The organism is Arthrobacter sp. NicSoilC5 (assembly GCF_019977395.1).
Classification (GTDB): Bacteria; Actinomycetota; Actinomycetes; order Actinomycetales; family Micrococcaceae; genus Arthrobacter.
Genome location: NZ_AP024660.1, coordinates 2,900,933 through 2,958,603 on the forward strand (window position 1 = coordinate 2,900,933; position 57,671 = coordinate 2,958,603).

The window sequence follows — 57,671 nt, forward strand, 5'->3', positions numbered from 1 at the left end:
GAAATCGGCGAAGCCGTAGCCGAAGCCGGCTACCTGGTGGTTGCCAACGAAGCCTAGAAACCCTTCCCCCACCGGAAAGCTGACAATGAGCCACCAGGAACTGCTCCACCCGCCGGGCACCCGCGTCGTCGAACTCGACATCGAAGGGATGACCTGCGCGTCCTGCGTCAACCGCGTGGAAAAGAAGCTCGGCAAGCTCGACGGAGTGGCTGCAACGGTCAACCTGCCACTCGAGTCGGCCTACGTCACGGTCCCGGACGGCGTCACCGACGAGCAGCTGGTGGATACGGTCAACGCGGCCGGCTACAAGGCCCGGGTACGCCAGCAGCGCCCCGCAGGCCCGGACGCCGGCACCGCAGCTGAGCCCGCTGCAATTCCCGCGTCCCTGCTCCGCCCGCGCCTCATCCTGGCCGCAGTCCTGACCGTCCCGGTGTTCCTGGTCAGCATGGTCCCGGCGTTCCAGTTCGCCAACTGGGGCTGGGTGGCGGCGGTGCTGGCGCTGCCGGTGGTCACGTGGGCCGCGTGGCCCTTCCACCGCGCGGCCGCCGTCAACGCGCGGCACTTCGCCTCCACCATGGACACCCTGGTGTCCCTCGGGGTGGCCTCAGCGTACCTGTTCTCGGCCTGGCAACTGCTGGCGGATCCGCGCATGACTGAGCACCCTGGCATGGAGGGCATGTCCGGCGGCCTGTACTTCGAGGTGGCGGCCGTTGTCACCACCTTCCTGCTCCTGGGCCGGTACCTGGAGGCCAATGCCAAGCAGAAGGCCGGTGACGCCCTCCAGGCACTGCTGAACCTGGGTGCCAAGGATGCCACGGTCCTGCGCAACGGCAAGGAAGAGAGGATCCCCGCCGACCTGCTGCAGGTGGGCGACGTCCTGGTGGTCCGCCCGGGAGAGAAGATCGCCACGGACGGCGTGGTGGTGGACGGCGCCTCGGCCGTTGACGCCTCGCTGGTGACGGGTGAATCAGTCCCCGTGGAGGTGGGGCCGGACAGCCGTGTCACCGGCGCCACCATCAACACGTCCGGCCGCCTGCTGGTCCGGGCTACCCGGGTTGGTTCCGAAACCACCCTTGCCCAGATGGCGCGGCTGGTGTCGCAGGCCCAGACCGGGAAGGCGCCCATCGCGCGGCTCGCGGACCGGATCAGTGCGGTCTTCGTGCCGGTGGTCCTGGCACTGGCGGTCGTGACGTTCGTGCTCTGGCTCCTCCTCGCCGGCCCGGCCGCTGATGGCGACCACCTTCGGCAGGCCTTTACGGCCGCCGTCGCCGTACTAGTCATTGCCTGCCCCTGCGCACTGGGCCTGGCCACGCCGGTAGGCCTGCTGACGGGCACCGGCCGCGGCGCGCAGCTGGGCATCCTGATCAAGGGCCCGCAGGTCCTGGAGGACACGCGCACCGTGGACACCATCCTGCTGGACAAGACAGGCACGGTCACCACCGGCGTCCTGGCCGTGGACGCCACGGCAGCCTTCACCGGTTTCCAGGACCGGGACGTCCTCCGGCTTGCCGGAGCCGTCGAGGCAGCCTCCGAGCACCCGGTGGCCCGTGCCATCGCTGCCGCAGCTGCCGCGGTCCCGTCCACGGGCGCCACGGACGACGCCGGCGCGTTGCCATCCGTGCAGGGTTTCAGTTCCGCGCCGGGCGGCGGAGTGTCGGGAACCGTTGAGGGCAGGGCCGTGATGGCCGGGCGGCGCGGCTGGCTGGAGCAGAACGGGATCATTCTGGACGCCGCCCAGCAGGCCACGCTCGCATCGGCAGAAGAGGGCGGCGCAACGGCCATCTGCGTCGCCGTGGACGGGAAAGCCGCCGGAATCATCAGCCTCAGGGACACCGTCAAGGCGGGGTCCGCGGCCGCCGTCGCCCGGCTGAAGGCACTGGGCCTGCGGCCCATCCTGCTGACCGGTGACAACGCCGCCGTGGCCGCCCGGGTGGCTGCCGCCGTCGGCATCGCTCCGGACGATGTCTACGCCGGCGTCCTGCCCGAAGGAAAGGTCGAGGCAGTACGGAAGCTCCAGGCCGGCGGTGCCACGGTGGCCATGGCCGGCGACGGCGTCAATGACGCTGCGGCGCTGGCGCAGGCCGACTTGGGAATTGCGATGGGGTCGGGCACGGATGTGGCCATCGAAGCCGCGGACCTGACGGTGATGGGCAACGACCTCGCCCAGGTGGCGCAGGCCATTGAGCTGTCCCGGAAGACCCTGGGCACCATCAAGACCAACCTGTTCTGGGCGTTCTTCTACAACGCGGTGGGTATCCCGGTGGCCGCCCTGGGGCTGCTCAATCCGATGATCGCCGGCGCCGCCATGGCCGCCAGCTCGGTCCTGGTGGTGACCAACTCGCTGCGGCTGCGGAGCTTCGGCAAGTAGCCGCAGTCCCGGCGGGTGCGGGCGGGGGCTCAGGCCGCGCCGTACCGCACCGCGGCACGCGCCTTGGCCTTGGCCGCCTCCGCCTCCCTGTCCTTGGGCGGGGCCTGCGTCACCAGCGCATCCAGCAGATGCTGCGTGATGTGCGCGATCTCATGCACGGCGTCGTCAAAGGCCTCCTGGTTGGCCTTTGACGGCTTGGTGCTGCCGCTGATTTTGCGGACATACTGCAGCGCGGCCGCATGCACTTCCTCGGATGTGGCGTGTGGCTCGAAGTTGTGGAGGGTTCGGATATTCCGGCACATACCGCCATGCTAGGCTCTTCCAACGCCTGGGATCGACCCCTTTTTCATGGTCTCCACCCGGCGTCCATGGGGAGCCCGGCATGGGCAGGGCTGCCCATCGACACCGTTTTACGGGCCGGGGTAGGTTTTAGGCAATGGATCTTCCGGATGAGCCGGGAGGCCGAGGGGGATGCCGACCAGGTTCGGATCCACGTTCTAACAAGGAGAAACTGATGGCTATTTGGGGTGCAGACGTTGAGCAGCTTCGCCAGCTCGGCAGCAAGCTTCAGGCAGGGGCGTCCGAGATCGAGACGCAGAAGTCCACTCTCACCAAGGTTCTGAGCAGCACCAACTGGGAAGGCCCGGACGCAACCAAGTTCCGCAACGAGTGGTCCGGTACCCACACCGCGATGCTCACGAAGGTTGCCGAGGCACTGAAGGAAGCCGGCTCGCAGGCCAAGCGCAACGCTGAAGAGCAGAGCCAGGCCTCCCACTAGGCTTACCGCCGCTGGCGGGGGCAGGGACACCAACCGGTGTCCCTGCCCTTTTTTGTTGCATCTTTTGTGGCGTCCGACGGCGGCGCCTGGCTGTGCAGGTCCGCCTAGGGGACGGGTTCGACGTCGTTCGCGTGTTCCAGAGGTGATGCCGGAACCCCGGCGCGCTCTCCGGCGGCGGCGGGGGCGGGGGCCCGCAGCTCATCCACCCGGACCAGGATGACTCCGCCGACAATCAGGACTCCGCCGAGGAGCTGGATGGCGCCGGGAAGTTCCCCGAGCAGCAGCCACGCCCACAGCACGGCGAACAGGACCTCGGTGAGCGACACGAAGGAGGCCACCTTGGAGCCGAGGGCCCGGGCGGCCATGATGCCCGAGGTGTAGGCCAGTACGGTGGCGAGCACCACCAGCCCGGCCAGGGATACCCACCAGGGAGTGGTCCAGGGACCAAGCGTGGTGTCCGCGGTACTGAACGCCATGGGCAGCAGGCCGGTGGCGGCAGCGAGCCACATGACCGCCGCGCCCGTCAGGAGACCGCCGGATGCGAGCACGATGGGCGGGAGGGTGTCGTTTTCCCTGGCCGTGATGAAGAAGTAGATGGCCAGGCAGACTGCCGCCGCCATGCCCCAGAGGACGCCCACCAGGTCCACTTTCACCGCTCCCGTGAGGTCAAGGACCAGCACCAGCCCGGCCAGGGACAGCAGTGTTCCGCCGGAGGTCAGCAGCCGGGGGCGCCGGCGGCTGGCCGCCCACAGCCACAGGACGATGATCACCGGGGCAAGGTACTCCAGCAGGAGTGCCACTCCCACGGACAACCGTGCCACTGCGTTGAAGTAGAACAGCTGGCAGGCCGCGACCCCGATGAGCCCGAACAGCATGATGGTGAGCCAGTTGTCGCGCAGCTGGTGCCAGCGGCCCCTAAGCGCCCAGGCGGCGGGCAGGGCGAGGATCAGGGCGGCACCCGTCAGGCGGGCGGTGACGGCCGCCCCCGGCGACCAGCCGGTTTCCAGCAGTGACTTGGCGAACGATCCGGACAGGCCAAAGACTGCGGAAGAGAAGAGCGCGGTCCCAATTCCGGAGGCCAGGAAGCCGGGCCGCCCGGCGGGAAGTTCCGCGGTGGGGGTGTGGTTGTTGGCGGCAGGCAACGTCGCCTCCTGTCAGGAGTAAAGTGGGGTAATGCCCATGACACTACGCCCGCGTGCTGTAAGGAGTCAACATGGTTTTCGCCCCTGACACTGAGGTGGCCCTGCGGACGGTGGTAAACCTCATCAACACGTCCGCGAATGGCAGGGAAAGTCTGGCCTCCGTTGCGGACCTGGATGCCTTCCTGGCCGCTGAGGGGTTTTCCGGGGGACGCGCCCGGGATGCCGCGGAATTGGAAAGTGTGCGGCAGCTGCGCCGTGAACTGGCGGCGGTGTGGACAGCAGATGAGGATGCCGCCGTTGACACAGTCAACCGGCTCCTGCGGGACGCGAACGCACTGCCTCAGCTGATGAAGCACGACGGCTGGGACTGGCATCTGCACGCGACGGCACCGGAGGCTCCCCTGGCGGACCGGATGAGTACCGAGGCAGCCATGGCGCTGGCAGACGTAATCCGCGGCAAGGAGATGGAGCGGCTGCGCACCTGCGAATCCGACGACTGCGATGCCGCCGTGCTGGATCTGAGCCGCAACCGGTCAAAGCGGTATTGCGACACGGGAAACTGCGCCAACCGGGCCCACGTTGCGGCCTACCGGGCCAGGCAGGCGGCCGCGAACTAGCAGGCCGGCGCTGCCAGCGTTCCGTTGTGCGCCGGTGTGGCCCTAGCGCTGGGGTGTGCCGTCGGCGCCGTCACCGGATGCCGGCGGGTTCTGGCTGCCCGGAGCACCGAAGCCGTGGCCGGATCCTCCGTGGGGGGATGCCTTGGGCGCCGAGCTCAGGTTCACGCCCGAACCCTTGCCCAGGTGTTCGGCGTTCTCCTTGTAGCTCATCGAGAGCATGGCCGCGATCACCAGGGTCACGATGAAGGCGATGCCGGCCGCCGTGAAGGCGAGGTCAAAGCGGGGCGCCCGGGCGCTTCCCCCGGAGGCGAAGATCAACACTGCAACGAAGGCGACGACGGCCCAGAAGGCCGAAAACATCAGCGGCCCCTTCACCGAGGTCCGCAGCTTGCGCGGTTTTCCTTGATGCTGGTCAGCCACGGTGGTTCCTCCCTGCAGGCGGCGCACGGCCGGCCTGGTGTACGAATTGCGGTTTCGCACCCAATTTTCTACAGAAAGTAGAAGGGCGCTCCTCCTAGTTTACGGCTTTCCTGCGCCGCCCCGGGCATCGTGCCGCAGGGTCAGGCCGGACAGCACCCACAGGACCCCGGAAATAATCGCCCCTCCACCGGCCACGCCCAGCAGGGCGTGGGCGCCGAGGTTGATGAAGAACGGCAGCAGCACCGCTGTTCCAATCCCGATGATCCCGGACGCTATCCAGTCGCGCGCCAGGACGTGGCGGCCCCGGTGCTGCAGGCCGCAGGCCAGCTCGAGGACACCGGCCACCCCCAGGCCCAGGGCGGCAATCACCCCGAACAGCAGGTCGCTGTGCAGCAGGAGCACCGCAAAGCCCGCGCCGGCCAGGACGGCGCCGGCGGCGGAAAGCAGCTTGCCGGAGAGCGACTTCGGGGCAATCCCCGCGGCAGGGATGGCGCGGAGGGAAACCACGCCCGTGGCCAGGAGATACAGGCCGCCGGCCCAGCCCATGACCTCCACGGAAGGCGAAGTCCAAAACACCGTCACGGCACCGAATGCCAGGGCAGCAGCCGAGCGCAGCAGGACCGGCTTCCAAAGGTCATTACGGGGGGCAGTTCCCGGGGCAGCGCCCGCAGGGGTGGATGGTTGCGTCACCGGTCCAGTTTAGTGGGGGCTGCCGGAAGGGCGAACCGGCACTGCGCACACTTTGCCTGCACTCGATTCAGAAGGAGCCCAGGACCATCCAACGGTCGGACCGGGCGCGCACGCCCAGCGTGAGTGCCCGCGCGGCCATGTATCCCACACCAAAGGCGGCCCACAGCCAGCCCAGCCCTGCGGCGCCGGTGGCACCGGAGAATGCCACCCAGGCCAGCAGCGGCACGTAGATGGCGATGTTCACCAGCCCGGCGAGGGCGAGGTACCGGGCGTCGCCCGCGCCGATCAGCACCCCGTCCAGGACGAAGACGTAACCCGCGATGGGCTGCCCGGCAGCCAGGACCCAGAGGGCGACCGTGAGCGCCGACTGCACCTGGGGATCCGGGGTGAACAGGGCTCCTGCCCAAGGGGCAACCACGGCCAGCAGCAGGCCGGTCACCACGCCGAACCCCGCGCCCCATCTGATCATGGTGCCGGTCAGAAGCCTGGCCCTGCCGGCATTCGAAGCACCCAGCTCCTTCCCGATGAGCGCCTGCGCGGCGATGGCCAGGGCATCCAGGGCGAACGCCAGGAAGGAAAAAATGGTCATGGCCAGCTGGTGGGCGGCGAGGTTGACCTCACCCTGGGCCGTCACCACCAGCACCGTGGCCAGGATGGCTGCCCGCAGGCTGAGCGTGCGCAGCATGAGCCAGGATCCGACGCGGGTCATGCTGCGGATCCCCCGCCAGCTGGGCAGCAGGCTTACGCCGTGGCGGACGGCGTTCCGGCGCACCATCACCACATAGACCGCGGCCATGGCCCACTGGGCCACGCTGGTGCCGATCGCCGAGCCTGCCACGGACAAGCCCAGGCCATAGACCAGCCACAGGTTCAACACAATGTTCACGCCGAATCCGGCCGTCGCCACCACCAGCGGAGTCCGGGTGTCCTGCAGCCCCCGCAGCACGCCGGTGCCGGCGAAGATCAGCAGCATCGCCACCAGGCCCGGCATGGACCAGCGGAAATAGTCGACGGCAAACGTGCGGGCACTGCCCTCCGCGCCCAGCAGGTCGATGAGCGGTTCGGCCGCGGCGAACCCGGCCACCGCCAGCAGTACGCCGAGGAGGGCTGCCAGCCACACGCCGTCGCGCCCCGCGGCCAGCGCCTTGCCCAGCTGCCCTTCGCCGATGGCGCGGGCCACGGCGGGTGTCGTGGAGTAGGCCAGGAAGACCATTAGTCCGACGGCGGTCTGCAGCACGGCCGATGCCAGCCCCACCCCCGCGAGCTGGGCGACGCCGAGATGCCCCACGATGGCAGAGTCCGCCAGCAGGAAAAGGGGTTCAGCCACCAGCGCCCCGAAGGCAGGGACGGCGAGGCGGAGAATTTCGCGGGCGGGGGCCCGGGTGCCGGCCGCGGCGGCAAGGGCAGGTTGTTGGGGCACGCTGCCAGCTTAACCGCGCCTGCCGGCCGGACCGCCTCCGGCATGACAAATCCCACAACCAGGGCAACTTAGTTGACACTTCAACTATATATCGGGAACAGTGGAAGGCATGAACAAGCAAGCACTGACCACTACTGCCCTTGCCGCCCTCCGCATCATCCTTGGTTTTCTCTTCGCAGCCCACGGCTGGCAGAAGTTCAACGAATGGACCATCGCCGGCACCCAGGCTTCCTTCGCCAAGATGGGCGTTCCGGCCGCCGACGTCATGGCGCCCGCCATTGCGGTCCTGGAACTTGCCGGCGGTATTGCCCTGATCCTGGGGATCCTCACCCGCGTGGTGGCCGCCCTCCTCGTCCTGGACATGCTGGGCGCCCTGTTCCTGGTGCACGCGCCTGCCGGCGTGTTCGCGGCAAACGGAGGCTACGAACTCGTGCTGCTTCTGGCTGCGGCATCCTTCGCCCTGGCCCTCACCGGAGCCGGCAGGCTTTCCCTGGACCGCGCCCTCTTCGGCCGCCGCCCGGAGTCCCGCCTGGCGGTCCTCGCCTAACGGCTCCTGCATGACCGAACGACGGCGGCAAGGCACCCACGGTGCCCTGCCGCCGTCGGACTTTTAAGCTGCGCCTTGGCTTTGTTGCAGCGCCAACCGGCCGGTAACCGGGGCCGCCAGTAGGATCGCAGCATGACTGAGTCCGGCCGTCCCAACTCCGTAACCCTCCGCTTCCTCGCCGCTCCCACCGACGTGGGGCACAGCGGCTCGGTGGATGCCGGCACGGTGCTCGAGTGGGTGGACAAGGCCGCCTACGCCGCAGCGGTGGGATGGGCCAAGTCCTACTGCGTGACTGCCTACGTGGGAAACATCCACTTCGCCGACCCCGTCAACAGCGGGGACATGGTGGAGGTGGAAGCGACCATCGTCTATACGGGCCGGTCCTCCATGCACATCCACACGGTGGTCTCTTCCGGGGATCCGAAAGGCGGGCCGGCCACAATGCGCAGCCAGTGCATGGTGATCTTCGTGGCGGTCGGGGCGGACGGCAAGCCCATCCCGGTGCAGCAGTTCGAACCCGCCACCCCTGCCGAGATCGAACAACGCGACCACGCACTGGCCCGGATCAAGGTCCGCGAGCAGATTGTGGAAGCCATGAACCGGCAGGAATATACGGACGCCGGTACGGCCGAACGCGTAACGCTGCGCTTCATGGCCGCCCCTACCGATGTGAACTGGGGCGGCAAGGTGCACGGCGGCATCGTTATGAAGTGGATCGACGAAGCCGCGTACGTCTGCGCGTCCCGGTACTGCGGCCGGGACACCGTGGCGGTCTTCTCCGGCGGCGTGCGCTTCTACCGGCCCCTGCTGATTGGCCATGTTGTGGAGGTGGAGGCGAGGCTGGTCTACACGGGGACCAAGGGCATGCACATCGCGGTCCACGTCCGTTCCGGCGATCCAAAGGGCCGGGAGTTGAACCTCACCACCTATTGCCTCACCGTGATGGTGGCGCGCGACGACGAAGGCAACTCAGTGCCCGTCCCGGCATGGGTGCCGGTCAGCGAGGAAGACAAGCGGCTCCACGCCCACGCCCGCGAACTCCTCGAGATCCGGGGTACGGCCCCGGGGAACCGCCTGCCGAACCATCTTCTCGCCGCAGCGGGACCTGCCGGCAGCGCCGCCTCCCGCACCGGGAGCGAAGGCTCCTAGAAGCCGCCGCCACCGCCGGCGTCGCCCGCCATGTTGGCAAAGCGGGAGTAGTGGCCCTGGAACGCCACCACGATGTCCTTGGTGGGGCCGTTACGGTGCTTGGCCACCAGGATGTCCGCCTCCCCGGCGCGGGGTGATTCCTTGTCATACACGTCTTCGCGGTGGAGCAGGATGACCATGTCGGCATCCTGCTCGATGGAACCGGACTCACGGAGGTCCGACACCATGGGGCGCTTGTCCTGGCGCTGTTCCGATCCACGGTTCAGCTGGGACAGGGCGATCACGGGAACCTGGAGTTCCTTGGCGAGGAGCTTCAGCGCACGCGAGAACTCGGAAACTTCCTGCTGGCGGGACTCCACCTTCTTACCCGAGCTCATGAGCTGCAGGTAGTCGAGAATAACCAGCTTGAGGTCATGCTGCTGCTTCAGGCGGCGGCACTTGGCCCGGATTTCCATCAGGGACATGTTGGGGCTGTCATCGATGAACAGCGGGGCATCGTTCATTCGGCCCATGGTGGTGGCAATCTTGGACCACTGCTCGTCCTTGATGGTTCCCTTGCGGAGGTCCTGGAGCCCAATGGTGGCTTCGGCGGACAAAAGGCGCATGGCGATCTCGTTCCGGCCCATTTCCAGGGAGAACATGACCGTGGAGAGGTTGTTCTTGATGGCCGCAGACCGGGCGAAGTCCAGGGCGAACGTTGACTTACCAACGGCGGGGCGTGCGGCGATGACGATCATCTGTCCGGGGTGGAGTCCGTGGGTCAGCTCGTCGAGTTCGTAGAACCCGGTAGGGACACCGGTCATGCCCTCCCCGCGGTGGCCGGACGCCTCAATTTCGTCCACCGTGGACTCCATGACGTCCTTCAGCACCACGTAGTCCTCCGCGGTGCGGCGTTCAGCCACGGCGTAAACCTCCGCCTGGGCCTGGTTGACCAGGTCCTCCACCTCGCCGTCGGAGCCGTAGCCCAGCTGGACGATCTTGGTGCCGGCGTTCACCAGGCGGCGAAGCACCGCACGTTCAGCGACGATCTCGGCGTAGTAGCCGGCGTTGGCTGCAGTAGGCACGGTCTGGATGAGCTCGTGCAGGTAGGCAGGGCCGCCGATCCTGTTGATCTCGGCACGCTTGGTCAGTTCATCGGATACCGTAACCGCGTCCGCGGGCTCCCCGCGGCCATAGAGGTCGATAATGGCCTCGTAGATGGTCTCGTGCGCCGGGCGGTAGAAGTCCTGGCCGCGGAGGATTTCAACAACATCCGCGATGGCGTCCTTGGACAGCATCATGCCGCCAAGAACCGACTGTTCGGCGGCGATGTCCTGCGGCGGCTTCCGGCTCGCGTCCGATCCACGGGTTGCCTCAACAGGGTCCAGATGCGCGATTGACAAAGCTGCCGTCCTCCATTTGTACCGGGCGTGCGGCCCGGTGGTCCATCCTGTTCACGGCCTCCGACAACCGGATCCGCCACCCATCCAGGTCTACCCGCAGGCCCTGACAATCAAGCTCCGGGGTCCGGAAACCAGCTCCGGGCCGGAGTTATCCCCAATATCCACAGCTTTTCCACAGAGAGACGTGGGAGGCGGCGCGAAGAGCCCCGAAAACCGAACAAGGGGACCCTGTTTCGACTGTGGAGAACAGGTACCCCGCTACGCTAGCCGCCACGGCGCCACCCGCAAAGCCAGCATGCCGCAGGCCCTGTGGATAACCTGTGCAGTATGCGGCATAGCTTGTGCACAGCCTGTGGGGAACTCTGTGGACACAAAACTTTTTTGGCCCACTTTCAGCCTCTGACCTGCAGAAACAGGAGGGCTTGCTTGTGGAGTAAATATTTCCTCCAAGGAATTTCATCCACAGGCGCTGAAGGGGATGTGCAGCGGCAGGAGGGCTGCAGGGTCCCCGGAGCGTCCCTCTCCGCAGGCCCGTGGTGCTCCTCATATTCCGTACCGGAAGTTTGACTGCCACGCGCCCGGCCCTGTATGCGCACACGTGAATATTGCTGTGGATAAACCCAATCTGGATTAAGCTCTACGTATGGGCGATCTCCTGCTGGTGCTGTTGCCGGCGATAGCTTTAGTGGCGCTCATCTGGGGCATTGCCACCGCACTGCGGCCACGTGATGCGGGAACGTCGGAAGCCGACAAATACCAGCGCGAGCTTGCCGAGCGCTCGGCACGCCATTACGCAGCCCAGGTCCAGGCTGCCACCGCTGCCAGGGCCCGCCTGGCGGCGGCTACCCACCCCAGCCAGAACGCCCAGCAGCACAACCAGCAGCAGGAATATATCCGGGCGGCCGGCCAGCAAAGCAACCTCACCTGGCAACGGCCAGGAAGTACAAAGAACGGCTCATGAAAATGGAATCCCTTGTGGCCCCGGTCCTCATCCTGCTCGCGGTGATTGCGGGGGTCCTGGTGGCATACAGCGCCGCCCGCAGGCGCAAAGCAGCGCGCGGCGCCGCCCCGTCCCAGCCCGCCGCCACACCCCAGGAACTGGCCCGGACAGCTGCCGGGCGCCTGACGGAGGAACAGCACCGGCGGATCTACGCCCTGATCGCACAGGGCCAGGCCATGGCCGCCATCAAGCTCTACTACGAGGTCACCGGTGAAGGGCTGCGGGCCTCACGCGATGCGGTGGGCGCGTTGGCGGCCCACCCCCAGCCCTACGTGGGCAAGGAGCCCGCACCGGTCATCGAAGAGGACGACGACGAGCCGCAGCGGTTCCCGTACCGCTACCGGGCGATCGCCAGCAAAGGCGACGTGACCCGGGAAGTCAGCAGCAACATGCTCAATGACGAGATCTACGGAAGGATCCGCACGCTGGCCCGGAGCGGCGACACCGAGGCGGCGGCCACGGCGCTGACGCGGCACTCCGATATCTCGCTCAAGCAGGCACGGGAATTCATCGCCCTGCTGGACGACTAGCGGGATCCGGAAATACCGGCCAGCAACTGCTCGAACGGGAGGGATTCCAGCGGGGCGGACTTCCGGCCCGGCTGAAGCCCCTCCAGCAGGCGGGTGAACTCCCCGGCAGCACGTTCGATCCGGTCCGCGAGGGATGCCCCGCCTTCCTCGGCGGTTCCCCAGTCCTGGGGCCCAGCGAAGACGCCGGTGGCCGCAATGATCGTCCGAAGGTAGCTGAACAGGGGCCGAAGAGCGTAGTCCAGGACCATCTGGTGCCGGTCCGTTCCACCGGTGGCACCCAGCAGGACGGCCTTGCCATCCAGCGACTTGGGATCCAGGACGTCGATGAAGGACTTGAAGAGACCACTGTAGGAGGCGCTGAAGACCGGGGTCACGGCGATGATTCCGTCCGATGCCTCCACACCCGCGATGACGTCCGCCAGCCTCGGGGCGGCGTAGCCGGTGACGAAGTTGTTGGCGATGTCCACCGCAAGGTCGCGGAGCTCGACGACGTCCACGGCCACCTGGTAGCCGCCTGCCTCAAGCTGCCTCGCAGCAGCCGCTGAAAGCTGGTCGGCCAGCAGCCGGCTCGATGAGGGGACGCCAAGTCCTGCGGAGAGGACTGTGATGCGGCGGGTTTCCATGGCATTCTCCTGGTGCTCGTTCAAATCATCATACATGCGTTTGCATCTATACCGTTGAACTGCCGCAGGTGGCGGAGTATTCCCGGAGGTTCTGCGGGACCCTGATCAGAGCAGGACGGTTCCCTGGATGCACGTGGTCGATTCGCCGCCCACCCAGATGTCCCCGCCCTCAGCGCTCACATGGATGCGCCCGGCCCGGCCCAGCACGGTCCCCTGCGAAGCCACGTACTGCTCCGGCGCCCTGCCGGTTCCCATCAGCCATTGGGCTGCACCGGCATTGAAGCTGCCGGTGACGGGGTCCTCCGCCATCGCGTCACCGGGCAGGAACGTGCGCACCTCAAAGTCGGCGCCGGTGCCGGGAGCATGCGGCCCTATGACGCCGATCTTCAGGTCGCCCATGGCTGCGTGGTCCGGTTCCAGGGCCAGCACCTGCCCGGCGGACTGCAGCAGGACACCGATCCATTCCGGCCCGTTCACCAGCCAGCACGCGTCGACGATGTCGCCGGGGGCCACCCGCAGCGCCGCTGCCAGCTGCCGGCGGACGGGCTCCTCCACGGGGCCGGATCGCGTCAGGGGCGGCGCGGCGAAAGCCAGCCTCCCGCCGTCGCGCTTGATCCGGACAAGCCCCGCCGCGCATTCCTGCACCACGCAGCCGTCGGACTTCGGCACCCCTCCGCTTTCCAGCCAGGTATGGGCAGAGCCCAGAGTCGGGTGGCCCGCAAACGGGAACTCCTCGCTCCCGGTGAAAATCCTGACCCGGTAATCGGCGCGGGGATCCCGGGGAGGCAACAGGAAGGTGGTTTCCGAGAGGTTGGTCCAGTTGGCGAAATGCTGCATGGTCGCCGCGTCCAGGCCTTGGGCATCAAGCACGACGGCGAGCGGGTTGCCACGGTAGGCCAGTCCGGCGAAAACATCCACTTGGTGGAAGGGGCGGGGGCGGGGGTTCGGGTTCACCGGAGCAGGCTACCACCGCACAAACGAAAGACCCCCGCCGCCGGAGTCCGGCGACGGGGGTCGTGACGTGGAGTGGGGAAATTACTTTCCTGCCACCACGTCCAGTTCGATCACAGCGGCAACGTCAGCGTGGAGGCGGACGTTGGCCTGGTAGGAACCGACCGACTTGATGTGTGCGGGCAGTTCAACCTTGCGCTTGTCGATCTTGCCAAGGCCAGCGGCCTCAACAGCGTCGGCGACGTCGCCCTGCTTGACGGTGCCGAACAGACGGCCGGACTCGCCGGCCTTGACGACCAGCTTGACCGGCTTGGCGGACAGTGCAGCGGCCTGCTTCTGAGCATCTTCCAGGGAAGCGTGCTCGCGGGCGGCGCGGGCAGCCTTGATGGACTCAACCTGCTTCTCGCCACCCTTCGACCAGGTCAGGGCGAAGTTGCGGGGCAGCAGGTAGTTACGTGCGTAACCGTCCTTGACCTCGACAACATCGCCGGCAGCACCGAGACCGGTGACTTCGTGGGTCAGAATGAGCTTTGCCATGTTAGTTAATCCCTTCCTTAGCCGCGGCCAGCGCCGGAGTAAGGCAGCAGAGCAACTTCGCGGGCGTTCTTGATTGCCTGGGCGATCTTGCGCTGTTCCTGCACCGTGACGCCAGTGACGCGACGGGCGCGGATCTTTCCGCGGTCGGAGATGAACTTGCGCAGCAATGCTACGTCCTTGTAGTCGATGACAGTGATGTCAGCGGCCTTCAAGGGGTTGGACTTTGGTTTGGGCTTACGGAGTTCAGCCTTAGCCATCGTGGAGCTCCTATTCTAGGGAGCCCGTGGATATTGATCCACGGGATGGTGGTGGTCCGACGGCGGCAGTGCCTTGGGTGCGTGGCGCACCCGGGCAGTCCCGGCGCCGGGCCGTTATTTGGGTTTTAGAAGGGAGGTTCGGAATCGGGGCCGTTGCCCCAGCCGCCTGCGTTGGAGACACCGGGCGTAGCCCAGGGATCGTCCTGTGCAGCCTGCTGGTTGCCGCCGCCCCAACCTCCACCGGAGTTGCCGCCCTGATTTCCACCAGAGTTGCCTCCTCCGAAGCCACCGCCGCTGTTGCGGCCGCCGAAGCCGCCGCCACCCTGTCCGCCGGAGCGCTGGGTGCGGTTGACCTTGGCATTGGCGTAGCGCAGGCTGGGGCCGATTTCGTCGACCTCAAGCTCGATAACGGTGCGCTTTTCGCCTTCTTTTGTTTCGTAGGAACGGCTCTTCAGGCGGCCGGTCACGATGACGCGCATGCCCTTGGTCAGGGATTCGGCGACGTTCTCGGCTGCTTCACGCCATACGGCAGCGCGGAGGAACAGGGTTTCCCCGTCCTTCCACTCGTTGGACTGGCGATCAAAGGTGCGGGGGGTGGAAGCGATGGTGAAGTTCGCTACTGCCGAACCTGACGGTGTGAACCGCAATTCCGGGTCATTGGTGAGGTTACCGATGACCGTAATGGTGGTCTCGCCTGCCATCTACTGCCTCCTTGTTCGATCCTGGGTGAAGAGTGCGTTTCCTGCGGGGTAAAGAATGAAGACGGTGCTGAATTACTCAGCAACAACCTTCTGCTCTTCGGGGCGGGTGATCTTGGTGCGCATGATGGTCTCGTTAAGAGACAGCTGGCGGTCAAGTTCCTTGGCGGTCTCCGGCTTGGCGGTGAAGTTCACCACGGCGTAGATACCTTCGGACTTCTTCTTGATGTCGTAAGCCAGACGGCGACGGCCCCAGATGTCAACCTTTTCGATGGTTCCACCATCGTTGGTGATGACGTTCAGGAACTTCTGAAGCGACGGCTCAACGGTACGCTCTTCGACCTCGGGGTCGATGATTACCATCAATTCGTAAGGACGCATATGTGAACCCACCTCCTTTGGGCTAAGCGGTTACGGCATTTCCGTAACAGGAGGTTCATTTGCGATTCCGTGCAATGCCTTGCCGCCGGAACGGAGGCAGGACGCAGCACAGACTTCAATATCTTAGTGCATTTGGACCCGATAGGCGATTCGCGCTTGACCCAAGGCTAGCCCCGGTGGAGGTGGGCAGCAGCCGCAGGTTCAGCCATGTGGAAAACCCTGCCGTCACTGGCGCCCATACCAATGCACTTTGCCGACAGGGGAGCGCCACGCCAACGCAGTGAGGTCCGTTACCTAATTGTGATTCGCAGACCCTTTTCGTGTACGGTCGTCCGGGGGCCGCCCCCAGCCGGCTCCAGTCCCGGATGCCGCCCAACTCTGCCGCGTCCGTGATTATCACCAGATTCCAGGCAGAGGCGGGGGACCCAAGCGTCCCGGGCACGGCAACGCGCCTGCCCTTGGGGTGAAGCCGCAGCACGCGGCCGCATGCCCTCATTCGAACCCGACAGCTAACTCCGCAGGCGACGAGAGGTAGCATCCCCATGCCCGCACCCCGCAAAGGCAGCGCCAAACGAGCGCACCGTTATCAAAATGAGACAGATCCCGCCCGGACATCCCCGGCCTTCAAGTCCGGTGCTCCGGCCCGGGCGCGCCGCCGCTGGCCCCTTGCCGCCGGTCTTGCCGCAGCACTCCTCGGAGCAGGTTCCCTTGGCCTGGGCCTGACCCACGGTGACGGAACCGCTGACGTGGCGCGGGTGGCGAGTGCAGAGGATGCCGGCAGCGCCGCACCCACCCAAACTCCGGACATTCCGGTCCCCGCTCCAACGCCAGTCCCGGCAGTCGAGGCCGCTCCTGCCGCCGCTCCTTCGCCGGCAGAGGCACCGGCACCTGCCCCCGCAGCAGTACCGGCACCCGCTGCCCCTGCCCCTCCCTCCGAAGCACCCATCGCTGTGGCGCCGGCGGCGGCACAGCTGGCCAGCACCGGGACGCCTGCGCCCGCCGGGGTCCCGGGGAACTGGACCATGACCTTCGCCGACGAGTTCAACGGGGCCGGACTGGACACCGCGAAGTGGTCCGGCTGCTGGTTCTCCCCCGGTTGCGGAACCATGAACAAGGTCTCCACCAGCCCGGCGAACGTCTCCGTGGCCAACGGGAACCTGGCCCTGGGGCTCAGCTCATCCACCTCCGGCGGACTGGTATCCACCAACCCGAAGGGCGGGGCGGGGACCGGCTTCCAGTTCACCACCGGCTACGTCGAGGCCAGGATCAAGTTCCCGGGCAACGCCAACGGCCTCTACAACTGGCCTGCCTTCTGGACCACCGGACAGTCGTGGCCGGCCACCGGCGAGAATGACATCGCCGAGGTCCTGCAGGCCAAGATGACCGTGAACTACCACTCCGGTTCCGGCTCCCACAACCAGGGCGGCGTGGGCGGCAACTGGGCCAACGAGTACCACACCTTTGGCCTGCACCGGATGGCAAACTCCTCGGACGTGTACTTCGACGGCGTCAAGGTCAAGTCCTACCCCACCGACGACGGAAATGCCCCGCAGTACATCGTGCTGAATGTCGGCGCCTCCTCCACGAACCCGGCCTACGGCGCGCCGTCCCAGATGATGGTGGACTACGTGCGCGCCTGGCAGTAGCAGGCCACGCCCCCAGGTGAAAGGGCGACGGCGGGATCTCCCGCCGTCGCCCTTTTTCGGCTTCCCTCAAGGTTGCCTAAAGCAACCCTCCGGCGACGATGTGATCCAGTACACTCTTGCAATGAAGCTCCTGTACGTGACGGAAAGCGTGCCCAACCGGGATCCGGAACTGGGGGACGGAAGCTCGATGATCCCGTACGAAGTAATCCTGCACCTCCCCCCTGGCATTGCCGTCACGCTGCTGACTTTCTCGGGTCCTGTTCCGGTTCCGGCAGAGATCAGGAACCGCTGCGATACCATGTACGAACTGGCCCCGCGCGAGGAACTTTCGGCCTTTGCCCGCTCCATGGGCGGCCTCACCGGATTGGGAAAGCACCGGCGGTCCACCCCCTCCGCCCGCGCCGCCGCGGCCCGGTTGTCCGCAAGCCGGGACGCCACCCTGATCCATGGCCCCCATGCCCTCTTCCTGTCCCACTGCGTCACCGGTCCCCTGGTGCTGCAGACAGTGGACCCCTGGTCCATCCGGGCCGGCATGGACACCGCCATCGCCCGTACCTTCCGGCCCGCCTACCGGCTGCGCGAACAATTGGCCGCCCGCGCTGAACGGCAGCTGCCGCCCCGGGCCAGGCTCCTGACCGTCGGAGCCCAGGACGCAGCGGCCTGGTCCGCCACGCTGGGCAGGCCGGTCACGAGCATCCCCAACGGCACGGCGGTGGCCACCGGTCCCCGCCGGGAGCGGAAAGCCCCCGTGGTGTGCTTCGCAGGCAGCCTAAACTACGCGCCGAACGTGGACAGCGCCACGGTACTGGTCAACAGGATCGCGCCGCTGGTGTGGCGGGAGGTCCCGGACGCCCGCTTCGTCATCGCAGGGCGGCGCCCCACACCGGCGGTTCAGGCGCTGGCCGGACCCCGGGTGGATATCCTGGCCAACGTGCCTTCCATCCTGGATGTGTTCCAGGGCGCGGATGTGGCGGTTTTCCCGGACGAACACGGCGTGGGTATCCGGAACTCCGTCCTGGAGGCCCTCGCCGCGGGGCTGCCCGTGGTGGCCACGCCGGTGGCCGCGAGGGAACTTCCCGCACATCCGCTGCTGGCCGTTCGGGACAGCCAGGACACTCTTGTCCGCGAGGTGGTGGAGCACCTCACCGCCCCCAAGCAACCGCCCGGGCCTTCCCACGGCACCGCCGGAACGGCGGCCGCAGGCGCAGTCCGCACCTGGGACACCGTGGCAGGCCAATACCTGGCGGAGGTCCGTGCGGCCATGGCCGGTTCATCCCCGGCGGGGGAGCTTACCCGGACGAACAGGCAACCATGACGTACGCGCCGGGGGAACTGGAGCGCAAGGGAGTCCGGGGAGCCCTGTGGCAGGGGCTGGCCTTCGCCTCGGGCAGGGTGATCGTGCTGGTGACCACGGTGGTCCTGGCACGGCTGCTCTCACCTGAGGAATACGGCCTCGTCGCCTTGGCGCTGGTGCTGATGGCCTACGCCGAGACCATCGCCGATGCCGGGGTGGGCCAGGCGTTGGTCTACCTGCCCAAGACACCGGTCATCGCCAGGTCGGCGCTGCTGCTTTCCGTTGCCCTGGGCGCAGTGCTGGCCGTGGCGGCCCTGCTCGCTGCTGACGCGGTGGAGGACCTCCTTGGGCTGGAGGGCGTGGCCCCGCTGGTGCAGGTCCTTGGCGTTTCGGTGCTTGCCACGGCCTGCGGTGCCGTCCCGGAAGCCATCATGCGCCGGGACCTGAAGTTCAGGCAGCTCACGGCGGCTCCTGTACTGCGCGCCGCAACCATGGGAACGGTGACCCTCTACCTGGCCTTCACCGGCCACGGCGCCTGGTCACTCGCCGTCGGAACGGCTGCCGGGTCGGTGGCCTATGCCGCCACCTGCTGGTTCCTGGTCCGCCGCGAGGCGCCCTGGCAAATCTGGCGCGTGAGCAAAAGCGCCATCGGGGAAAATGTCCGCTTTGGCGCCCCCGTCGCCGGCAGCACCATGCTTGCCCGGGCGATCTTCGACGTCGACTACCTGGTCATCGGCATTGTGCTGGGCGCACACGCCCTGGGTCTCTACACCCTCGCCTTCCGGCTGCCGGAGGCCCTGATCCTGAACGTGTTCTTTGTGCTGTCCACCGTCCTGTTTCCCCTGTACACGCAGGTCCGGGGCGACCGGCAGCGGCTGCGGGACGGCTACCTGAAGAGTGTCACCGTGCAGGCGCTCTACGGCATCACGGCAGGTGTGGGCCTGGCCGTAGTGGCGCCCGTCCTGGTCCCGGTCCTTTTCGGGCAGCAATGGGAGGAGTCGGTGACCCCGCTGGTATTCCTGGCCCTGTACGCGGCCGCCCGCTCCCTGGGTGCCGGGGCCAATGACGTCTACAAGGCGATGGGCCGGCCCGGTCTTTCCATCTGGATCTCCGTGGTCCGCCTGGTGGTCCTCCTCCCGGCCCTGGTCTTTGCCACCCAGTGGGGCATCGTGGGGGTCGCCTGCGCCCAGATGGTGGTGGCCGTGGTCTTCGCGTTCGGCATGCAGGCAGTAGCCGCCAAGGTCATGGGGACAAGGATGCGCCGGATGATGCGGGCCGCCGCTCCGGGCCTGGTGTGCGGCGCCGCGGTGGGCCTGGTGGGCCTGGTCAACCTGGCACGGCATGCCCTGGGACCGGTCCCCACGCTGGCTGTCATGGTGGTGGCCGGAGTGGGCGCGGTGTACGCGGTGCTGCGGTTCGGCTACCGGGACCTGCACGACGAGATCCTGGGCCTTTTCCGGCGCAACCACGAAAACCCGGGAGCGGCGGAAAGCCGGACCTCCTAGCGGGTGGCCGCCCTACGCGGCTTCCACAACATGGCGCCACAACCAGAAGTCCCTGTCCGCCTGGAGGGCGGCCCGGACTTTCCCGTTTCCCTGCGTCGGATCAGCCTCCGCCTCCTGCGCCAGCCGGTCGGCGAGCGTGGCGGTGGACCGCGCCCACGTGGCGATGACCAGCAGCGGGAGGAGTGAGAGGTCCACTCCCCTCATGCCAAGGTGGCGGGAAAGCGGCTCCAGCGCCCAGCCGCCCTTGCCGAAGGCTTTGTCAAAGGCCGCCATCTGGGCCTCCCGGGCGAACGCCTGTTCACTGGATTCGCTCAAGTACTGGAGGTAGAACACCAGGTCGTGCCCGGGCACTCCATCCGTGAGCGACCGTTCCCAGTCCATGACCTGCAGGGCGCCGCCGGGTTTAACAAGGAGGTTCGGATGGCTCAGGTCGCCGTGTTCGATGACCGCGGGCAGTTGCGAGCGGCGCAGCGGGGCAAGGAGTTCGTGCGTGCGCCCAACGAGTTCGTTTGTCCGGGCATCCGGGCCGGCCAATCCTTCCAGGGCCGCCAACGGCGCGGCAACGGCGCGCTGGTACCAGTCCACGTTGCCGGCGGCGGGCTGCGTGCAGGGAAGTGCCCCCACGAACGCGGCCCCGGTGGCGACGGCGGCAGGAAGATCCGCTGCCACCGTCCTGGGATCGAGCGGCAGGCCGGTCAGCGCGGTTTCGACCAGCACCGTGTACGGCCCCACGTCCCGGATTCCCACCAGTCGTGGAACACCGGCGCCTGAGTCGCGGACGGCGGCGGAGAGCTGGGCCAGCATGGCCGCCTCACGGCGGACGCCGCTGTTGTCCCCGGGCTGCCGCGGCACCTTCACCACCAGGGCCGGTTCGCTGTGCCGGGAGGGGAACACCAGGGCCACCACGTGCCGGGAGGTTGCGAACCGCGGGGTCAGCAGCAGTGTCTCCCATTGTTTGCCCAGGCCGTACTGGTCCAGGGCAAACTCGTCGAAGTGGTCCCGCAGGAACTGGTCTATGAAGCTCATTGCGCCGCGTTCCTCTCCGGAAGCCGCCCGGTGACGGTGCCCTCGGGGACCAGGAGGTCGAAGACGTGCAGTGCCAAGGCCATGTGCACCGCAGCCGCTTTGAGGGCCCCGAAGCGCACATCCTTGCGCAGGGCCAGGGTGTCCCGGATGGATACTCCGGACCGCACCGGAACCAGCCGGGCTGTCCGCTCCCGGTTGGGGGCGTTCCAGTACAAGGCGACGTCCTGGTAACCCCGGCGTTCCAGCGTCCGTTTCCACCCTCGCAGCGTCCGGGGTCCGGAACGCTGGAGCAGGGACCGGCTGGCTTCCACGCAGATCCAGCCTCCCGGCTCCAGTGCCAAGCCTGCGCTTTCGATCTGGCCGGGGCCCGGCGAGGCCAGCAGCACCACGTCGCACGTCCGGCCGACCGGCCCGGTGTCCGGCTCGTCCAGCCGCACAGCCTGCGGGTCCAGCAGGCGCAGCGCCGATTCTGTTTCCGCGCTCACCCTTCCGGCGAAGCCGAGGGTGCGCGGCTGCAGGACCGGAAGCAGGAACCGCCAGTCAAGGAGCCGCCACAGGTGCAGGGACAGGGCCTCGCCGGCGACGGTTTCCGCCGCGGCCGGGCTCTGGGAAGTGGGGCCGACGGCGGGGGTGCGGTGCGGGGCGCGTCCTGCGGTGGTTGCCCTCCCGGCAGCCGGGGAGCACGTGTCCCAGATGATGCCGGTAGCCACGCGCTGCACGGCCTCCACCGGCTGGGCCGCATCAACCACCCGGCTGCCGGGGAGCCGGCCCGCCAGCTGGAGGTAGTCGTTCCGCCAGGACTCCAGGAGCTCCGGGCTGTGTTCACCTTTCCGCTCGAACATCACCGCGCCGGGAACATCAAGCACCAGGAGCACGTCCGGGGCAGGGATGACGGCCAGGGCCAGGGCGTTGCTGATCCGCGCCAGGGGACCGCCGCCGGGGCCGGCCAGCAGCGCATCGTACGCCACGCGGTCCATCAGCACCACCTTGCCCATGCGGCGGTAGAACCTGGCCAGGATCCCGCCACGGACCAGCCGGTACACCTTCTTGGCCGTCCTTCCGCCCGGAATCCGGTTGAGCACAGCATCAAAAGGCCCCGCGCCCCACAGGCCCATGTATACGTATTTGGTGGGCAGCGGCACGTCGGCGTGGAGTCCGTTCAGCAGGGTGGTCTTTCCCGCTCCGTCCGGAGCCATGACGCCCAGCAAAGGAGTATGCCCCCGGAGCCGGGCGCCCGAGCGCCTCAGTGTCCGTCTGACCGCTTCCATGAACGCAGGGTTCGCCCCGCCACTCCAGGACGCCCTCATCCGCGAGGCCATCGCGGGAGCATCCCCGAACCGGCCGGCGAGGACCAGGTTCAACATGTCGGTTGCCAGCCCTGCACCCACCCTGCGCCGAACCGACTCCGCAATCCTGCCGCCGTCGGCCGCCACCCTGGCAGCCGCCCGCGCAGCCTCCTGCCGCGCCGGCGTGATTCCACCCTTGTCCATGAACAGATGCAGCAGCAGCAGCCAGGCCTGGTCCGCGGCGTCGGGCATCCAGTAGGAGCCATACCGGACCCTACGCCGGAGGCAGCGGGCCGCCCACGGGGTGCGCCACTGCTGGCAGGAGCCGAACGCCAGGTCGGAGACGACGTCAAGCTTGATCCAGGCTCCGTCGCCGGGTGAGTAGCTGAAGTAGAACCTGTGGCTGCCGTGTCCCCAGGCAAGGACCCTGCAGAACCCTGCTGCCGCCATCACGTCGTCGAGCCGGGAAAGGAGGTGCTTGTCCACGAGGATGTCCACGTCCCCCGCGGGCAGGGCCAGATCGTCCTCGCCGCGGAGCAGGAGCCACGGCAACCCTGTCCCGTCGAGGGTGTCGAAGACCGCTGCCACCCGGGGGTGAATCTGTTGCCTTCCGCCAACGTCGGGCTCCGTCAGGGCACCCGGGTGACCCAGCTCTTCGGGAACCGGAAGGTCACTGGTGATTTCCATGGTGCAATCCCCCAAATCGTCCTAAACCGCGGTCGCGGCACTTGGTTCGTTCACGGCGTGTAGGCATACTGGGCCACCCAATCAACCTGCAGATGCCCTGCCGTGCCGGCGGCCGGAAAGGTTGCTTTGGCGTCATCGGCGGTCTCCGCCTGAAGGGTCCAGCGCATGGGCGTGTTCGGCACACCCTTGGGTTTGGTTGTCTGGTCCACCAGCCCGCCGTCCAGGAACCACCGGACCAGGCCGGGGCTCCATTCGATGGTGGCAACATGCCACTGGCCTGCGCGGGAGTCCGAGTACTTCCTGTCGGCGGGATCGAACTCCATCCCGTCGGTCGTGCGGGTCCCTTTGATGGCGGAGTTCCCGTAGAGGGATCCGTCCAGGGCTCCTTCCGGCCAGTCGATCTCCCCTTCGTTCCAGTCGTCGCTGGCCGGCCAGAGGAGGAACGCGATCTTGTAGCCCGGGGTGGAGTCGTACCGGAACCTCACCGAGTACCTTCCGTACGTCTGGCCCGTATAGCCGAACGGAATGACGCTGGCCACCCGCGGCCTGCTGTCCGAGTAGTGCAGGTAGAAATCGAGGTAGCCGTCATGGACCGAAAGGACATCGTCGGGCGTGTACGTGCCAAAGCCCGATGAGTCGGAAAAACCGGAATACCCACGCATGTCCGGCCCGTACACCTGGCCCACGGCCCCCAGCGGGGCCGGGACGTCGAAGTCCTGGACCATGGTCTGCCGCCAGGACGGCAGATCCCCTTTCGGGGCCCCGGTAACCTTCGAGGAATCCGCGTGCAGGGCCAGCAGCGCCGCCCCGACGATGGACAACGACGTTACCGTGACGAGCGACAACTGGTACACCCGTCCGCTACTTTCCCCAGTCAGCACGTGAAACCTCGTAGATCCGCACCGACTTGTTCTCAAACACCAGCTCGGTGCCCCTGGCCACGTTCAGGTCATGCTCGAGCGGGACCAGGACATCCTTGGGGAACTGGCGTGGAACGCCGGTGGAGGTACGCTGCTGCAGGTCCGATACCACCACGAAGACCCGGTCCGAGGGGCGCAGCCTGGCTGCTGCCCGGGTCTTGTCCACGTAGGCCAGCATGTCATCCCCCGTGAACGGCTGGGCGGTGTTGTGCAGCTTCGACGCAACCGAAACAAGCTGCCCGGTGCGGAGGTAGAAGGCGTAGTGCGAGCCGACCAGCAGCGGCAGATGGTAGTTCGTTTCCACCACTGCGTCGCCCCGGCGGACGTTGGAGTCGAGCCAGCGGCTGGCCGATACGTCTGCGGCCGGTACCCGGACGTTGGCTTCATTCTGGAAGTACACGGCCGTGAACAGCACGGCCATTACCGAGATGGCCGAGGTTGCGCCTACGACGGCCTTCCTGCCCGGGAGTTTCCCGGACCAGAAGAGCCAGGCCGCGCCGATGGCGAGCCACGGAAGGGCGAACATGAAGACGCGGAGCCTGCCCTCGCCGCCGTAGGACGTGCCGAAGAGGCCAATGATGGGGGTTGCCGCAAGCGTTCCCACGATCAGGGTGGTGCGGACGTTGCCCCGGAGGATGTTGCGGATGAACCCCAACCCCGCAAGCAGGGCGGTGAACAGGGACAACGCCAGTGCTTCGCGTGCCAGCCACCGTCCGGAGAGGAGGGACGGTCCCGGTGCGCCGCTGGAGGCTTTGTAGCCGGCGTTGGCGAGGAAATCGAAGCCGTTGAGCAGGCCGTACTTGTCCTTGACGAACTCGGCGTTGGGAAGGAGGTAGAGCAGGGCCATCAGGAGCAGCGCGGGCGCTACCCAGGCCGGCTTGAAGTAGCGGGCCAGGAAGAGGGGGAAGAGCCCCAGGATGGCCAGGTACGGGGTCAGTTGGTGGCTCATCACAATCATTGCCTGCAGGACCAGGACTGCGGCGATGGCCAGTGCCTGCTGGCGGCCGCTGTAGGTCCTGACCTCCTCCGGCCCGGGGGCCTCTTTTGAGAAACGGCCGGACAGCCGCTCCTCAAGCCTGAGCACCCAGGGGGCCGGGTTGCCGCGAAGGTAGGTAAGGATCAGCAGGCACATGGTCAGGTGCAGCGTGTAGGCGAAGGCCTGCGGCGAGTAATAGTTTTGGTTCAGCCAGTTGGAGAGGGCGAAAACCAGCGCACTCGTCCAGTAGATCCGCGGGTTCTTTGTCAGGGTCCTGGCGATGGCAAGCACCAGGGCGACGTTTATCAGCGCGAACACCGGCTCGGCCCATCCGGCGTAGGCCATGGCGTCCTTGTAGCCGCTGGATTCACCCAGGAACGCGCTGAACAGGAAGAAGCCGGGCCAGCGGTTGTAGATGTCGATGTCCGGGTCGAACTGGCCGGTGGTCTGGATCAGGTCCGTGACGGCTATGTGCTTGTAGGTCCAGGGCAGCCGCGGGACGTTGGCCAGCAGCCCGGCGGAAGAATAAAGGATGACCACCAGGCCCGTGATCGAGGCACCGGTAAGCCACCCGGAGTGCTCGCCCTGCCGGACGATGCTCCAGATGCAGAGTGCCACCACGAGGGCCAGCGCCACATACCAGGTGACAGGGAAGGCGGCGAGCAGGCCGAGGTCGCCGAGGTGGGGGTTTGTGAGCCCTAATGTAGCGGCCCACGTGACCATGGCGGCCAGGAGAACCAGCCAGGGTGCATAGGTTTTGAGCTCCGGACGTGGCAGCCGGGTTGCGGCAACCCGGGGGCTAAGTGGCCCCGGCACCAGGAGGGCGGCCGCGGAGGCCAGCATGATGCCGACGGCGGCGGGCCGGGGATTCCAGAGCTGGAGCCACCCCATGACGGCGGCGGCCAGGGCAAGTGCCGTGGCGCCGGCGACGACGGTGAAGATCAGGCGGGCCACCGGGTCCACATTCCGGACCCACCGCACCAGTGCCCAGCCCGGAATGAGGAGGCACACCAGGAGTTTGGCGCCCGCAATGGACTCGCCCCCGACGTCGAACAGGATCAGGACCGCCGTCACGGCACCGAGCAGTGCCAGGACGTAATCGGAATACCCTGGCCTGCGCCGGCGTGAAGGGCGGGAGTTCATCGGGCCGGACACGTCACCCCTGATGAGAAGCGCCATACTGTTTCAACTCCTGGATTGCTTGCCGCCGGTGGAGCGACCCTCCGCCAACGGCCCCGACTGTGGACTGTTGTCTTAGCTGCCCGCGGCAGCCCTGCGCGATTGCAGATATTTGTAGGGGCCCAGGGCCACAGCCAGAAGCTGCAGCCAGACGAGCCGGTCGACCTGGGCCTCCAGCGAACTGTGGATCGGCGGCCCCTGGAGCGCCGGCTGGCCGGCCTGTTGGCGCCGGTTCAGGAACTCGAGTCCAACGCCCCAGCTCCTGGCCAGGGCCAGCCTCGCGGTATGGGGGTCCATCATCACCTTCGTCATCCAGGCCCCGAGGCCGTTGCCGTAGCCCCGCGCCTGTACCCGCAGGTCTTCGAGGCCGTCCCGGTGTCGGTGCCAGACAATGGCGGCCGGCTGGACCACCAAAGCGTGCCCCGCGAGGATGACCCGGGTGAACATGTCGATGTCTTCCCCGCCGCCCGTGGGAGTTCCCACCCCCAGGGCGGGATCGAACCCGCCGAGGCGAAGTGCCGGCTGGCGCCTGAGGGCGAAATTGGCTCCCGTACCGAAAGCACCGGGGCTGAAAGGGAACTTGGGGAGCGCCGCGGGCGGGTTGGCGAGCGAGTAGACCTGCGGAACCAGGCTCCGTGACCAGCTGACCTTCGAATCGAAATAGCCCTGGGTGGGGGTGCGGAGCTCTCCCGCGGGAACCAGCCCCGTAACGCAGGCAGCCCCGGGAACGGCTTCGAAGGCGGCGGCGATCTCCCGCAGCCAGGACCTGTCCACCACCACGTCGTCATCGGTGAAGGCTACGACGTCTCCCCTGGCGTGCCGAAGGCCGGTGTTCCTGGCGTGGGAGAGGCCCGGAACGGGTTCGGTCACCAGCCGGACCCGCTGGTCCCTGAACTCGCGCCGGACCAGTTCTTCAGTGGCTTGCGTGGCGGGGGCGTTGTCCACCACCACCACGTCAAAGTGCGGGTAGTCCAGGGCAAGGATGGTCAGGAGCGCACCCCGCAACTGCAGGGTGCGGTCCCTGGTGCACACCACCACCGTGATGTGCGGGGTGGTCACCGCCGGCGGGAACGATGCGACTGGCGGCAGGGCCCCCAGGGCGTCCTCGAAGACAGTCCGATCCACGATTCCCGCCGGCGACGGCACGTCGACAAATCCCCGCACAGCCCCCGACGCACGCACCAGCAGCCGTGCCCGCTCGTATCCAGCATGGTTCTCCAGTTCAAAGCGCGAACAGTCCGCGAGGTCTTCCAGGTCCACCGACCCGATCCACCGCGCCCCCGGCCAGGCCGGCGGCAACAGCGACTCCATGGCGGGCACCAGGATCAGCGCCTCGCCCTGGAGATCCTCAAGCACCTGGCCGGCACCTTCGCTCATTGCACTTCCCTCCACTGTGCCCCGGCCGGGACCAGGACCACGTCCTCTTCCTCCGGGCCCGTCCAATGCTGAAGCCGGCGCCCCTGGAAGTACCCGGCCGCGGTGCAGGCCAGGACCGCGATGACCGCGCCGGCACGGCCCAGCCCGTCGGGACTGCCATCGCGCCCCCACGACTTCAGGCCGGTGAACACGGCGCGCGGGAGCACGCTGCGGACGTAGCGGCGTTCCGGGCCGAGTGCCCGTTTGTGGCCCACCAACTGGCTGACCTGGGCTTTGGACAATCCCTCGGCCCAGGACCGGGACATCATGTAGCGCCATGTCCCACGGGATGCGGGAACATGATGGTGTACCAGCGCCGCGGGTTCATAGACGATCCGCGAACCCGGCAAACCCATCCGGGAGCGGATGCAGATTTCGGTCTCCTCGCATCCCAGTGGCAGCGTGCCTTTGCGGCCCAGCGACTGGTTGAAGCCGCCCACCTGGCGCAGCACCTCAAGCCGGAAGGACATGTTGGCGCCGATCACGTTGCGGACTTCCGAAGCGACGCGGGGCAGGCCGCGATGGCTGCAGCCCACAATCCAGTCCAGTTCCTCCGCGAAGTACCCCGGGCGGCCGGATTCCCACAGCGGGACCACCTTCCCGCCCACACCCAGGACATCCGGATCGTCGTACAGCGCAACCAGGCGTTCGAGCCAGTCCGGCGCCGCCTCGGCGTCGTCATCAAGGAAGGCGACGATGTCCGATTCGGCGAGCCCCACGCCCGTGTTGCGGGCCCCTGACAACCCGGGCAGGCCTTCGCTCTCAACCACCGTGACGTCGTCGACGATCTCGATGAGCCGCTCGTAGAGGTCCTCGTTGTGGTCGATGACCACCAGCACCTGGTCCGGGGCAAGCGTCTGGTTGCGGACTGATTCGATGACGTCGAGCAGCATTCCCCACCGCTCGGAGGTATACGCGCAGATCACCACTGTCACGGACAGTGGCTTGATGCGGTCAAGCATGCCGGCTCACCGCCGCGACGAGGGTGTCATGCTGTTTTACGGCCGGGGCGAGGACGCTGTGCGGATCCACCGGAAGCCGTGGGAAGTGGACGTTGGAGTAGGTGTACTTCACGCGGCGGAGCGCCTCCGGGCGGGCACCTGCCGTGGGTGCCTCCCACAGGGTGCATTCCCGGGCCAGCGTGTGCAGCACCCGCCACCCGTCGCGGAACGTCTGGAGGTTGGATGCTCCCGAAATCCGGTCGAGCTCAAGGCTGGGAACCTCGGCGATCCTCAGCCCGCCCTTGGCGGCCCTGACGATAAGTTCCGTCTCGATCTCGAAGCCGTCCGACTGCAGCTCCAGCACCTGCAGGCATTCCCGGCGGAAGGCGATGTACCCGTAGCAAAGGTCCGAGTAGTTGCTGTGCAGTACAGCATTAGCGAGTCCGGTCAGCGCCCGGTTGCCGGCCTTCCGCAGCCGGGTCAGGTCTTCCGACCCGCCGCCGGTGACGTGCCGGGAGCCCTTCACGAAATCAAAATCGTGCTGGAGGGGTGCAACGAACCAACCAATCTCCTGGGGGTCCATGCTCCCGTCCGCGTCCAGCATCACGATGATGTCCCCCTTGGCGGCGTTGAAGCCGGCGCGGAGGGCCACACCCTTCCCTTTGCGGGTTTCATTGACCACCACCACGTCCGGGCGGAGGGCCTTGGCCACTTCAACAGTCTTGTCCTGCGAGCGGCCGTCGACGATGATCACCTCATCGACGTAAGAGGGCATCCGGCGGAGAACCCAGGGGAGGTTCTTTTCCTCGTTCAGGGTGGGAATGACCACGCTGATTGAGGCTTGTGGAAATAAATGTCCCGGCTCGGAAAAGAGAGCTGGAAGTTGGGGGGAAATCGACAATTGCCTCACCACTTCATGACAGTTCGGATTCTTGACAAGGCCGCCGGCCGTTATGGCGGTGGCACTAACGCTTCATCCGGTCATGGTCTGGTCGCTGACCCCCCAGCAAACCGTCGCCAATCCTCTGGCCGTTCCGGAAGACTACCCCCTACCTAATGCGGGTATCACGAGTAGTAGGTACTCACTTTTTACCTGGGGTTTACCCCCTGTTAGGCAAGTAAAGGGCTTGGGGGAGGCCGAAAAGATTAGGTATAGGGGGAACCGGGTGCCGGGAAAACGTTAGGTAGGGGGATGGGAGAAACCCCTATTTAGGTATGGCACTTGCATTGCCCCAGCTCCTGTCCGGGCATACGCTTCTCGGTACTTGGGGGCTGAGAGCTCTTTGTGACTGGGCCAAACGGGCAGACGTTCCCCGAATTCTTCCTATGCCCCAGGAGTTCCCTTATGAAGCTCAGACGCAGACACTTTTTCAGCCGGACAGGCCAGGCCCTTGCCGTTGCCATGGTTCTGGCGGCCTCCATCCTCGGTTTGCCCGGTACGGCCTTAGCGGATCCCGTCTATGGCACGCAGAGCATTGCGTATTCAGGGGTGTCCAATCCGCCGACGTCGGACAAGCCGCAAAGCAAGCTGTGGTGGAATGACGGATCGTGGTGGGCCGACATGTGGAAGTCCGGCACCGGATGGAGCATCTACCGGCTGGACCGGGCCTCCAACAGCTGGGTGGACACCGGGGTGGTCAATGACACCAGGGGAAGCACCTTGGCGGACACCATGTGGGACGGGTCCCACCTCTACATTGCCTCCCACGTGGTGACCATCACCGGCGATGGAACACCCAAGCCGTCACTTTCCAACTCCCCGGCCAAGCTCTACCGGTACAGCTACGCCGGCGGCAAATACACGCTCGACAGCGGATTCCCCACCACCATCACCAACAATTCCAGTGAATCCATGACGATCGATAAGGACACCACCGGCCGGGTCTGGGCGACCTGGACGCAGGTGGCCGGAAACTCTACGTCGGGATACACCAACACCGTGTACATGAACGCCGCCACCAACAGCGGCGCCTCCTGGGGGACCCCCTTCGTCCTTCCCGTCAGCAACCCGAACCCCGCTCCGGATGACATCTCCGCGGTGGTGGCCTTCGGCAACGGGCAAGTAGGTGTCATGTGGAGTGACCACAAGGCCGACACCGTCTGGTGGGCCACGCACAAGGATTCCGATGCTGCCAACTCCTCCTGGAAACTGCAGCCGGCCCTGCGCGGCAACGGCCAGTCCGATGACCACCTGAACCTCAAGACGCTGCAGGCGGACACCACCGGCAGGGTCTTCGCGGCGGTCAAGACGAGCCTGAATGACATCTCCAGCGACAAGACGCTGCCGCAGCTGATCCTCCTGGTCTTCAAGCCCGGCACCGGAGCATTCACGCAGTCCACGATTGCCAAGACCGGCGACTGCGTCTCGCGGCCGCAAATCATCCTGGACACCCAGAACAACCTGGTGCGGGCGTTCCACACGGCACCGCCAACGTCGGTTTCCGGCTGTGCCTACTCCGGCGTCGCGGGAAGCATCTATGAGAAGACCGCGTCCATGGACAATCCCGTCTTCGGTTCCGGCCGCGGCACGCCCATCATGCAGGCAGCCTCGTCGTCGAACATCAATGACGTGACCACCAGCAAGCAGAGCGTGAACAACACCACCGGACTGGTGGTCATGGCCAGCGACAACGTGGCAAAGCGCTACTGGTTCTCGGACCGGTCGCTCGGCGGCACCCCGCCGCCCGCAGGCCAGGCTCCGGTAGCGTCATTCACCGCCAACCCGACGTCGGGTGCCGCGCCCCTGAATGTGGCCTTTACTGATACGTCCACCAATGCACCCACCTCGTGGGCATGGACCTTCGGCGACGGCGGCACGTCCACAGCACAGAACCCCAGCCACTCGTACACGACGGCCGGGACCTACACCGCCAAACTCACGGCGACCAATGCCACGGGATCGTCGTCGGCGACGGCCACCATCACCGTCGGCTCGGCACCACCGCCGGCAACCGGCGGCATTACCGTGGTGAGTTCCAGCACCTCCAACTCCGGGACTGCCGTGACCACTGCGTCATTGACGGTTCCTGCCGGTACCGCGGCGGGTGACGTCCTGGTCGCCTCCATCACCACGGACCTCAACCCGAACCTGACCGCCCCTGCCGGCTGGACGGCAATGGTCAATGCAAAATCCATCAACAGCACCTCGACCTCCGGTGCACGGGCGTTCGCGTACTACAAGGTGGTGGGTGCCTCGGATCCGGGAACGTACAGCTGGACGCTCAGTTCGGCGGCCAAGTGGGGTGGCGGCATCACCGCCTACCGCGGCGTCAACAACACCACGCCCCTGGACAGCCCGGTGGTGACCGCCGCTGACACCAGCTACTCGGCCACCAGCATCACGGTGGGCAGCATCACCACGGCCAGCAACGGCGCGATGCTGATTGGCGGGGTGGCCTGCGACTGCAGCGCACCCGTGGTCACCGCCCCGTCGGGCTGGACCGAACGCTGGGAGGCAGCGGCTGGGCAGATCGCCGAGCAGGCGGACAAACCGCAGGCAACGGCGGGGGCCAGCGGAACGGCCACGTGGACCCTGAGTGCCGCACGGGCTGTTGCCGCCTGGCGGACCGCCCTCAAGCCGGCGGCCTAGTGGAACCCATAACTGAATAGACAACTGAATGAATAACTGAACAAGGAGCGGCTCCGGCCCGCCGGCATGGCGGACCGGGGCCTATCCCCTTCTAAACACGGGAATTCGAAGTTATTTGCAATACCGCCGTTTGTGCCGCGACTTTAGTGGTCATCCGTGTCCGGCTAAAAATGAAAGTCTTCGCAAAGTCTTCCTGCGACCATTTCAAAAAATTGCCGTTCAGCATCCGCTTTGTGGGAGGAATTCCGCGCGTCAATCTTGAATTAAAGCTACAGGCGGGCCACAAAACCGAGCCCCTGAACGGGCTCCAACCGGCTTCCATGTTCCCCGCACCGGGAAAGGGCAGTACGGAACAATGCGGCAGCGGCTGCCGTGCGGGGCCGCCCAGTTGGCAAACTCCGACCTGCGTCCGGGCATTGAACCTATCCAGGGCGTACGCGAGAGAGCATAGCCCTCCTGTTCCGGCTTGGCGAGGGACTTTCGTCCCGGGTCATGGTCCTGAATAACTGGACTGCAATCTTGAGCAAGTCGGAGATGAAATCTTGATGGAATTCAGCAGGTAACAAGCTGGTGCCAATGTTCGTTTCGGCACTATATTCGCATTGTCGGCTCAACCCGCGCTGGGGAGCGTGGGTCGGCATCGAATTGGTCAGTTCAAGAATGCGGTCTCCTTCTTCGACGAATGGGGACACCATGGCGCTTATCGGGCGGAGCAAAGAACTGGACCGCGTGCTTTCCGTGGTCCGGGGGCCCAAGGAAAGCACTCTGGCAGTCATCGGCCGGAAGGGCACGGGCAAGTCCGCACTCTTGTCCGAGATTCCCACCCTGGCGGATTACCGTACCGTGTTCCTGACCGCCAGCGCCGCTGAATCCGATTGGCCTTTGTCCGGGTTGACTGCCCTCCTGAACGGCATGGACGATCCCGTCCTGAACCGGATCGCAGATGAACTCCTCCGGGACACGGCCGGTGCCTTGAGCGTCCCCGCCGTGTCCAGCATGCTGCTCGAGGGCCTGCACCAGCGCTCGTCATCACGGACCATCATCGTGATTGATGACGCAGACCAACTGGATCCCGGCAGCCAGGCAGTCCTTGGGTTCCTCGCGCGGCGCCTGGCCGGCACGGACATCGTCCTGTTCGTCAGTTTGCGGGAGGATCTCCCGGAGGGCCCCTTCAGCGGCCTTCCCAGTCTGCTGCTCGCTCCGCTGAGCTACAGCGACACGGTGCGGATGCTGGAAAGCGTGCCCACGAAACGGACCACGACGGCGGCCGCCCACGCGGTTGCCGCAGCCACGTGCGGCAACCCGCTTGCCGCCGTCGAACTCTATGACCGGCTCATTGAACGTCATGCTGAGGGCAAGTACGCGCTGCCCGTCCCGCTGCCCTCCAGCGGCAGCTTTGACGCAGAGTACGCGGCGCTGGTGGGCTCGCTGACACCTGGCGCGCGGAACGTCCTGGACCTGCTTGCGCTGTCCTGCCGCAGCGACATCTCCACTATCGAGAAGATCGACCGCGACGTATGGACAAGTGTGGATGAACTGCTGACCGCGGGACTGGTGAAACGGACCGGACCGCACCTGGGCATCGGCGACCAATTGCTCCGCGGTTACGTATTCACGGCCATGACCCCCGCGGTCCGCACCGCCAACCACCGCGCCCTTGCAGAAGCAGCCGCCGACACGGACCCCTATGCCCGGCGCTGGCACCTCAGCTTTACGGCACTGGAGCGCCAGACGCCTTTCCAGCTGCTCCGCCATGCCGTGGACCTGATCCGGGGCGGGGAGGTTTCCTTTGCCGTGGAGTACATCGAGCGCGCCCTCACCGTCAATCCGTGGGAAGCGGAGACGGCGGCCCGGCTCACGAGCGTGGCCGAACTGCTGTTCAACCGCGGTGAATTCGTGTATGCGCGGCGCTACCTGGAATGGGCGCAGCGGGTAACGCGCAATCCCGCCCTGATCCTGCGGCTGACCGGCTTGTCATTCGAGATCCAGTTTGCCCAGGGAGCCTCCGTCCGCTCGAGCATGGTGTTGCGTCTCGTCAAGGAATTCGGACAGCACGATCCGGCCTATGCCGCCAGCCTGCTGGCCATCGGGGCCCTCTACTATGCCGAGCGGTGGGAGCTGAAGGACGCCGCCGAGCTTCTCCACTTCGCCGGCGGATTCCAGGGGTCGGCGTCCGCCCAGTGCCTGGCCCTGGCCGACCGGGCCAAGGTCCTGATCGAATCCGTCAGCGGTGACACGGCAAACCTTGGGCGAAAGTACGATCAAACCGGTGCCACCCGCACAGCCGGCATCCTTGTGCAGGGGCGCGCACTGACGTACGCGGAGCACTACGAAAGTGCCCATGAGGCGTTTGCCATGCTCCGCAGCTCCGCCGAGCCAGCCCACATCAACTGGCGGGAAACCGCAGCCCTCATGGCGGTGGACAACGAAATCCGGGCGGGGAATGTGCGCGCTGCCGTCAAGCTGATCGATGACCTTGAGCTTTCCGAGCCTGAAATCAAATACCACCGCGGGATGCGGTACTACTTCCGGGTGTGGCGCGCCTACGCCCTGGGCGATGCTGCACGGGCCCAGGTCTGCGCGGTCGAAGCCCAGCGCTACGCAGGGGCCGAAAGCCACCCGGCCATCATGGCCCAACTTGCTGCCTGCCAGGGCCACTTCGCCCTCCTGCGCGGGGACCTGGCAGAGTCTGTTGCCCAGTTGTCCCGGGCCGCCGAGATCGGCATGAAGTTTGGCAGCCCCACCCTGCTGCGCTGTGAGGCCGACCTGGTGGAGGTATTGATCCGCCTGAACCGGCACCGTGAAGCCACCCAGGCACTCCTGCGCCTTGAAAGCCGCTCCGTGGGTCTGCGCTCCCCCTGGCTGATGATGGTGGTGGCCCGCAGCCGCGCGATGCTGGCGGACGGCGAGCGGTCACTGCAGCTCTTCTGCCAGGCACTGGAGGGCAGGAACGGTCACACGCTTGAGCGGGCCAGGACGCTGATGTGCTACGCGGAGCGGCTGCATGCCTTTGGCCGGCTGCGGGAGGCGCGTGATGCGCTCCTGCGGGCGAAGGTGATGTTCGATGAGGCCGGCGCAGACGCATGGACCCAGCATGTGGATGCCCTCCTTCTGGACGAACGCGTGGAGCCCGTCCACCCGCAGGGCAATCCGGCCATGCTGATGCTCGCAGACCATGAGCGGGTCCTCGCGAAAATGGTGGCCCGGGGCATGCGCAACAAGGAGATCGCCGGGACGTTGTATGTGTCCGTGCGTACGGTCGAAGTGCGCCTCACGGCGATCTACCGCAAGCTCGGTGTCGAGTCCCGGGCACAGCTGACGGCACTCGCCACGGATAAGGGCTCGGCGGCCACGGAGCCGTACGTCCTGCCTGTTTTATAGGAAAACCCCGGATTTGCGGTAACCGCAGTTTCCACAGCCTTCCCCTGCAGGAGCCACAAAGGCCTTGCCCATCCCCTCAATACCCGGCCGTCTGCGGCTAACTTTGCTTCACGGCCAGAGGACAGGCGGCTACGCCGGAAAGGGTGACCATGGCAGAAATACCAGTAGCCAGGACCCGGCGCGCAGCGTTCGACTGGCCTGTTTCCCCCGCTGCTGCACAGCGGGCGGGAACAGGGCAGCAGGCGGCAGGGGAAAGCGCAGGAACCCGCTTTCCCCTGCCGTCGGCGGCCCGAACCTCCTTGGCAGTGAAAGTCCGGACCAGGAAGGCAACCGCGGCCTGGATTTCCACGCATATCAATCTTCTGAGGTGCACGGACGCCGCGGTGGTGATGGCTGCCGCCTACGCCGGCTTCCTCCTATCGGAAGCAGGATTTTCGCCGGAGGGACCCAGGGACGGCGGAGCAGCTGCCGCGGCCGCGGCATTGACCGTTGCCTGGTTGGGCGCACTTGAGCTCTACCACAGCAGGGACCTTAAGGTGCTGGGCATCGGGGCCGATGAGTACAAGCGGGTGGCCTCGGCGACGCTGCACATCTTCGGCCTCATGGCCCTGGCCGCGGTGGTGTTCTCCATCCACGGCGCCAGCGCGTTCGTGACGGTGTCCCTCCCGCTGGGCGTGGCGGCCCTGACGGTGAACCGCCACCTGTTCCGCCGCCGGCTCACCGCCGAGAAGGCAAAAGGCCGCCACCTCTCGCGCGCCGTAGTGGTGGGCGAACCGGAAGATGTCCGCTACGTGGTTCAGCAGGTCCGCAAGTCGGGAGCTGTATACGAGATCCTGGGCGCATGCCTTCCCGGGGCACGGCGGGGAGCCGGCCTGCGGGTGGAAGACGAAACAGTGCCCGTGCTCTCCTCCACGGACGCCATTGCCAGGACAGTCCGCCTGGTCCAGGCGGACTCTGTGATCATCGCCGGTCCCCTCCCGGGCGGCAACAAGTTCATCCGCGAACTGGGCTGGAGACTCGAGGAATCGTCCACCGAGCTGATTCTCGCGGCAACCCTGACCAACGTGGCCGGGCCCCGCGTCCACTGGCGCCCCGTAGACGGCCTGCCATTGATGCACGTGGACATCCCGCAATACACCGGAGCGAAGCACGCCTTGAAGCGGGTCATGGATGTCACGGCTGCGCTTGCTGCCCTCCTGGTGCTCTCACCCGTGCTCCTGCTGATCGCCTTGATCGTCCGGCTGGACAGCCCTGGTCCCGTGCTCTTCCGCCAGGACCGGATCGGCAAGGACGGCCAGGTCTTCGGAATGTTCAAGTTCCGCTCCATGGTGGTCGACGCCGAGGCGAGGCTGGCGGCCCTGAACCAGCAGAACCAGGGCGCCGGGGTGCTTTTCAAGATGAAAGACGACCCCAGGGTCACGCGCTGCGGACGCTGGATGCGGAAGTACTCACTGGACGAACTCCCGCAGCTCTGGAATGTGGTGCTGGGCGACATGAGCATGGTGGGGCCCCGGCCGCCGCTGGACCGTGAGGTCAGCGGCTATGAACGCCACACCCGCCGCCGGCTCCTGATCAAGCCGGGCATCACCGGACTGTGGCAGATCAACGGCCGCTCGGACCTCCCCTGGGAGGAAGCGGTCCGGCTGGACCTCTACTACGTCGAAAACTGGTCCCTCGCGGGCGACCTGCTGATTCTTTGGCGGACGTTCCGGGCTGTAGTCCGGCCATCGGGCGCTTACTAGCAAATCCACAAAATGGGAAGAAAGTGACATGAGAGCCTTCACCAATCCATTCCACGCCACCCAACCGCAACCTGCGCCCAAACTCCGCATCGCCGTCGTGGGCGCCGGCTACTGGGGACCAAACCTGGCGCGCAACCTCCAGGCCAGCCCGGACTGGGACCTGGTGGCCATCTGCGACCTGGACGTCGAGCGGGCGCGGAAACTTGCCGCCACGCTCGGGGACATCCCCTGCGTGGAGTCACTGGATGAGCTGCTGGACACCTTTGAGGTGGACGCGGTAGCCATCGCGACGCCGGCGCGCACCCACCACGGAACGGTCATGACGGCGCTCCGGGCCGGGAAGCATGTCCTGGTGGAAAAGCCGCTGGCAGACAGCAGGGAACACGGGCTGGAGATGGTGGCCGAAGCACATGCCAACGGGCTGGTCCTGATGGCGGACCACACCTACTGCTACACCCCGGCCGTCCTCAAGATGCAGGAACTGGTCCAGTCCGGGTCCCTTGGAGAGATCCTGTTCGTGGATTCCACCCGGATCAATCTGGGGCTCGTGCAGCCCGACGTGGATGTCTTTTGGGACCTCGCGCCGCACGACCTCTCCATCCTCGATTTTGTCCTCCCCGGCGGACTCAACCCCGCCACCGTGTCCGCCTTCGGCGCGGACCCGCTGGGAACCGGGCGGGACTGCGTGGGGCACCTGAATTTCCGGCTTCCCAACGATGCCACCGCCCACGTGCACGTGAACTGGCTGAGCCCCACCAAGATCCGCCAGATGGTGATCGGTGGTTCCCTGCGGACCCTGGTGTGGGATGACCTGAACCCCCAGCAGCGGCTTAGCGTCTATGACCGGGGCGTCAGCCTGGACCGGCAACCCAAATCGGCCGGGGAAAGAGCCTCCACCGCCGTTTCCTACCGCCTCGGCGACACCTGGTCCCCCGCGCTGCCCGAGCGCGAGGCCCTCGGCCAGGTGGTGGCTGAACTCGCGTCCTGCATCCGCAACGGCCGTGACGCCAGGACAGGCGGCGCATCCGGTCTCCGCGTGCTGTCCGTCCTGGAAGCGGTGACCCGCAGCCTGACCCAGGACGGGCGCCCCACTCCCGTGGCCGGTTCTGCCTTGGCCGCGACAGGCGCCGCGTTGGGTGGCTCCGGGGCCGAGTTGGAGGAAGCACTGTGAGCCGCCTTGAGGGGGCCAGCGTCCTGGTCACCGGCGGGGCGGGCACCATCGGGTCCACTCTGGTGGACGCCCTCCTGGACGCCGGCGTGAGCCATATCGACGTGCTCGACAACCTGGTCCGCGGCAGGCTGAACAACCTGGCCGGCGCCTTGGCATCCGGGCAGGTTGAGCTGGTACAGGGCAACATCCAGGACCGGGATCTGGTGCATGACCTCACCCACGGCAAGGACCTGGTGTTCCACCAGGCGGCCATCCGCATCACCCAGTGTGCCGAGGAGCCGCGGCTGGCCCTGGAGGTCCTGGTGGACGGAAGCTTCAATGTCCTGGAAGCGGCCGCGGAGCACAAGGTAGCCAAGCTCGTGGCGGCGTCCAGCGCCTCCGTGTACGGGATGGCTGAAGAGTTCCCCACCACCGAACGGCACCACCATGCGAACAACGACACTTTCTACGGGGCAGCCAAGTCCTTCAATGAAGGCATGGCCAGGAGCTTCCGGGCCATGACCGGACTGGACTACGTGATGCTCCGCTACTTCAACGTGTACGGGCCCCGGATGGACGTCCACGGCCTGTACACCGAGGTCCTGGTGCGCTGGATGGAGCGGATCATGGACGGGGAGCCGCCGCTGATCTTTGGCGACGGACTCCAGACCATGGACTTCATCCATACCGCCGACGTCGCCCGCGCGAACGTGCTGGCCGCCGGCAGCGACGTCGTTGAAGGGACCTACAACGTGGCCAGCGGTACGGAAACCAGCCTGCTGGAGATGGCGCAGGCACTCCTGCGGGTCATGGGTTCCGGCCTCGCCGTGGAGCACGGGCCCGCGCGCCAGGTAAACAGCGTGGTGCGCCGGCTGGCTGACACCTCCGCCGCCGCCCGCGACCTTGGCTTCAAGGCCGAGGTGGAACTGGAAGAGGGATTGCGGCAACTGGTCACCTGGTGGCTGCCGCTGCGCGACGAGATCGCCGCTGCACGGAAGGTTGGTGCGTGATGACTGCTGAACCAGTGCTTGCCCGGATCAACGTCATGAAGCCCTGGCTCGGTGAGGAGGAAGCCCGGGCGCTGGCTGAGGTGGTGGCGTCCGGCTGGGTGGCGCAGGGGCCCAAGGTCAAGGAATTTGAATCGCGCTTCGCCGAATTCCAGGGAGTCCGCCATGCGGTTGCCACGTCCAGCTGCACCACGGCCTTGCACCTGGCGCTGGTGGTCGCGGGAATCGGGCCCGGGGACGACGTGGTTGTGCCGTCCCTGTCGTTCATCGCCACCGCGAACGCCGTGACATATGTTGGGGCGCGCCCGGTGTTCTGCGATGTTGACCCGGCCACCGGAAACGTGACCGCGGAAACCATCCACGCTGCGCTCACTTTGGACACCCGTGCCGTGATCGTGGTGGACCAGGGCGGCGTGCCGCTGGACATCGACCCCATCCGCGAGCTGTGCGACCGGCACGAAATCACCGTGATTGAAGACGCAGCATGTGCCGTCGGATCCACCTACAAGGGACGGCCGGTGGGCGCGGGCGCGGATGTTGCCGTATGGTCCTTCCACCCGCGCAAGATCCTGACCACCGGTGAGGGCGGCATGCTCACCACCAACCGGGCTGACTGGGCGGCCCGGGCCAGGACCCTGCGCGAGCACTCGATGAGCGTGTCCGCTGCGGACCGGCACGGTTCACTGCTCGCTCCGCCGGAGTCTTACCTTGAGGTGGGGTTCAACTACCGGATGACGGACCTGCAGGCCGCCGTCGGGCTGGTGCAGCTGGGCCGGCTGCCGGAGGTGCTGGCACGGCGGCGGGACATCGCAGCGCAGTATGTTGCCGGCCTCTCGAGGGTGCCGGGCCTGCGGCTGGTGTCGGATCCTCCTTATGGCACCACCAACTTCCAGTCGTTCTGGGTGGAGGTCCTGCCCAACTTTGGGACTACGCGGGACGGATTGATGGAGCTCCTGGCGGAAGCTGGCATCTCGGCCAGAAGGGGGATCATGGCCGCCCACCGCCAGCCCGCCTACCGGTGGCGGAACGCGGGCCGGGCCCTGCTGCAGCAGACGGAGCGGCTCAATGACAGGACGCTGATCCTCCCCGTCTACCACGAACTCGACGACGAAGGGCTGGCCAGGATTATCAGCACCATCCGGGCTGCGGCCGCCGGGATGCGCACATGAGTGAGCTGATCCTGATAGCTGCCAGCGGCTTGGCCCGCGAAGTCCTGGCGATGGTGCGCAGCAGCGGCCAGTACGACGTCGTCGGCCTGCTTGATGACGACAAGGAAATGGCGGGCGTGACCGTGGACGGGGCGCCCGTGCTCGGGACCATCGACGACGCCGCGAAGTACACGCACGCGTTCGTCCTGGTCTGCATCGGCTCCGGCCGGGTCCGTGAAGCTGTGGTGGAGCGGTTGACCGCGCTGGGCCTCACCGAGGCCCGTTATGCCATCGCCGTGGATCCCTCCGTCCAGTACCCGGAGGGGTGCCGTGTGGGGAGGGGCAGCATCCTGCTGCGGAACGTCACACTCACTGCGGCCGTCACGCTGGGCTCGCATGTGGTCGCCATGCCGTCGGTGACATTCACGCACGACGACGACGTGGCCGACTTCGCCACATTCGCTGCGGGAGTGTCGCTGGGCGGCGGAGTCCGGATTGGCCGGGGAGCATATCTGGGCATGAACGCCAGCGTGCGTGAACGGACGTCCGTGGGGGCCTACGCCACGGTGGGTATGGGCGCGGCGGTCCTCAGCAACGTTCCCGATGGCCAGACGTGGGTGGGTGTGCCGGCGCACGAAATCAACGGGGAGAACTTCAAGTTTCGGGGGATGTCATGAGCACCGGGATAGACGTACAGACCATTCCACTGGTGGATCTCGCCGCCCAGCAGGCGGAGGTCCATGAGGAAGTCATGGCGGAACTGGCTGTCGTCTTTTCCACGGCGTCCTTTATCGGCGGACCGGCCGTTGCAGATTTTGAGGCCGCGTACGCCTCGTTTGTGGGCGCCGGGCACTGTGTCGGCGTTGCCAACGGAACCGACGCCCTGGAACTTGCCCTGCGGGCCGGGGGCGTCTGCCCCGGCGGGGAAGTGATCATCCCCGCGAATACCTTCATCGCAACGGCAGAGGCAGTCAGCCGCATCGGGGCAGTCCCGGTACCCGTCGACGTCGACCCCCACTACCTTCTGATTGATCCGGACGCCGTGGCGGCCGCCGTCACATCCAGAACGCAGGCCATAGTGCCGGTCCATTTGTTTGGGCAGACCGCGTTCGTGGAGCGCCTGGTGCCCATCGCGCAGTCCTGCGGTGCCGTGATCATCGAGGACGCTGCACAGTCCCAGGGTGCAACACGCTTTGGAGCCCAGGCCGGTACATTGGGCGCGGCGGCAGGAACCAGCTTCTACCCTGGCAAGAATCTTGGCGCCGCCGGGGATGCCGGAGCGGTGCTGACCGACGATCCCGGCCTCGCGGCGCGGGTCCGGCTGCTGGGCGCGCACGGCAGCTCAGAAAAGTACCGGCATGAGGCCATTGGGTTCAATTCGCGGCTGGACACGGTCCAGGCAGTAGTCCTCAAGGCAAAGCTTGCCAGGCTTCACGCATGGAACCAGCGGCGGCGCGCAGCCGCGGAACGGTACGCGGCGCTTCTTGCCGGCGTGCCGGGGGTTGACATTCCGCAGGAGGCGCCCGGAAACGCGGATGTGTGGCACCTGTACGTGGTCCGGGTCCAGCACCGGGATGCGGTCCTCCGGGCGCTGCACGCTGCCGGGATCCACGCCGGCATCCACTACCCCGTCCCGGTTCACCTCAGCGAGGCGTACGCCGGCGGTACTTCCGGTTCGTTCCCTGTTGCCGAAGAAGCCGCCCGCCGGATCCTGTCGCTGCCGCTGTTCCCGCACATCACCGCGGAACAGCAGCTGCGGGTCGCAGAGGTGCTGGCAGATGCTGTGAAGACATCATGACGGCACCCGCGCCCCGCCCCGGAGCTTCCAGTGCATTCGGCTGGAGTGTCCTGAATACGGTACTTTCCCGGCTGGGCACGCTGGGCATCGGCATTGTCCTGGCCCGTGTGCTGGGACCGGAGTCATTCGGCACCTTCGCGGTGGCGCTGGTGGCACTCATGGCGGTGTTGAGCTTCAACGAACTCGGCGTTTCCCTGGCCATCGTCAGGTGGCCGGGAGATCCGGCCCGGATCGTGCCCACCGTCAACACCATTTCCGTGGCGGGAAGCACCTTGTTCTGCGGGGCGGCCATTGTTGCCGCCCCGGCTTTTACCGCCGCCGTGGGAGATCCTCACGCCACGGACGTCATCAGGGTGTTGATCCTCAGCGTCCTGATCAACGGCGTGGTGGCTTCCCCGGCCGCATTGCTTCAGCGGGATTTCCGCGAAAAGACGCGGCTGGGGATCGACCAGGTGAATGTTTGGGTGGGGGCCCTGCTGTCCCTGGTCCTGGCTCTTGCGGGCATGGGAGCGATGGCGCTGGCCGTCGGCCGTGTGGGCGGCAGCCTGCTCGCCGCCGTGATGTTCCTTCGGGCGTCCCCGGTCCCCTACCGGCTGGGCCTGGACCGGGAGCTGGTCATGCCGCTGCTCCGGTTCGGGCTGCCCCTGGCGGGCACGAGCATCATCTTCTTCGCCTTGGGCTACGCGGACCAACTGACCACCGGCGCCGTCCTTGGTTCCACGGCCCTCGGTTTCTACGTCCTGGCCTTCAACCTCTCGAGTTGGCCGGTCAGTATCCTTGCCCAGCCGCTGCGCCGCGTCGCACCGGCCGCCTTCTCGTCACTTCAGCACGATCGGGGACGGATGAACAATGCTTTCGAGGCAATCGTCTCAATACTTGCCAGTCTTACGTTTCCCTTGATTCTCTTCGTATCCGCCGGCGCTGCCCCGCTGATCGGGTTCATTTACGGTGACGAGTGGCTTCCCGCAGCGGCAGCACTTTCTTGGCTCGTCGTTGCTGCAATATCCAAGGTCATTTGCGATCTTGCCTACGATTTTGTTGTTGTCCTGGGCAAGTCCGGTACCGTCTTCGCCATCCAGGCGGGGAGTCTATTGGTCCTGGTACCGGCTCTGGCAGGGGGTGCCGCCCAGTATGGCCTGGCGGGTGTGGCTGCCGCGCAAGCGGTGGTAACCGTGGCTGTGGTCCTTCCCCTTTACCTCTGGCAACTGCACCGTGGCGGCCTGCGCCTAACCGCTTTCGCCCGGGCCGTTGGGGTTCCGCTGCTCGTCGCTCTTCCAGTGGGAGCTCTTTCGGTGGGATTCGCGCACTGGATTCCCGTGGCGTTATGGGCCTTGGCGGCAGGGGGCAGCACCGCCGCCGCAGCCACCGCAGGCATGCTTTGGCTGCGGCGTGACACCCTACGTGCTTTGCGCACGATTGGTGCCCCTCAGGCGCCCAGACACGTGGAGCTGATTCCATGAAAATCCTTGTCTACCCGCACGATTTGAAGATGGGCGGGAGCCAGATGAATGCCATCGAGATCGCGGCGGCAGTCCAAGGTCAGGGGCATGACGTTGTGGTCTTTGGCCAGCCGGGGCCCTTAGTGGAATATATCGGAGACCTGGGCCTGGAGTTCATCGAATCCCCCGCCGTTCGGCGCCGTCCATCCCTTGCCGCCGCAAAGAAGCTGCGTCATCTCGTTGAGTCACGCTCAGTCGAAGTGCTGCACGGCTATGAATGGCCCCCGTCCCTGGAATGCCATTTGGCGGCCCGGCAGAAGGAGGGCCCCGCAGTGGTTTCCACGGTGATGTCCATGGCAGTGGCACCGTTCCTCCCCGCAAGCCTCCCCCTCACGGTAGGAACGCACCAAATTGCCGCTGTTGAACAGGCGTCCGGGCGGTCTGAAGTCACGGTACTGGAACCACCGGTCGACGTTACCCGCAACCGTCCGGGTCTCCGCTTGGACCAGGACGGCTTTAGGATGCGCTGGGGCATCCGCCCTGGGGCGCAGGTAGTGGTCATAGTTTCCCGTCTGGCGTACCAGCTCAAGCTGGAAGGCATCTTCTCGGCTATCGATGTTGTGTCTGGGCTTGCGCGAGGGCGGGACGTGCAACTGTTGATCGTAGGGGACGGTCCCGCGAGGGCAGAAGTTACGTGCCGCGCGGAGCAAATCAACAGCAGCCATAACCGGAAAGTCGTCCTCCTTACCGGCGAGCTGGATGATCCCCGGGCGGCATACGACATCGGGGATGTGTGCCTTGGGATGGGTGGATCCGCCCTGAGGGCCATGGCTTTTGCCAAGCCGTTGGTGGTGCAGGGCGAGCTGGGGTTCTGGGAACTTCTCACACCCGTTTCTGTCGACCGGTTTCTGTGGCAAGGCTGGTACGGTGTGGGCCAAGACAAACAGCGGGGCAGGGCACAGCTGGGCCGGATCCTGTCGGAGTTACTGGCGAACCCCGCATGTCGGGCCGAACTTGGAGAGTACGGACTGGCGCTCGTAAGGGACCGCTTCAGTCTCGAGCGTGCCGCTGACACCCAAATAGGCATCTACTCGAAGGCATTGCGTGACCGCACTACTTTCGCTGCTGCCCCTAACACCGACTGGCGGGCTGCAGCCCGCTTCGTGAACTACGAAGGCCGGCGGTTGCTGGCGCGATGGACCGGCCGGGAGGTATCGGACGACTTCAACAGCAGGCCAATAGCAGCACGTGCCAGCCTTGTCGGCCGGAATGCGCCATGAGGGCACCCTTCGGCTCTTCGCGGGCCCCATTGATATGGATAGCGGGAACGGGCTGGGACAATGTCGCCGGCACAGACCGGAACATTGTCGAGGCTCTATCGAAGCACCGGCAGATCCTCTGGGTGGATCCACCCGTCGCCGTTTCGCCGTGGCACGTTGCGAAGGCAGCAACGCGGTTAGCAACCGGTCAGCTGAACAAGCCGACAACATCTTGGGCTAGTGACACGGTCCTCAGGCTTCGTGTCTCTGCCCCGCCTGGCGTTACCAGGCCTGGCATCCGGTCGCTAACGGCATTGTGTCTCAACCGGGCGATCCGTTCCGCTTTGGCTGCCGCCGGTTGGAGGCCGGATTGCGTAGTGGCGGCCTTCCCGCTCGCCCGGTTTCCGTCCGACGTCCCGGGCAGCAGGGTGTTGTACGTGACTGATGATTGGCTGTCCGGAGCAGCACTGATGGGGTTCTCCCGCCGAGCCATGCAGCGGGTGATGACATATAACCTCGCGCACAGCTCCGTGGTGGCAGCTGTCTCCGGCTCCCTGTTGGAAGACCTCCGCGCTATGCTTCCTGCTGAACCGGCACGTGCCCTCCATTACCCGCAACTATTCGCCGTTTTGCCGAACGGCTGCCCTGCTCCCGCGGTCGGGGCCCCTCGATCACGCAGCAACGTAGCGGGCCTGGTGGGCCAGCTGAATGAACGGCTTGATATGGACCTCTTGGAAGCCGTCCAGCAGGCCGGTATTAACCTTCGGATCATCGGACCTCGAACGGACCGGGACCCGGCTTTCGGACAACGCTTCGACGCTCTGCTCCAGAATGAGAACGTTGAGTGGACAGGCCCGCTACCGGGCGGAAAGATCCCAGACGAATTGTCCCGTCTTGGTACCGGATTGACGCCCTATAGAGATTCCGCCTTCAACCGTGCCAGTTTTCCGCTGAAAACCTTGGAGTACCTCTCCGCAGGAGTTCCGGTAGTAGCAACGGACAGCCCGGCAGTCCGGTGGTTGGCCACGAACCATGTGGCCGTCGCAGCGAACAGGCAGGACTTCGTCGACAAAGTACTGAAGAGTCTGCACAACCGGAACGACGGAGCGGCAGAAATGGAACGCAGGTCTTTTGCCCGGGCGCACTCGTGGGAGGCACGGGCCAAGGAGTTCCTTAGCCTTATCGAGGCTTCCGCCGTATCCGCGGTTCCCCCAGGAAAAGAACGAAAGGTTCAACTGTGAAAGACCATCAGCGCATTCCGACTCTTGCCGTCGTTACGCCCAGCTATCGCCCTGATTTTGAACTTTGCCGTGATCTCAACTCGTCAATCCTCCGCTTTACTTACTCAGACGTGGAGCAGTACATCATTGTTCCCGAATCAGACCGAAAACTTTTTAGTACCCTCGCCGGAAGTCGAACGCATATTCAGGATGTACGGGAGTATCTTCCCGGTTCTATTATCAAATTACCGCGGACGAATATGTGGATAAACGCACGGCGGCCGTTGCCACCGATAAGGGGTTGGATCGCGCAACAAATTGTCAAACTTGGGGCCGCTGCGGCTATGACGACCGACGTTGTCGTGCTGGTGGACTCCGACGTCGTCCTGATTCGGCCTATGAGCTCGCAGACCTTCATGCAACACGGCCAGCTGGCCCTGTACGAGGTAGCTGGTGGAATCGACAGCAGCCTGCCACGCCACCGGCTCTGGTATGCGACTGCGCGGCGACTTCTTGGTCTGCCGTCCATGGAATCACCGGAATTGCCCGACTACATTTGCTGTCCCTGCGCCTGGTCGCCTGCCTTGGTCCGTTCCATGCTTGGCCGCATTGAGTCTGTGACAGGCACGGACTGGGTAAGCGCAGTCGGTAAAGAATTGCATTTTTCCGAAATGATTTTGTATGGCGTCTACGTTCGTGACGTTTTGAAGTCCTCGCATGTGCCATCAAGTTCCACCATGCACTGCCTAAATCACTATGAAGAAGAGCCTTTGAATGAAGACGCTCTCAGGTTGCTGTTGTCCACCGCAACTCCCCTTGATTTTGCAGTTATGGTATCAGCTAAATCCGGAACTCAGCTGCAGACCCGCAGGGCAGTTCTAAGTTCTTTTACAGCTCGAACCTGATGCCACACAAACGGATCAGACGGGATTGGCGGCAAACTTATAAATGTGGTGGGAGTACTCGAAGGTGAAATCGTCCGTGAAGGCAGAATTATTGACCTGGATGGTGCGGTTTTCACCGACAACTTCAATACTAGCGGCAGGAAGCGATGGCGGCAGGGAAAGCTTGTGCGCACCGGGCTCCGCACCTAAGGCATTGGACGCGAATATGTAGGCGGCACCATCGTGCATTTTCAGCATCGTGTCCGTGTCAGAACCGAAGTCCCACGCATAGGACTGCGTATTAATTACAGGAGCCATCGTATGGATCCCTTGGATAATGGCGTGGATTCGTTCCCGTCTCTCCAATGGAGACTCCACCAACGAGTAGTTGCCGTTGATACCGTCGTTGTTGTGCTGGAAGAAGACGATGCCACGGGCTTCATGAGCGATAGCCGACCAGCACGCCCCCTCTATTTGTTCCGGCGTGATGGTGGATGCCCCCTTGTCAGTCAGGTAGGGCATGGCAGTCTCCACCATCATCCAGTTCGGTTGGCTACCTGGATAGGCCTGGAACGCGCGCATCCTTTCCACGAGCCAACCGTAGGTGGCTGCCCGGGCGACGGGAACGCCGGCAGGCCAATGTGAAGAGGCGGCAATCGCGGCGGCGGTATCTGGCGAGGTATAGGCGTAATTGTCCACGCTGGCGCAGTCAACCACGGACATGAAGTCGCGCATTGTGCCACGTGCCCAAAACGTCTCAAGGACACCTTTTGAGTAATTCGCGTTGATGAATCTCCCGTCGTTGCGGGACCGGAGGGCGTTCACCTGCGCCCGCATGTTTGCGAGACTCTCCTGGGTCGTCTGGCCTCCGCATCCCAGGCCCATGTCACATTCGTCGTAGGCCAGGAGGCCGACGGCCAACGGATCCGCCCCAATCTCTGCGGAACTGAATTCGTCCTGCACAATGCAGAACATGCCTTCAGCCGTTGCAGCGGCAAGAGGAGCATTGTGCTCCACTGCTTGGAAAGTATTTATACCGAGCGCTTTAAGTTGTTTGGCATGAGCTGGTCTTCCGAAGAAGACGCCAACTGGGAAGAAGCTGGGGTTTGTCCATCCCGCCGCTTCGGCCTTGGGATAGCGCCGCCAATACTCCGGCCCTCCCTCCCAGGGGACAGCGGCAAGATTGGATCCGTTCGGCACGGCGATGGCTACATTCTGCGGGCTGGGCTGCCCAACGTTGCTGAGCACAGCGCCGGCGGCTCCGCCAGCGAGGGCGGCCGCACCAACGCCACTGACGAACAGCCTGCGGCTTAGGATCCGGTCCTGCTTCTGATGCAATTCCATCTTGGCCTCCTTGGATTTCCCGCTGCGGCGATTGGAACCAGCTACCTGGTAACCCGTGCGGGAGTTCGCAGGGGGTCCTCACCTTGCGGACGGGAGGACATCCTGTTGGAGCGGCGCGTCCCTGGTTGCGGTCCCCTGGACCTGTTCATGGTGGGTGCTGGAGCAAGGGCATTGCGCGAAGCTACAGGTGTGTCAACGCCATGAGAGTCCATGCTGCCTCGCTCCTCCGAAGTATGGTTACCTCCCGGCATTTCCTGTACAGCACGATCAGTCTGCACCTTCCTTCTTTGCCGGTTCAGGGCAGCCGCCTCCATCGAACGGGCCATGGATACTGCACCAAACATGAGGACAGTTCCCCCCAACAACACCATGATCACCGACCGCAGCCGGCTGGAAAACTGTTCCGTCGCCTTACTTAGCGGTGTCACTGCCAGCCCGGTGAAGAGGAATCTGTCATCCGCATTGTTGACTTTTTGCACAGCACGCAAATTCCGCTGGAGTTCGTCGCCCAGCGCTGCCGCTGTCTTTAATGCCCGATCCTCCGAGTCGCCCCTCGCAGTAATCGAGATGACGAACCCGTTGCCATTGATGCCCTTGCTGACGGTGTAATCAGTACTTAACCCTTCTTCTTTAAATTCATCGGCGACTGCACTGCTGGCCAGCCGTGAAATCACTACCTCACTGATGAGCGATTGGTCGGAGGAGCGCAGGAAGGGGTTATCTCCGTTGAGGTTCGCCAGACTTGGGTCGAGGAGCAGGTCCCGGTCGGTGGGAACGCGGGGGTTTACAACTGCGAAGCTGGTACTCGCCTCGTAGGACCTGGGTCCGAACTGGAACACATATGCTGCTGCCAGCACCGTCAATAAAACCACAGGTAGCAGAAATGATTTGTAGCGCAGCATTGTGCGGATTACCGCCATGGGATCCATTAGATTACTCCCTTGTTCGTCAGAACATTCTCGTTGTTGGTCATAATCCAGATCGCGCCGCCAAGACCGATAATGAGCGGATATGTCAAGGCGAAAACGGGAAAGGAAAGTGAGTCAAAGGTTGCGGAGCAAGCCATGGCGACCAGGCCGGCCGCGGCCACTGCAGCTGCCAAGCAGCGCAGGACGGGCGCTTTGGCCGTCCTCGCAGCCAACAAGGCGGCCAGCCCTGGCATGACAAAGTACGCTACGGTGCAAAGCAGGCCGAGGAGGCCCATCGTGACGGTGGCATTGAGGTATTGGTTGTCCAGGATGTGCAGGGCGTTGTCCGGCAGGTAGTTGCCAGGACCGGTGCCAATAAGGGGTCGCTGTTCAAACATTTCCGCCACGCGCGGATAGTTGTTTGTCCGGGTGCTGATGGAAAGGTCGCCGGGTTCAGGGACAAGGGCACCGAATAGCGTGCTCAGCAGCCCGGGAACTCCCATGAACAGGACAGCCGCAACCATTGGGACGGCAAGTGCGGCCCATTTTCGTGCAAGCCGGGGCATGAAGGGGACGAAGATGACCATTGCAAGGGAAATGCCAAGAATTCCAGATCGGGAAATTGTTGCGGCGATTGCAAAGATAAGCAGGCATGTTCCCGCCCAGTGCAGCCATTTGCGGCCCTTGTCATCGAAAAGTGCGCGCCAGATGGAGAGGGGCAGGAGCATGGAGGAAACAACGGCGAGTTCAATCGGTGTGAACGTAGTTCCGGCAACACGGAGAAGCGCCCCACGCTGTTGGAAAGTGGTATCCCCGCCGTTGTAGCTGAAGCCCGGCATTGTGTTCTGGAACCACTCCATGGGGTTGAGTTGCAGGAAAAATTGAACTGCAGCTACCAGGCAGCAGAAAACACCGCCGGCCAGGATCGCACGGACAAGCACCATTGCGTCGGCAATGGTGCGCACCGTTTCGGCTGCAACGCATATGAGTGCTGTGCTCGCAAGAAGGAGCATGACCCATCTGTCCGCGGCGGCCCTGGCCGCAACGCTGCTGGGTCCTGTCCACCCGGAGTAGAGGCCGACGTAGGAAATGCTGGTGCCTAACAGCAGCAGGCCCAGGGCCAGGCGTCCGGGGTGCCGGAAGGGGATCGGATCGTGCAGGGCAAAGATGCATGAAGCTGCCCAGAAGACAAACAGCAGAAGGGCAAGCAGAAGAGGAACCGTCCCAGCAGCTCCTATCGGTTGGATCACCATCGACGAGGGAAAGATAAAGATGGCGGCCGAAGTGACCCTCAGCAGCAAAGGAACGTTACCCCTGCGCCGGACGTGTTCATCCGAGCCTGCGAGGACCCGAGGGTTTCGCCCGGTGGCTGGAAACTGCCTCCACACAGAAAGTGGCTTGATTGCGGCGTGAAGGCTCACCATGTGCAAGGCCTGCAATTTAGCGCTTCACTTTTCAAAGGTTCCCCGATTCCTGATTTTCCGGGGGTGACGATGTAGGCTGCCGGCTGCTCTCGTCACGCTCCCAGGTTGTGGGGCACGCCAGGCGGGCGGCAGAACGGCTGCGAAGCACCACCAGTGCATAGACTGCGGCATCGAAAGCCGAAATAGGGCCGGTCACGGTGGAAAGTAGCTCCATGGCCTTTCGACTGACTGGGGCCCCAGTGATACCGCCCTGTTCCGCGTTCCCCCGATAGGTCCGACGCAGTATTGCATGCAATCCCTTAACGCTGCGAGGGGTCCGCACCACAAGGGGGGTGGTGGTAATGATGGCCTTTTCATCGTCGCTGAAGAGCCTGTCGACGTACAGGTCGTCGGCCGTGAGCCGGGGGAAGGCCTGGATCCGCTGATGCCCCTGAGCGCTGACTGCATACGCACCCGCACCCCACAGGTGACTTCGTTGCGATGCCATCCTGAAACGCGCCCGATAATAAGCCCGGACAAGCCAATGCGCTCCGTGGGAGTCGTAGACGAATTCGGGACGGGCAGCGTAGGGAGCGCCGCCGGGAGCTGACGTCCTGGCCGACAGAGCTGAGAAGACCGAAGCAAGCGCCGCGGGCTGTATTTCGATGTCTGCATCCAAATACAGTCTCGGCCACAGGCTGGCCGCGCGATCCGCGGCGTTCAGTGCCGCCACCTTGGATGCTTCAGATATTTGCAGCACCCTCACTCCGGGATGTTGCGCGGCGATCGATGCAGTTTCATCACTGCATCCGTTGCACGCCACGATGACCTCCAGTCGTCCGGCAGCGGCATAGGGAACCAACGGCTGCAAGGTGCGGGACAGCACGGCAGCCTCGTTGTGCGCAGGGATTATCACCGACCCCGTGGGCATCAGCGCCGGATCCATGACACAGTCCGGCCCCGGCAGAGCAGCCCAGCGGGACTCCCTCACAATAGTTCCCAGGATTCCCCGGTGTCCCGGCAGCGGGGACCGCAGCAGGGCGCTCAGGATCACGGCTCCGTGGAAGATTCGAGCGTAGGTGGCCGGACGGAACTTGCGGATGTATCGAACCCGATTGGCGGCCATGAGGGCGTCCAGCGCGGGTGAGGATCCGGAACCACCCCTTGAGTGGATAACCTGCGCGGCTGGCTCGAACCAGACCGAGGCGCCGGCCCGGCGGACGCGCCGCAGGAAGTCGGTCTCCTCAGAGTAAAGAAAATAGCGTTCATCCCAGTCGCCCACGCGGCGGGCCACCAAACTGTCGATCAGCAAGGCTGCACCGGTAGCCCAGTCAACTTGGTGCGGCCGCACGTAACTGCTCGGGTCAAAGTCCATTTCGGACAGCCAACCGGGGCGCAGAGGAAGCCTGGACCCCAGAACGGCATCCCCCATGGCACGGCTGACGGTGGGTTCACGGCGAAGGGATGGGTACAGGCTCCCATCATCATCGCGCAGCAATGGCACCACGACCCCGGCGTTCGATGCCCGCATTCGAAGCCGGAGCGCTGCGACACAGCCCGGTTCCAACCGCATGTCAGGGTTCAGCACCAGAAACGCGTCTGCTGCCCCGGCTCGCTGCATAGCCAGGTTGATGCCCGCGGCGTACCCAAGGTTTCCCCCAGTGGCGAAGATGTGGACATCCGGCTGGTCTGCAAGTGCGTCTATGGTGGCGGTGGTCGGTGAGTTGTCGGCTACCACCACTTTGATGCTTTGATCCCCCACTTCCCGCCGCAAGTCTTCAACGAGAAATGGCAGCCTGTCTTCGCTGTTGTAGGTCACTATCAGTACGGCAACCTCGGCAGGTTCCCCCGGGTCTGCGAATGACCCGGGGCCGGAGAGTTGGACTGCGCCTGGTTCCATTTCCATTTTGGGACGCCAATCCAACGGAACCGAGGTCGACGGGAAGCCGCTGGCCAAACGGAGCCGGGCATAGGCTGCGGGCCCCTGGACGAGGTATCGGGAGGCAAGCCTTTTTGGCTCCAGAACGAGCCGCCAAGCCCACTCAAGACCGGCATTTCGAACTGGCAGTGGTGCCCGCCGCATCGTGCCCGCCAGGAAGTCCACAGCTGCGCCGAAACCCAGAAGTACCCGCGCCCCGGTGAGGTGGCCATATGCACTAATCCACAGTTCCTGCCTTGGCTTGCCCAAACAGACAAAGAGGATTTGAACGCCCGCACCGGCTATATCTGAAGCCAAGTCCCGTGATGCTGCGGCATCACCCAGCACCTGGCGATCAGGCGCCCAATAGCCGGCCACTCTGAGGTTCGGAAGCTCCCTTCCAAGCCTCTCGCGGACCAGTTGGTGGGTAGACGACCGCCCACCAAGAAACCCAACAGTCAGGGAATTCGACGCGGCCGCTTCGAGGATTGGCCAGGAGAGGTCACTGCCCGCCAAACGGGGCCATTTCTTGTGCGTCAGCCGTTCAGCTTGGGATACCAGCGGAGAACCGTCCAGCAGGGTGAGCCACCGCAGGCCCGCACCTGACATCAATGCGTCGGCCCCGGAGGCACCTTGTCCGAAGTGTCTAACGTGATCGAGGTTTGCAGAGGCAACAGCCAGCGGGCGGCCGGCAGCACCGGCCGCATTCCGAAGGATGATGTCCAGTGCCTGGTCAAAGCTGGTCAAATGAACCAAAGCGCCGCCCAGGGCAATGACTTCAGGTGCGTCCAGCCGGCGGAATGGCAGCTCGACAGGCGGTGTTGTCTTTACCCTCCGCGGCTCGGCGTGAGTGGCTGCTGCGGTCTTCCTGACAAAACTGGAAAACAGTGCGGGTGCAGAAGACATGTCTCAGCTCCAGGGTCTCGGCGCACCCTGAAAACAGCGGAGTCTGGGGTCTGCACTCCCCTCGCCCGCCAGGCGCCAACGAGTGGCGCCAAGCCTGGTGCGTCAATCAGTTATGACCGAGACGCCCTTTTCGCCGGGGACCTGGTGGGGCCACCGGGACAGTCCGGAACCGTGGACTGAAAACCAAAGGGCGTTCGTTTGAACCCACCGTAGCCGTGCCCTCCGTTTCCAAACACGAGGAACCCGGCACGCTGTGGGTATCCGCACCTGGTTTTGCGGAGGGCCACAGGGCCACTCAATTCACCTGGACTCCTGCTGGAACTACACCGCGGTCCGGAAGAACAGCTCCGTGACGGCGGCCAGGCGAAGGGGATCCTCGACGCCGCACAGCTCCCGGGCGGAGTGCATGGACAGCAGCGGCACGCCCACGTCGACGGTGCGGATCCCGAGCCGGGTGGCGGTGAGCGGGCCGATCGTGGAGCCGCAGGGCATCACGTTGTTGGAGACGAATTCCTGGTACGGCACCCCGGTTTCGCCGCAGAGCCGCGCCCAGAACGCCGCACCAAAGGCATCCGTGGCGTAGCGCTGGTTGGCATTGATCTTCAGCAGCGGACCGCCGTTCAGCACGGGGTGGTTGGCGGGATCATGCCGCTCGGGGTAGTTCGGATGCACTGCGTGGCCGGCGTCGGCGGAGAGGCAGAACGACGCCGCCAGGGCCTGCCGCCGCTGGCTCACCGTTGCACCCAGTCCGTCGGAGATGCGCACCAGGATGTCTTCCAGGATGGGTCCGCACGCACCGGAGCGGGAGTTGGACCCGATTTCCTCGTGGTCGAAGGCAGCGAGCACCGCAATGGGACTGCCGGTGCCGGCGGAACCCGCGTGCGCAATCAGTGCCGCCAGGCCGGCGTGCGTGGCCGAAAGGTTGTCCAGCCGCCCGGATGCGAAGAACTCCCCCTTGCCCCCGAAAACTGCCGGTGCCTGCGAGTCCGCAATGACGACGTCGTACCCGCCGATCTGCGCCGGATCGACGGATGTGCCGGCAACCGAAGCTGCCAGCACACCCAGCAGGTCCGAGTCCGTGGGGTTCCCCAGGCCCCAGACGGGGTTCATGTGCCGCTGTTTGTCCAGGGTGAGACCCTCGTTTACCGCCCGGTCCAGGTGGATGGCCAGTTGCGGGAAGCGCAGCAGCGGTCCGGTGGCCGCGAGGTGCTCCGTGCCATCGAGCATCACCAGGCGGCCGGCGAGCCGGAGCTCGCGGTCCAGCCAGGAATTCAGCAGCGGTCCACCGTAAATCTCCACCCCGGCCTGCAGCCACCCGTGGGCGCCGGTGGTGGGTTTGGGCTTGAGTTTGAACGACGGCGAATCGGTGTGCGCGCCGAGGATGTTGAACCCCGTGGCCGGTCCCGCACCGTCCGGGACCACCCACGCGATCAGTGCACCGTCGCGGATCACGAAGAATGATCCGGCGCCACCCTCCCACGGCTGCAGTTCATCCAGGTGGACGAATCCGGCTTCCTCCAGCCGCCTGCCTCCCTCATGCGCAGCATGGAAGCTCGACGGCGATGCGCTCACATACGCGCCAAGGTCCTGGATGTGGTCTGCGGCAGAGGAAGGCAAAGGCATGGTCCCGAGTCTAGCGCCGCGCCTATTCTGCGGGCGCCGGAGCTGCCTCGGCTGCTACTGCGGACTGTCCGGCGGCTTCCGCGCCCTTCCGCCGGTAGCGGAGCACGCCCACTGCCACCACTACGGCAGCCAGTGCCAGCGAGAGCAGCAGGGATTCACGGGTGGATTCCACGATCACCATGCCGATGAGCAGGGCCACGATGCTGATGATGGCCGCCCAGGTGAGGTACGGGAACAGCCACATCTTCAGCTGCAGGTCCTTGGCTGCGGCACCCATCCGACGGCGGAGGACCAGCTGCGAGGCCGAGATGACCAGCCACACGAACAGGGCAATGGCGCCCGAGGTGTTGACCAGGAACAGGAAGACGGTGTCTGGGGCAATGTAGTTCAGGCCAACCGTCACGAAGCCCACCACGGTGGAGGCGAGCACGGCGGCAGCGGGGACACCGCGGCGGGAGATGCGGGTCCAGGCACGGGGTGCGTCACCGCGGGTGGAGAGCGAGAACAGCATGCGGCTGGCCGTGTAGAGGCCGGAGTTCAGGCAGGACAGCACGGAGGTGAGGACCACGACGTCCATGATGGTTCCGGCGCCGGGGATACCGAACAGTTCGATGACGGCCACGTAGGGGCTCTTGGCCACGGAGGCGGAGTTCCACGGAAGCAGAGTGACCACGATGGCGATGGAGCCGATGTAGAAGACCAGGATGCGCCAGACAGTGGATTTCACGGCCTTCTTCACGGCGTCCACGGGGTTTTCGGACTCACCGGCCGCGATGGTGGCGATTTCTGCGCCGAAGAAGGAGAAGACCACCACGAGGATTCCGGCCAGGACGGCTCCCGGGCCATTGGGCATGAACCCGCCGTTGTTGACCAGGTTGCTCAGGCCGGGTGCGGGGACGCCGGGGATGAGGCCGAGGATGGCGGCGACGCCAAAGATGAGGAAGAGGACGATGGCCGCGACCTTGATGGAGGCGAACCAGAATTCGAACTCGCCGTAGGACTTTACGGAACCGAGGTTGGTGAGCGTCAGCAGCACCATGAGGACAAGGGCCCACACCCACTGGTCGATGCCCGGCACCCAGCGGTGCATGATGGCAGCGCCTGCGGTGGCCTCGATGCCCAGGACGATGATCCAGAACCAGGCGTAGAGCCAGCCGATGCTGAACCCTGCCCAGCGGCCCAGCGCCTTGTCTGCATAGGTGGAGAAGGAGCCTGTCTCAGGGTTGGCTGCGGCCATCTCGCCCAGCATGCGCATCACCAGGATGACCACCAGGCCGGCGGCCGCGTACGCCACGAGGATGCCCGGGCCTGCCTGCTGGATGGCTGCCCCCGAGCCGACGAAAAGGCCTGCACCAATGACGCCGGCGATGGCAATCATTGACAGGTGCCTGGGTTTCAGGGACTTTGAAAGTTGCTGGTCAGCATGCATGGAAGCGCCGTCCTGTTGGGAAATAGCATGGGTTGAGCGACGTACCTTGGTGGACCACCGGTGGACCGTGTGATGCACCACATCGTCGTTTCACCCTAGATCCGCCATTATGCGCCTTGCTTTGTGCAGTCCAACAGATCTGGTTCCCGCCAACAGGACGGCACTCCAAGCGGAAACACCCAGGAGCAATAAAAGTTGTCTTCCAGGCATATTTGTAATGTGCCCGAAACCACGCGCCCGGCGTGGGCGCGTGGCGGAAACAGGATTGGGGCTACACGTCCCGGCGTTTCAGCAGGACGGCTGCGAGCAGTACCGGGATGACCACCCAGGCGCCCAGGACCAGCCCCGCCTGCCATGCCTCCAGGGTGTCCGGAACGTGCTGGGCCGCCGTCAGCGGCTCAACGGTGTTGCCGGGCAGATACTTGCGGGCTTCCTTGAAGAAGTCCCCGGGAATCAGCTGGAACGCAATGGGTGCCACGAAGAAAATGCCCACCAGGCTCATGATGCCGCCGGCCGAATTCCTGATCAGGGTGCCCAGGGCCATGCCGATGGCAGCCACAGCAGCCACATAGACACTGTTGACCAGGAGGAGCTTCACCGACTGCGAACTGCCCAGGTCCAGCTTGAGCCCATAGTTGTCCAGGATGGGCACCGCCGCCAGGCCCGCCACCCAGGTGGAGACGGCAGTGACTGCGAAGGATGTCACCATCACCACCACCAGCTTGGCGGCGAAGGCGGGAAGGCGCCGGGGCACCGCAGCAAAGGTGGACCGCGCCATGCCGGTGGTGAATTCCGAGCTCATCAGGAGCACGCCAAGGGACCCCAGGATCAGCTGGGCAAAGGCGATGCCCGACGTGGGCACGCTGACGGCAAGGTCTCCGCCCTGGGCCGCCATCCTGGCCGCGGCCTGCGGATCCCGGTTGGCCGCATCCGCGAACTGGCCCGTTCCCCATGCTGAGAGGGCGCCGAAGCCAACCATGACCACAGCGGTGGAAGCGAGCAGGATCAGCGTGGAGAGCAGGCTGCGGAACTTAATTACTTCAGAGTTGAGGACCAGGATAAACGTGGGGCCGGGAAGGGACCGTCCGGCGTTGCGGGCGGCGTGCCCGGCAGGGGAGGGCGCCGGCTCGCGCGCGGGCATGGATTCGGTGGTCGTG

The 57,671-nt window shown here is 65.4% G+C and carries 49 protein-coding genes and 1 riboswitch (2 of these 50 running past the window's edge); of the genes, 23 read left to right on the forward strand and 26 right to left on the reverse strand.

The annotated features are described in order from the left end of the window. Positions 1–57 carry the 3' portion of a cation transporter gene (locus LDO22_RS13595; RefSeq protein WP_224023846.1) on the forward strand. Its footprint begins 183 nt before the window's first position, so only the last 57 of its 240 coding nucleotides appear in the window; its start codon lies beyond the left edge, outside the window; the stop codon is at positions 55–57. 28 nt (positions 58–85) lie between these two features. Next, positions 86–2,368, forward strand: coding sequence for a heavy metal translocating P-type ATPase (locus LDO22_RS13600; RefSeq protein ID WP_224023848.1), 2,283 nt, complete (start codon positions 86–88; stop codon positions 2,366–2,368). Positions 2,369–2,397: 29 nt separating this feature from the next. On the opposite strand, the gene LDO22_RS13605 is transcribed toward LDO22_RS13600, so the two are convergent. Beyond that, positions 2,398–2,670 carry a DUF2277 domain-containing protein gene (locus LDO22_RS13605; RefSeq protein WP_224023850.1) on the reverse strand — a complete coding sequence of 91 codons (273 nt, stop codon included), beginning with the start codon at positions 2,668–2,670 and terminating at the stop codon, positions 2,398–2,400. Between the two features lie 212 nt (positions 2,671–2,882). On the opposite strand from LDO22_RS13605, the gene LDO22_RS13610 reads away from it, so the two are divergent. Beyond that, entirely contained in the window at positions 2,883–3,146 is a 264-nt protein-coding gene (locus LDO22_RS13610; protein WP_110545130.1) for a WXG100 family type VII secretion target, read from the forward strand. 104 nt (positions 3,147–3,250) lie between these two features. Here the strand turns inward: LDO22_RS13610 and LDO22_RS13615 are convergent, their stop codons facing one another. Next, entirely contained in the window at positions 3,251–4,288 is a 1,038-nt protein-coding gene (locus LDO22_RS13615; RefSeq protein ID WP_224023852.1) for an EamA family transporter, read from the reverse strand. A 71-nt stretch (positions 4,289–4,359) separates the two neighbouring features. On the opposite strand from LDO22_RS13615, the gene LDO22_RS13620 reads away from it, so the two are divergent. Continuing rightward, the gene (locus tag LDO22_RS13620; protein WP_224023854.1) at positions 4,360–4,905 is read left to right on the forward strand and encodes a CGNR zinc finger domain-containing protein; all 546 of its coding nucleotides are present in this window, start codon (positions 4,360–4,362) and stop codon (positions 4,903–4,905) included. A 42-nt stretch (positions 4,906–4,947) separates the two neighbouring features. On the opposite strand, the gene LDO22_RS13625 is transcribed toward LDO22_RS13620, so the two are convergent. From LDO22_RS13625 to LDO22_RS13635, 3 genes are all read right to left on the reverse strand, one after another. Beyond that, positions 4,948–5,325, reverse strand: a complete 378-nt coding sequence (locus LDO22_RS13625) for a hypothetical protein (RefSeq protein ID WP_224023856.1) — start codon at positions 5,323–5,325, stop codon at positions 4,948–4,950. A 99-nt stretch (positions 5,326–5,424) separates the two neighbouring features. After that, positions 5,425–6,015, reverse strand: a complete 591-nt coding sequence (locus LDO22_RS13630; RefSeq protein ID WP_224023857.1) for a hypothetical protein — start codon at positions 6,013–6,015, stop codon at positions 5,425–5,427. A gap of 67 nt (positions 6,016–6,082) precedes the next feature. Beyond that, entirely contained in the window at positions 6,083–7,435 is a 1,353-nt protein-coding gene (locus LDO22_RS13635; RefSeq protein ID WP_224023858.1) for an MATE family efflux transporter, read from the reverse strand. A 109-nt stretch (positions 7,436–7,544) separates the two neighbouring features. Here LDO22_RS13635 and LDO22_RS13640 point away from each other — a divergent pair, with 109 nt between their 5' ends. Together LDO22_RS13640 and LDO22_RS13645 are read left to right on the forward strand one after the other, a co-directional pair. Continuing rightward, on the forward strand, positions 7,545–7,982 hold the full coding sequence (locus LDO22_RS13640) for a DoxX family protein (protein WP_224023859.1): 438 nt from the start codon (positions 7,545–7,547) through the stop codon (positions 7,980–7,982). 132 nt (positions 7,983–8,114) lie between these two features. Next, positions 8,115–9,131 carry an acyl-CoA thioesterase gene (locus tag LDO22_RS13645; RefSeq protein ID WP_224023860.1) on the forward strand — a complete coding sequence of 339 codons (1,017 nt, stop codon included), beginning with the start codon at positions 8,115–8,117 and terminating at the stop codon, positions 9,129–9,131. Here LDO22_RS13645 and dnaB read toward each other — a convergent pair. Then, positions 9,128–10,513, reverse strand: a complete 1,386-nt coding sequence (gene dnaB / locus LDO22_RS13650; RefSeq protein WP_159629496.1) for a replicative DNA helicase — start codon at positions 10,511–10,513, stop codon at positions 9,128–9,130. The two genes, LDO22_RS13645 and dnaB, sit on opposite strands and share 4 nt — an antisense overlap. Before the next feature lie 643 nt (positions 10,514–11,156). Between dnaB and LDO22_RS13655 the strand changes: the two genes are divergently transcribed. After that, complete coding sequence (locus LDO22_RS13655; protein ID WP_224023861.1) at positions 11,157–11,474, forward strand: hypothetical protein; 318 nt, start codon at positions 11,157–11,159, stop codon at positions 11,472–11,474. Positions 11,475–11,476: 2 nt separating this feature from the next. After that, complete coding sequence (locus tag LDO22_RS13660; RefSeq protein WP_224027241.1) at positions 11,477–12,043, forward strand: hypothetical protein; 567 nt, start codon at positions 11,477–11,479, stop codon at positions 12,041–12,043. Here LDO22_RS13660 and LDO22_RS13665 read toward each other — a convergent pair. The 6 genes from LDO22_RS13665 to rpsF form a co-directional block, all read right to left on the reverse strand. Further along, positions 12,040–12,666, reverse strand: a complete 627-nt coding sequence (locus LDO22_RS13665) for an FMN reductase (protein WP_224027242.1) — start codon at positions 12,664–12,666, stop codon at positions 12,040–12,042. The genes LDO22_RS13660 and LDO22_RS13665 overlap by 4 nt on opposite strands. A gap of 105 nt (positions 12,667–12,771) precedes the next feature. Then, entirely contained in the window at positions 12,772–13,620 is an 849-nt protein-coding gene (locus tag LDO22_RS13670; RefSeq protein ID WP_224023862.1) for a PhzF family phenazine biosynthesis protein, read from the reverse strand. 81 nt (positions 13,621–13,701) lie between these two features. Continuing rightward, a complete protein-coding gene (gene rplI, locus LDO22_RS13675) occupies positions 13,702–14,154 on the reverse strand; it encodes a 50S ribosomal protein L9 (protein ID WP_018769834.1) in 453 nt (150 codons plus the stop codon). A gap of 17 nt (positions 14,155–14,171) precedes the next feature. After that, positions 14,172–14,411 (reverse strand): 30S ribosomal protein S18, encoded by a 240-nt coding sequence (gene rpsR / locus LDO22_RS13680; RefSeq protein WP_003800144.1) that lies wholly within the window; start codon positions 14,409–14,411, stop codon positions 14,172–14,174. Positions 14,412–14,536: 125 nt separating this feature from the next. Further along, on the reverse strand, positions 14,537–15,112 hold the full coding sequence (locus tag LDO22_RS13685) for a single-stranded DNA-binding protein (RefSeq protein ID WP_224023863.1): 576 nt from the start codon (positions 15,110–15,112) through the stop codon (positions 14,537–14,539). A 72-nt stretch (positions 15,113–15,184) separates the two neighbouring features. Continuing rightward, a complete protein-coding gene (rpsF, locus tag LDO22_RS13690; RefSeq protein ID WP_015939036.1) occupies positions 15,185–15,490 on the reverse strand; it encodes a 30S ribosomal protein S6 in 306 nt (101 codons plus the stop codon). A gap of 387 nt (positions 15,491–15,877) precedes the next feature. Then, positions 15,878–16,026, forward strand: a riboswitch (cyclic di-AMP (ydaO/yuaA leader). Between the two features lie 6 nt (positions 16,027–16,032). On the opposite strand from rpsF, the gene LDO22_RS13695 reads away from it, so the two are divergent. The 3 genes from LDO22_RS13695 (at position 16,033) to LDO22_RS13705 (ending at position 19,935) form a co-directional block, all read left to right on the forward strand. Then, positions 16,033–17,136 carry a glycoside hydrolase family 16 protein gene (locus LDO22_RS13695; protein ID WP_224023864.1) on the forward strand — a complete coding sequence of 368 codons (1,104 nt, stop codon included), beginning with the start codon at positions 16,033–16,035 and terminating at the stop codon, positions 17,134–17,136. Between the two features lie 121 nt (positions 17,137–17,257). Continuing rightward, on the forward strand, positions 17,258–18,451 hold the full coding sequence (locus LDO22_RS13700) for a glycosyltransferase family 4 protein (RefSeq protein WP_224023865.1): 1,194 nt from the start codon (positions 17,258–17,260) through the stop codon (positions 18,449–18,451). Then, a complete protein-coding gene (locus LDO22_RS13705) occupies positions 18,448–19,935 on the forward strand; it encodes an oligosaccharide flippase family protein (protein WP_224023866.1) in 1,488 nt (495 codons plus the stop codon). Before LDO22_RS13700 ends, LDO22_RS13705 begins: the two co-directional genes overlap by 4 nt. 12 nt (positions 19,936–19,947) lie before the next feature. Here LDO22_RS13705 and LDO22_RS13710 read toward each other — a convergent pair whose 3' ends face one another. The 7 genes from LDO22_RS13710 to LDO22_RS13740 all read right to left on the reverse strand — a co-directional run bounded on the left by LDO22_RS13710 (position 19,948) and on the right by LDO22_RS13740 (position 29,279). After that, complete coding sequence (locus LDO22_RS13710; protein WP_224023867.1) at positions 19,948–20,961, reverse strand: aminoglycoside phosphotransferase family protein; 1,014 nt, start codon at positions 20,959–20,961, stop codon at positions 19,948–19,950. After that, positions 20,958–22,934 (reverse strand): hypothetical protein, encoded by a 1,977-nt coding sequence (locus tag LDO22_RS13715; RefSeq protein ID WP_224023868.1) that lies wholly within the window; start codon positions 22,932–22,934, stop codon positions 20,958–20,960. Before LDO22_RS13715 ends, LDO22_RS13710 begins: the two co-directional genes overlap by 4 nt. A 50-nt stretch (positions 22,935–22,984) precedes the next feature. Then, on the reverse strand, positions 22,985–23,788 hold the full coding sequence (locus tag LDO22_RS13720; protein ID WP_224023869.1) for a glycoside hydrolase family 16 protein: 804 nt from the start codon (positions 23,786–23,788) through the stop codon (positions 22,985–22,987). 7 nt (positions 23,789–23,795) lie between these two features. Further along, complete coding sequence (locus LDO22_RS13725; RefSeq protein ID WP_224023870.1) at positions 23,796–26,009, reverse strand: hypothetical protein; 2,214 nt, start codon at positions 26,007–26,009, stop codon at positions 23,796–23,798. A gap of 75 nt (positions 26,010–26,084) precedes the next feature. Beyond that, positions 26,085–27,386, reverse strand: a complete 1,302-nt coding sequence (locus LDO22_RS13730) for a glycosyltransferase (protein ID WP_224023874.1) — start codon at positions 27,384–27,386, stop codon at positions 26,085–26,087. Continuing rightward, complete coding sequence (locus tag LDO22_RS13735) at positions 27,383–28,387, reverse strand: glycosyltransferase family 2 protein (RefSeq protein WP_201302369.1); 1,005 nt, start codon at positions 28,385–28,387, stop codon at positions 27,383–27,385. Before LDO22_RS13735 ends, LDO22_RS13730 begins: the two co-directional genes overlap by 4 nt. Next, positions 28,380–29,279: a glycosyltransferase family 2 protein gene (locus LDO22_RS13740; RefSeq protein WP_308209023.1), complete on the reverse strand. Its 900-nt coding sequence runs from the start codon at positions 29,277–29,279 to the stop codon at positions 28,380–28,382. The genes LDO22_RS13735 and LDO22_RS13740 overlap by 8 nt, the downstream gene beginning before the upstream one ends. 432 nt (positions 29,280–29,711) lie before the next feature. On the opposite strand from LDO22_RS13740, the gene LDO22_RS21820 reads away from it, so the two are divergent. The 12 genes from LDO22_RS21820 to LDO22_RS13800 all read left to right on the forward strand — a co-directional run bounded on the left by LDO22_RS21820 (position 29,712) and on the right by LDO22_RS13800 (position 47,004). Beyond that, positions 29,712–31,955 (forward strand): PKD domain-containing protein, encoded by a 2,244-nt coding sequence (locus LDO22_RS21820; RefSeq protein ID WP_275966692.1) that lies wholly within the window; start codon positions 29,712–29,714, stop codon positions 31,953–31,955. A gap of 693 nt (positions 31,956–32,648) precedes the next feature. Continuing rightward, positions 32,649–35,336 (forward strand): LuxR family transcriptional regulator, encoded by a 2,688-nt coding sequence (locus LDO22_RS13750; RefSeq protein WP_224023877.1) that lies wholly within the window; start codon positions 32,649–32,651, stop codon positions 35,334–35,336. Positions 35,337–35,485: 149 nt separating this feature from the next. Beyond that, complete coding sequence (locus LDO22_RS13755; RefSeq protein ID WP_224023879.1) at positions 35,486–37,078, forward strand: sugar transferase; 1,593 nt, start codon at positions 35,486–35,488, stop codon at positions 37,076–37,078. A gap of 28 nt (positions 37,079–37,106) precedes the next feature. After that, positions 37,107–38,249 (forward strand): Gfo/Idh/MocA family oxidoreductase, encoded by a 1,143-nt coding sequence (locus LDO22_RS13760; protein WP_224023882.1) that lies wholly within the window; start codon positions 37,107–37,109, stop codon positions 38,247–38,249. After that, on the forward strand, positions 38,246–39,238 hold the full coding sequence (locus LDO22_RS13765; RefSeq protein ID WP_224023884.1) for an NAD-dependent epimerase/dehydratase family protein: 993 nt from the start codon (positions 38,246–38,248) through the stop codon (positions 39,236–39,238). Before LDO22_RS13760 ends, LDO22_RS13765 begins: the two co-directional genes overlap by 4 nt. After that, positions 39,238–40,404 carry a DegT/DnrJ/EryC1/StrS family aminotransferase gene (locus tag LDO22_RS13770; protein WP_201302367.1) on the forward strand — a complete coding sequence of 389 codons (1,167 nt, stop codon included), beginning with the start codon at positions 39,238–39,240 and terminating at the stop codon, positions 40,402–40,404. Before LDO22_RS13765 ends, LDO22_RS13770 begins: the two co-directional genes overlap by 1 nt. Further along, a complete protein-coding gene (locus tag LDO22_RS13775) occupies positions 40,401–41,060 on the forward strand; it encodes an acetyltransferase (RefSeq protein WP_224023886.1) in 660 nt (219 codons plus the stop codon). The genes LDO22_RS13770 and LDO22_RS13775 overlap by 4 nt, the downstream gene beginning before the upstream one ends. Next, positions 41,057–42,181 carry a DegT/DnrJ/EryC1/StrS family aminotransferase gene (locus tag LDO22_RS13780; RefSeq protein ID WP_224023888.1) on the forward strand — a complete coding sequence of 375 codons (1,125 nt, stop codon included), beginning with the start codon at positions 41,057–41,059 and terminating at the stop codon, positions 42,179–42,181. The genes LDO22_RS13775 and LDO22_RS13780 overlap by 4 nt, the downstream gene beginning before the upstream one ends. After that, positions 42,178–43,641: an oligosaccharide flippase family protein gene (locus LDO22_RS13785; RefSeq protein WP_224023890.1), complete on the forward strand. Its 1,464-nt coding sequence runs from the start codon at positions 42,178–42,180 to the stop codon at positions 43,639–43,641. The genes LDO22_RS13780 and LDO22_RS13785 overlap by 4 nt, the downstream gene beginning before the upstream one ends. Then, positions 43,638–44,900 carry a glycosyltransferase family 4 protein gene (locus LDO22_RS13790; RefSeq protein WP_224023892.1) on the forward strand — a complete coding sequence of 421 codons (1,263 nt, stop codon included), beginning with the start codon at positions 43,638–43,640 and terminating at the stop codon, positions 44,898–44,900. The genes LDO22_RS13785 and LDO22_RS13790 overlap by 4 nt, the downstream gene beginning before the upstream one ends. A gap of 416 nt (positions 44,901–45,316) precedes the next feature. Beyond that, the gene (locus tag LDO22_RS13795) at positions 45,317–46,120 is read left to right on the forward strand and encodes a glycosyltransferase (protein ID WP_224023894.1); all 804 of its coding nucleotides are present in this window, start codon (positions 45,317–45,319) and stop codon (positions 46,118–46,120) included. Then, positions 46,117–47,004: a DUF6492 family protein gene (locus LDO22_RS13800; RefSeq protein WP_224023896.1), complete on the forward strand. Its 888-nt coding sequence runs from the start codon at positions 46,117–46,119 to the stop codon at positions 47,002–47,004. The genes LDO22_RS13795 and LDO22_RS13800 overlap by 4 nt, the downstream gene beginning before the upstream one ends. Positions 47,005–47,019: 15 nt before the next feature. On the opposite strand, the gene LDO22_RS13805 is transcribed toward LDO22_RS13800, so the two are convergent. From LDO22_RS13805 to LDO22_RS13835, 7 genes are all read right to left on the reverse strand, one after another. Beyond that, entirely contained in the window at positions 47,020–48,327 is a 1,308-nt protein-coding gene (locus LDO22_RS13805; protein ID WP_224023898.1) for a beta-galactosidase, read from the reverse strand. Between the two features lie 41 nt (positions 48,328–48,368). Beyond that, positions 48,369–49,256 carry a chain-length determining protein gene (locus tag LDO22_RS13810; protein WP_224023900.1) on the reverse strand — a complete coding sequence of 296 codons (888 nt, stop codon included), beginning with the start codon at positions 49,254–49,256 and terminating at the stop codon, positions 48,369–48,371. Then, positions 49,256–50,488, reverse strand: coding sequence for an O-antigen ligase family protein (locus LDO22_RS13815; protein ID WP_224023902.1), 1,233 nt, complete (start codon positions 50,486–50,488; stop codon positions 49,256–49,258). The genes LDO22_RS13810 and LDO22_RS13815 overlap by 1 nt, the downstream gene beginning before the upstream one ends. A gap of 202 nt (positions 50,489–50,690) precedes the next feature. Beyond that, entirely contained in the window at positions 50,691–53,462 is a 2,772-nt protein-coding gene (locus LDO22_RS13820; protein WP_224023904.1) for a WecB/TagA/CpsF family glycosyltransferase, read from the reverse strand. Positions 53,463–53,783: 321 nt separating this feature from the next. Then, positions 53,784–55,085 carry a M18 family aminopeptidase gene (locus LDO22_RS13825; RefSeq protein WP_224023906.1) on the reverse strand — a complete coding sequence of 434 codons (1,302 nt, stop codon included), beginning with the start codon at positions 55,083–55,085 and terminating at the stop codon, positions 53,784–53,786. 22 nt (positions 55,086–55,107) lie between these two features. Then, positions 55,108–56,514, reverse strand: a complete 1,407-nt coding sequence (locus tag LDO22_RS13830; protein WP_224023908.1) for an amino acid permease — start codon at positions 56,512–56,514, stop codon at positions 55,108–55,110. 271 nt (positions 56,515–56,785) lie between these two features. After that, positions 56,786–57,671: the 3' portion of an ABC transporter permease gene (locus LDO22_RS13835; protein ID WP_224023910.1), read on the reverse strand. 8 nt of this gene lie beyond the right edge of the window; the window shows 886 of its 894 coding nt (coding positions 9–894); its start codon lies beyond the right edge, outside the window; it ends in the stop codon at positions 56,786–56,788.

Bases quoted from the DNA above. Each gene is read 5' to 3' on its own strand.
- LDO22_RS13645 (WP_224023860.1), top strand. From the start codon at position 8,115: ATGACTGAGTCCGGCCGTCCCAACTCCGTAACCCTCCGCTTCCTCGCC.
- LDO22_RS13830 (WP_224023908.1), bottom strand. From the start codon at position 56,514: ATGCATGCTGACCAGCAACTTTCAAAGTCCCTGAAACCCAGGCACCTG.
- LDO22_RS13620 (WP_224023854.1), top strand. From the start codon at position 4,360: ATGGTTTTCGCCCCTGACACTGAGGTGGCCCTGCGGACGGTGGTAAAC.
- LDO22_RS13780 (WP_224023888.1), top strand. From the start codon at position 41,057: ATGAGCACCGGGATAGACGTACAGACCATTCCACTGGTGGATCTCGCC.
- LDO22_RS13815 (WP_224023902.1), bottom strand. From the start codon at position 50,488: ATGGTGATCCAACCGATAGGAGCTGCTGGGACGGTTCCTCTTCTGCTT.
- LDO22_RS13600 (WP_224023848.1), top strand. From the start codon at position 86: ATGAGCCACCAGGAACTGCTCCACCCGCCGGGCACCCGCGTCGTCGAA.
- LDO22_RS13770 (WP_201302367.1), top strand. From the start codon at position 39,238: ATGACTGCTGAACCAGTGCTTGCCCGGATCAACGTCATGAAGCCCTGG.
- LDO22_RS13710 (WP_224023867.1), bottom strand. From the start codon at position 20,961: ATGAGCTTCATAGACCAGTTCCTGCGGGACCACTTCGACGAGTTTGCC.
- LDO22_RS13605 (WP_224023850.1), bottom strand. From the start codon at position 2,670: ATGTGCCGGAATATCCGAACCCTCCACAACTTCGAGCCACACGCCACA.
- LDO22_RS13725 (WP_224023870.1), bottom strand. From the start codon at position 26,009: ATGGCGCTTCTCATCAGGGGTGACGTGTCCGGCCCGATGAACTCCCGC.
- LDO22_RS13790 (WP_224023892.1), top strand. From the start codon at position 43,638: ATGAAAATCCTTGTCTACCCGCACGATTTGAAGATGGGCGGGAGCCAG.
- LDO22_RS13705 (WP_224023866.1), top strand. From the start codon at position 18,448: ATGACGTACGCGCCGGGGGAACTGGAGCGCAAGGGAGTCCGGGGAGCC.
- LDO22_RS13785 (WP_224023890.1), top strand. From the start codon at position 42,178: ATGACGGCACCCGCGCCCCGCCCCGGAGCTTCCAGTGCATTCGGCTGG.
- LDO22_RS13755 (WP_224023879.1), top strand. From the start codon at position 35,486: ATGGCAGAAATACCAGTAGCCAGGACCCGGCGCGCAGCGTTCGACTGG.
- rpsR (WP_003800144.1), bottom strand. From the start codon at position 14,411: ATGGCTAAGGCTGAACTCCGTAAGCCCAAACCAAAGTCCAACCCCTTG.
- LDO22_RS13805 (WP_224023898.1), bottom strand. From the start codon at position 48,327: ATGGAATTGCATCAGAAGCAGGACCGGATCCTAAGCCGCAGGCTGTTC.
- LDO22_RS13715 (WP_224023868.1), bottom strand. From the start codon at position 22,934: ATGGAAATCACCAGTGACCTTCCGGTTCCCGAAGAGCTGGGTCACCCG.
- LDO22_RS13820 (WP_224023904.1), bottom strand. From the start codon at position 53,462: ATGTCTTCTGCACCCGCACTGTTTTCCAGTTTTGTCAGGAAGACCGCA.
- LDO22_RS13775 (WP_224023886.1), top strand. From the start codon at position 40,401: ATGAGTGAGCTGATCCTGATAGCTGCCAGCGGCTTGGCCCGCGAAGTC.
- LDO22_RS13750 (WP_224023877.1), top strand. From the start codon at position 32,649: ATGGCGCTTATCGGGCGGAGCAAAGAACTGGACCGCGTGCTTTCCGTG.
- LDO22_RS13665 (WP_224027242.1), bottom strand. From the start codon at position 12,666: ATGGAAACCCGCCGCATCACAGTCCTCTCCGCAGGACTTGGCGTCCCC.
- LDO22_RS21820 (WP_275966692.1), top strand. From the start codon at position 29,712: ATGAAGCTCAGACGCAGACACTTTTTCAGCCGGACAGGCCAGGCCCTT.
- LDO22_RS13730 (WP_224023874.1), bottom strand. From the start codon at position 27,386: ATGAGCGAAGGTGCCGGCCAGGTGCTTGAGGATCTCCAGGGCGAGGCG.
- rpsF (WP_015939036.1), bottom strand. From the start codon at position 15,490: ATGCGTCCTTACGAATTGATGGTAATCATCGACCCCGAGGTCGAAGAG.
- LDO22_RS13695 (WP_224023864.1), top strand. From the start codon at position 16,033: ATGCCCGCACCCCGCAAAGGCAGCGCCAAACGAGCGCACCGTTATCAA.
- LDO22_RS13655 (WP_224023861.1), top strand. From the start codon at position 11,157: ATGGGCGATCTCCTGCTGGTGCTGTTGCCGGCGATAGCTTTAGTGGCG.
- LDO22_RS13610 (WP_110545130.1), top strand. From the start codon at position 2,883: ATGGCTATTTGGGGTGCAGACGTTGAGCAGCTTCGCCAGCTCGGCAGC.
- LDO22_RS13640 (WP_224023859.1), top strand. From the start codon at position 7,545: ATGAACAAGCAAGCACTGACCACTACTGCCCTTGCCGCCCTCCGCATC.
- LDO22_RS13810 (WP_224023900.1), bottom strand. From the start codon at position 49,256: ATGGATCCCATGGCGGTAATCCGCACAATGCTGCGCTACAAATCATTT.
- LDO22_RS13825 (WP_224023906.1), bottom strand. From the start codon at position 55,085: ATGCCTTTGCCTTCCTCTGCCGCAGACCACATCCAGGACCTTGGCGCG.
- LDO22_RS13735 (WP_201302369.1), bottom strand. From the start codon at position 28,387: ATGCTTGACCGCATCAAGCCACTGTCCGTGACAGTGGTGATCTGCGCG.
- LDO22_RS13685 (WP_224023863.1), bottom strand. From the start codon at position 15,112: ATGGCAGGCGAGACCACCATTACGGTCATCGGTAACCTCACCAATGAC.
- LDO22_RS13760 (WP_224023882.1), top strand. From the start codon at position 37,107: ATGAGAGCCTTCACCAATCCATTCCACGCCACCCAACCGCAACCTGCG.
- LDO22_RS13700 (WP_224023865.1), top strand. From the start codon at position 17,258: ATGAAGCTCCTGTACGTGACGGAAAGCGTGCCCAACCGGGATCCGGAA.
- rplI (WP_018769834.1), bottom strand. From the start codon at position 14,154: ATGGCAAAGCTCATTCTGACCCACGAAGTCACCGGTCTCGGTGCTGCC.
- LDO22_RS13660 (WP_224027241.1), top strand. From the start codon at position 11,477: ATGGAATCCCTTGTGGCCCCGGTCCTCATCCTGCTCGCGGTGATTGCG.